Here is a 54,011-nt window from a genome sequence, read left to right as displayed (position 1 = left end):
TTGGTCAAGAACATCGCCACCACCATGCGCAGGCGGTTATGCATCCAGCCGGTTGCCAAGAGTTGGCGCATTGCGGCATCGATGATCGGCAGGCCGGTGCGCGCTTCCTGCCAGGCGGCCAGGTCCGCGGGGGCGTGGCGCCAGGCCACGGCTTCGGTTTCCGGGCGAAACGCGCGATGACGCGACACCCGTGGGTAGCCCACCAGGATATGTTTGTAGAACTCGCGCCACAGCAGCTCGTTGATCCAGGTAATGGCGCCGGTATCGCCGCTTTCAAATTCACCCTGGTTGCTTTGTAGCGCCGCATGCAGGCACTGGCGCGGCGACACCACGCCAGCGGCGAGGTACGCCGACAGTTGGCTGGTGCCGGGCTTGGCCGGGAAGTCGCGTTCGTCCTTGTAATAGCTGATCTGTGCGTCGGCAAACTGTGCAAGGCGCCGCTGCGCCTCATCTTCACCGGCCGGCCAAAGGGCGCGCAGGGTGTCGCTGGGCGGGGCAAAGCCCTTGACCTGCGCGGGCACGGCATCGCTGGCCAAGGCCAAGGCGGCTTGGGCCTTGGGCGTCGCCACCCGGCGCGGTAGGGCCGTGTGCAGGCGGTTGTAGCAGACCTTGCGAAACTGGCTGAACACCTGGAAGTAGGTGCCCGTCTTGGTCAGCACACTGCCGGGTTGGAACAGCAACTGGTCCAGATAACGCTGAAAACTCACCCCTTGTGTTGCCAGGGCCCTGGCCACGGCGGCGTCACGCCGGCTTTCGTGGATCCCATATTCTTCGTTGGCGTGGACGCTCTCGACCGACAGGCTCTGGCACACCTCCACCAGCACCTGCGGCACCTGGTCCCAGGTGTCGGCATGGCGGATCAGCAGGGGGATATTCAGCTTTCCCAGGGCCAGGCTCAGGGCCTTGAGGTTGCGCAGCCAGAAGTCCACCTTGCACGGCGCATCGTCATGGGCCAGCCACTGATCGGCGGTGATCAGGTACACCGCCGCCGTCGGCCCGCGCTGGCAGGCGGCGGCGAGGGCGGTGTTGTCATGCAGGCGCAGGTCGCTGCGCAGCCAGATCAGATGCATTAGAGAAGCCCATGCTGGATCAGGAGCTGATGGGCCGACAACGGGTCTTCGGCCAACAACAGCCCGGGGATGTCCTGGGTTAAGACGGACAACTCGGCCTGGTGGATGCAGACCGTGGGGCCGGCGATCAGAATTGGGCAACGGGCACCGCTCAATAGTTTCGGCAGGCCTGCCAAATGGAGGGCCTGGCTGGAGTACAGCAGCACGGCGCGTGGTTGCAGGTGTTCGACCGCCAGGGCCAGCTCGCCATTGGGCAGCGGCCAGTCGAAGACCTCCACCGGGCAATCGGCGCTGCTGGCCAGCCAGGCGCTCAACCACAGGTGCGGCTCCAGTGGCCGGTTGGAATGATTGATCAGCAATAAAGGGGAGCCACTGAGCTGGCGATTGTTGTGATACAGCCGCGCGCCGAATTTGCTGCGCAGCCAGGAATAAAAAAACACCCGCTCCATCTGTGCGCCGAACTGGCCTTGCCAACGTTGGTCCAGTTCCTTGAGCAGCGGCAACAACAGGTGCTCGCAGAGGGTGCGCGGCGGGTAGAGGGCCATGGCCTGGTTGAACACCGCATCCACCCGGCGCTCGGCCAGTTGGCCGATGGCTTGCACCAGGGTCTGGCGCAGGCCCTGCCATTCGTTTTCAGCGCTGGCGTCCACCGGCTGGGCGTTGTCGATCAGTTGCTTGACCTGGCTGACCGGCACGCCACGGTTGAGCCAGGTCAGGATGGTCTGGATGCGCTGCACATGGTCGGCGCCGAACAGCCGGTGGCCCTTGGGCGTGCGTTGCGGCACGATCAGGCCGTAGCGCCGCTCCCAGGCACGCAGGGTCACCGCGTTGACCCCGGTCTGGCGGGACACCTCGCGAATCGGCAGCCAGCCTTGTTCCAGGGCCAGGTTGGCGACGGGGTGGGCGGGAGGTTGCAGGGACGCATTCATGGGTTAGATCGCATTACGCAGGCTGAGGTTTTCCGGGTGCGGTTGCAGGTAGGCCTGCTGCGCGATGTAGCGGTCCGGGTGGTGGCGAAAGTGATGCTTGAGCAAGGTCAGCGGCACCACCAACGGTACGATGCCGTGGCGGTATTGGCCGATCAGGGTCTGCATTTCCTGCTTGTCTGCGGCACTGAGGGCCTGCTTGAGGTAGCCGCTGATATGTTGCAGCACGTTGGAGTGGGTGCCACGGGTGGCGCACCTTTGCAGCGCGGTCATCAACTCGCTGAAATACTTGGTGGCCAGGGCTGGCAGGTCGCAGTCCTTGCCCATGCTGCCCAACAGATGGCCGAGGCTTTTGTAGTGGGCCGGGCTGTGGGCCATCAGCAGGTATTTATAGCGCGAGTGGAAGGCCAGCAGGCGATGACGGGTCAGGCCCTCGGCCAGCCATTGCTGCCACGAGGCGTAGACAAATACCCGGGTCAGGAAATTTTCGCGCAGCACCGGGTCGTGCAGGCGGCCATCTTCCTCTACCGGCAGGTTGGGGTGGCGGGCACAGAAGGCCTGGGCATAGATACCACGCCCGCCGCCCTCGACCGGGGTGCCGTTGTCGCGGTAGACCTTGACCCGTTCCAGGCCACAGGACGGTGACTTCTGCATAAAGATGTAGCCGCACAGGTCGCTGTGCTCGGCGGCCATGTCCTGGCCGTAGGCGTGCAGCGCGGCGGTCACGTTCAGTTCACGATGCACCGTGCCCACGGCTTGCGGCTGCTGCGGGTCGCCCACCAGGCGAATCGGCTCGCGGGGGATGCCCAGGCCGATGGCGACTTCCGGGCACAGTGGCACGAAGTCGAAGTAGGCGCTGAGTGTCTGGCGGCACAGGGAGGATTGCTTGTGCCCGCCATTGAAGCGCACGTTCTCGCCAAGCAGGCAGGCGCTGATGGCGATTTTCGGTTTGCCGATGGCGGACAGGGGACTGGACATGGCAAACCTCTGCAAGACTCCTGTACAGATTTTATTTTCTGTACAACTAATTTCATCATAGGTTTTGCTGTGTACAAGTCAAATATTTTGTATAGGTTTTATAGGCCGATTATTCCCTGCTGACGGGATAGCAGCGATTGCAGCGGCTTAGCGCAAATGTTCGACCAGGCGCCGCGCCGCTTCCTGGCCGCTGAGCCAGGCCCCTTCGACCCGTCCCGACAGGCACCAGTCGCCACAGGCATACAAGCCCAGGTCGGCATCCGCCAATACCCCCCATTCATGACCGCTTGCGGGGCGTGCATACAGCCAGCGATGGGCCAGGCTGAAGACGGGCGCCGGCATGCTGCAGTGCAGCAGTTCGGCAAAGGCGCCGTGCAGCAACTCGATAATGGCGTCCTTGGGCAGGTCCAGGTGCTGTTTGCTCCAGGCACTGGTGGCGTGCAGGATCCAGGTGTCCGGCGTGGCGTCCCGCCCTGGTTTGCTGCGGTTGCGGGCCAGCCAGTCGAGGGGGCTGTTTTGTACGAAGCAACCTTCCATCGGCGTATCCAGCGGCGTATCGAAGGCCAGGGCGATGGCCCAGGTCGGGTCCATTTTCACCCCGGCGGCGGTGCTCGCCAGCTTGGGCGCCGCCGCCAGCAGGGCGGTGGCCTGGTGCGCCGGGGTGGCAATGATCACGTGGCTGAAAGGGCCATGGTTGTTGCCGTCGGCGTCCAGCAGGTTCCAGTGTTGCTGGCCCTGGAACACTTCGGTGATACGGCAGCCAAACTCCACCGGCAGGTCATCGAGCAAGGCGCGGGTGATGGCGCTCATGCGCGGGGTGCCGACCCAGCGGGTCTGCTCATCGGGAGAGGGGCTCAGTTGCCCGGACTGGAAGTTGTAGAGTTGCGGCTCCCACTCGGCGGCCCAGCCATTGGCTTGCCAGCGTTGCACTTCATTGACGAAGCGCCGGTCGCGGGCCGTGAAATACTGCGCGCCCAGGTCCAGCGCGCCGGCCTCGCTGCGCTTGCTGGACATGCGCCCGCCACTGCCGTGGCTTTTATCGAAGAGTTGGACAACGTGCCCGGCATCTTTTAACGCGCGGGCGGCTGAAAGTCCGGCGATGCCGGTACCGATGATCGCGATGGGAACAGTCATGGGAGGCCTCGTTTTACCGTTGGGTACAGACTACGCCGACACCAATAGCTGTACAATATTGTTTTTTGGTATAAGTTTCGGCATGCCTTAACGTGTGGCGTGGCCTATGGTTAAACCCAGGTCGCGCCGATTAAAAAGATCCCTGCTTATAAAATAGACCAGCGATGCCCGGCCAACGTTACAGGAGGAAGATCTCATGCATATTTTGCTGACCGGCGGTACGGGTCTGATCGGCCGCCAGCTCTGCCAGCACTGGAGCGCCCAGGGGCATCGGTTGACAGTGTGGAGCCGCCACCCCGCGCAGGTCGCCAGGTTGTGCGGTGCGCAGGTGCAGGGTGTAGCCCGTTTGCAGGACATCACACAGCCGGTGGACGCGGTCATCAACCTGGCCGGCGCGCCGATTGCCGACCGCCTCTGGACCCACAAGCGCAAGGCCTTGCTGTGGAGCAGCCGCATCAGCCTCACGGAAACCCTGCTGGCCTGGCTTGAGGGCCTGGCGGTGAAACCTGCGGTGTTGATTTCCGGTTCGGCGGTGGGCTGGTATGGCGATGGCGGTGAACGTGAGCTGACCGAAACCAGTGGCCCGGTGCTGGACGATTTCCCCAGCCAGTTGTGCATCGCCTGGGAAGAAACCGCCCAGCGCGCCGAAGCCTTAGGCCTGCGGGTAGTGTTGGTGCGTACTGGCCTGGTGCTAGCGGCCGAGGGCGGCTTTTTGTCGCGGTTGCTATTGCCCTTTAAACTGGCGCTGGGCGGGCCTATCGGCAACGGCCGGCAGTGGATGCCGTGGGTACATATCAAGGATCAAATCGCCCTGATTGATTTTCTTCTGCACAAACCTGACGCCAGCGGTCCTTATAATGCCTGCGCGCCCCAGCCGGTGCGTAACCGCGAGTTCGCCAAGACCCTGGGCCAGGTGCTGCACCGCCCGGCTTTCATGCCGATGCCGGCGTTTGCCTTGCGGGCCTTGTTGGGGGAGTTGTCCGGCCTGTTGCTGGGCGGGCAGAAGGCACTACCCGAGCGGTTGCTGGCCGCCGGTTTCACTTTTCAGTTCACTGAGTTGCACGCGGCCCTGGACGACTTGTCCAGCCGCCTCTGAGAGATAGGATGTTGCATGACGGATCACGCGTTGTTACTGGTCAACCTGGGTTCACCGGCGTCCACTTCGGTGGCCGATGTGCGCAGCTACCTCAATCAGTTCTTGATGGACCCGTATGTGATTGACCTGCCGTGGCCGGTGCGGCGTTTGCTGGTGTCGCTGATCCTGATCAAGCGTCCCGAGCAATCGGCCCACGCCTATGCCTCGATCTGGTGGGACGAAGGCTCGCCCCTGGTGGTGCTCAGTCGCCGCCTGCAACAGCAGATGACCGCCCAGTGGACCCAGGGCCCGGTGGAACTGGCGATGCGTTATGGCGAACCGTCGATTGAGAGCGTGCTGACCCGCCTGGCCGGCCAGGGCATCCACAAGGTCACGCTGGCGCCGTTGTACCCACAGTTTGCCGACAGCACCGTGACCACGGTGATTGAAGAGGCGCGGCGGGTGGTGCGGGATAAACAACTCGACCTGCAGTTCTCGATCCTGCAACCGTTCTACGACCAGCCGGAATACCTCGACGCCCTGGTGGCCAGTGCCAGGCCGCATTTGCAGCAGGATTACGATCACCTGTTGTTCAGCTTCCACGGCCTGCCGGAGCGGCATTTGAACAAGCTCAACCCCGGGCATGCCCTCGACGGCACGGGCGACTGCTGCGCCAATGCCTCGCCGCAGGTGCGCACCACCTGTTATCGCGGGCAGTGCTTTAGCGTCGCCCGCGACTTTGCCGCGCGCATGGGCCTGGCGGACGATAAATGGTCGGTGGCGTTCCAGTCCCGCCTGGGCCGGGCGAAGTGGATCGAACCCTACACCGAGGCCCACCTGGAGGCCTTGGCCCGGCAAGGGGTGAAGAAGCTGTTGGTGATGTGCCCGGCGTTTGTCGCCGATTGTATCGAGACCCTGGAAGAGATTGGTGATCGCGGCCTGGAACAGTTCCGCGAAGCCGGGGGCGAGGAGTTGGTGCTGGTGCCGTGCCTCAATGATGATCCGCAGTGGGCGGCGGCGCTTAATAGCTTATGCGAAAGAGCGCCTGTCAGCCTCTAATGTGGCCGCTGGCTAGTGTGGGGCTTGCCTGGGACTGGTTTGTGTGGGAGTTGGCTTGCCTGCGATAGCATCACCGAGGTATGACTGACACACCGAGGTGCCTGCATCGCAGGCAAGCCAGCTCCCACACAAGCCAGCTCCCACAGGGGTTCAGCGGTGTTTATTCGTGGTGCGGTTGGCCCAGGAAGGTCAGTGAACTGAACAGCGCACGGGTCTGAATCTCGCTATTACCCTTGACCGGTACTTGCGCCTGCGCCGCAATCACATTCAACGCCTCGTTGCGCACCAGCACCCGGGCCCGGCCATCCTGGTCGGTCTCGGTGCTCAAGGTATTCGGTGCGCTGCGGTAGTCGCCAATCAGCTTGATCCCGGCGGCGGGCTTGCCGTCGATCAACACCCGTACCGGCAGCGATTGGCCGGGGCCGACGGTCAGTGGGTCGACCTCGGGCACGATCACCATCCTCAGCTGATCCAGCTTGGGCAGTTTCGCCCCGGCCTGGTAGATCGCCAGGCTGTATTTCAGGGCCTGGGTGGTTTCGACGGCGCCCGGTACCTGGCTGCGGCCCTGGTTCACCCACTTCTTGTCCGGGGTTTGCGACCACAAGCCATTATCAAAGGCCACGGCCAGTACGGCGGGCGGCTTGAGCGGTTGCAGGCGCGCCTGGTCGACCAGGCGTTGTACGGTCACCGGGATCATCCGGCCACCGGCATCATAGGCCCAGGCGCCGCTGACTTTTCTGGCCTTGAAGGCTTCGTCTTCGGCACCGTGGCCGTAGATCACTTCGAGATGGCCGCGACGTTGTTCGGTCCACAGGCCATGGGCCGAGACTTGGGTGGCGAACAGCAGGCCGAGCACAGCCAATGATTTGAACGCTTGCATGGTGATGTCCTTTTACAGGTTGAGGGTCAGGCTGACGGTGAAGTTGCGCGGCTCTGCGGGGGTGATCCAGTAGTTGCTGTAGGAGCGCTCGTAGTACTTCTCGTCGAACAGGTTGTTGAGGTTCAGGCCCACGGTGACGTTATCGCTGGCCTTGTAATGGGCCAGCAGGTCCACCGTGTGGTAGGCCGGCAACTCGAAGCTTTTACCGGCCTCGCCTGAACGGTCGCCCACATAGGTAAACGCTGCGCCCAGGTCCGAGCCACGCAGGGCGCCATCCTGGAACTCATACACGCCCAACAGGCTGCCACTGCGTTTGGCCACGCCGAGAATGCGGCTACCGGTGGGGATCTCTTTGTCGCCCTTGGTCACTTCGGCGTCGATGTAGGCCAAGGCGCCAATCACTCGCACGGCATCCGTCAGTTGCCCGCTCACTTGCAGGTCCAAGCCCTGGCTGCGGGCCTTGCCGATGGCGCGTTTGGTGTCGGTGGCCGGGTCGGTGGCCAGGGTGTTTTCCTTTTCGATATGGAAGGCGGCCAGGGTCGCGCTCAGGCGGTCGTCGAACAGCTCGCTCTTGATGCCGACTTCATAACCAATGCCTTCCTCGGGCTTGAGGAAATTGCCGGCTGCGTCCAGCTCGCTTTGCGGTTTGAACGAGGTGGAGGCGTTGGCAAACAGGCCCACTTGCGGGGTCAGTTGATACAGCAGGCCAGCCCGCTGGGTCATGACATCGTGGGTTTTCTGGCTCTTGGCACCGTTGCGGGTGTAGTCCTGCGAGCTTTGCTCGACGTGCTCCAGGCGCACGCCCACCACCCCGCGCAGGCGGTCGGTAAAGATAATCTGGTCTTGCAGGTTCAGCGCCTGGCTTTTCACCTGGGTGAAAAAATCGCTGCCCGAGCGCAGGCCATTGGGCTTGGGCTGGCCGTAGACCGGCTTATAGATGTCGATGGGGTAGCTGCCGGCGATGGCGGTCACCCGTTCTTTCTTGCGGTAGTCCTCGTACTCGGTGCCGATCAGCACTTCATGCTGCCAACTGCCGATCTCGAACAGGCCACGCAGCTCCAACTGGGTGATGCTGTCGTGCCAGCCCATGGAGCGCTGGCGGTAGCGGCGGTTGATGGTATGGCCGTCGGCATTCAGCGCGCGGTTTTCCGAGGCTTCGCCCCACAGGCTGCCCTGTTTGTAGTGGCTGGCCAGGCGCAGTTTCCAGGCATCGTTCAAGTGATGTTCGAGGGTGGCTTGCAGACGGTTGTTGTGGTTATCGATATCGCCGTCGTTGGGCTCGCCGAGGAAGGTCGAGCGGGACATGCCGCCCCAGCGGTTGTTGGGGGCAACGAGGCCGCGGTCGAACGTGGAGCTGTGGCGCACAAACTCACTTTCCACCAGCAAGCGGGTGTCCGGGTCCAGTTGCCAGCTGAACGAAGGGGCGACAAATACCCGTTTGCTTTGCACATGATCGCGGAAACTGTGGTTGTCCTCTACCGCCAGATTGACCCGCGACAGCACCCGGCCTTCGCTGTCCAGCGGGGTGTTGATATCCACGGCGGTGCGGTAGCGGTCCCAACTGCCGGCGCTGGTCTGCACGGTGGTGAAGGCTTCGGCTTGGGGCTTCTTGGTGACGATATTCACGGTGCCGCCGGGATCGCCACGGCCATACAGGCTGGCGGCGGGGCCCTTGAGCACCTCGATGCGTTCGATATTGGCCGTGTCCGGGGTGCTGGGGTAGCCACGGTTGGCGCTGAACCCGTCCTGGTAGAACTCCGAGGTGGTGAAGCCGCGAATGCTGTATTCGTAAAGAGTCAGGCCACCGAAGTTGTTCTGTTTGGACACGCCGCCGGCAAATTCCAGGGCGCGCTCGACATTGTGACTGCCCAGGTCCTTGAGCACCGTGGCGGGAATTACACTGATCGATTGTGGGATATCGCGCAGGGCGGTGTCGGTCTTGGTTGCGCTGGCCGAGCGGGTTGCGCGGTAGCCCTTGACCGGCCCGGTGGCGGATTCATAGGCCTCGCCGGTGATGCTGGTGGTGGCCAATTCAAGGGGGGTGGTGTCTTCTGCAAACACCGGGTCCACCAGCAATCCCAAGGCGAGACCGGCCAGGGGCGCAAACTTTCGAGACGTCATGGTCTAACATTCCAATATCAATATTGAAATAATATAACATGACTATTGAGAGTGTCTCTCTTTAAGGGTTGCCCTTTATTCCTGCTCTTTCACCGGTGCGGGCGGCGGGCGCAGGCCCACTTCGGCCAGCAGCTTGATCTCCTTGCCGTTGCGCATGACCTGGATCGCGACCTTTTCCGTGGGCTTGATCCGCGCGACCTGGTTCATCGAACGCCGGCCATCGCCCGCCGGTTCGCCGTCGATGCTGAGGATCACATCGCCGACCTGCATCCCGGCCTTTTCTGCCGGGCCGCCACGCAGGATGCCGGCGATGACGATGCCCGGGCGCCCGGTCAGGCCAAAGGATTCCGACAGCTCCTTGGTCAGCGGTTGCACTTCAATCCCCAGCCAGCCACGGATCACCTGGCCGTGTTCGATGATCGACTTCATCACTTCCATCGCCAGCTTCACCGGGATCGCGAAACCGATGCCCTGGGAGCCACCGGACTTGGAGAAGATCGCGGTGTTGATGCCGGTCAGGTTGCCATTGGCGTCCACCAGTGCGCCGCCGGAGTTGCCCGGGTTGATCGCCGCGTCGGTCTGGATAAAGTCTTCGTAGCTGTTGAGGCCCAACTGATTGCGCCCGGTGGCGCTGATGATGCCCATGGTCACGGTCTGGCCGACACCGAACGGGTTGCCGATCGCCAGCGCCACATCGCCGACGCGCAGGCCTTCGGAGCGGCCGATGGTGATGGACGGCAGGTGCTTGAGGTCGATTTTCAAAACGGCCAGGTCGGTTTCCGGGTCGCTGCCCACCACCCGCGCCAGGGTTTCGCGGCCATCACGCAGGGCCACCACAATCTGGTCGGCCCCGGTGCTGACATGGTTGTTGGTGAGGATGTAGCCTTCCGGGCTCATGATCACCCCGGAGCCCAGGCTCGACTCCATGCGGCGCTGCTTGGGCGAGTTGTCGCCGAAAAAGCGCCGGAACTGCGGGTCTTCAAACAACGGGTGCGCCGGTTTATTGATGACTTTGGTGGTGTACAGGTTGACCACCGCAGGCGCGGCCACCACCACGGCATCGGCGTAGGTCACCGGGCCCTGTTGCACTGCGCTGGTTTGCGGTGCCTGTTGCAGGTTGACGTCCAGGCTTGGCAGGCCGACCCATTGCGGATAACGCTGAATGATCAGCATCGCGATCAGCACGCCGGCCAACAATGGCCATCCAAAAAAACGCAGCGCCTTGAGCATCAAGTAAGTCCTGACAGGTTGCAGGGGGCGTGGGAGCGCCCATAATGTCGCGCATTATACGAGGCCGCGAGCGCCTCTGAACGGGATATTTAGGAGTCTTTTATGGCCGTTGCCCTGAGCACCCTGGTTGAAGAAGCGGATCGCTACTTGAACAGCGCAAAAATTGCCGACTACTGCCCCAATGGCCTGCAGGTCGAAGGCCGGCCACAGGTGTTGCGCATTGTCAGTGGCGTGACCGCCAGCCAAGCGCTGCTCGACGCGGCGGTAGAGGCCAAGGCCGACCTGGTGCTGGTGCACCACGGCTATTTCTGGAAGGGCGAGAGCCCGTGCATCACCGGCATGAAGCAGCGCCGCCTCAAGACCCTGCTCAAGCACGACATCAGCCTCTTGGCCTACCACCTGCCGCTGGACCTGCACCCAGACGTGGGCAACAACGTGCAGTTGGCCCGCCAGTTGGACATCACCGTCGAGGGCCCGCTGGACCCGGACAACCTCAAGGTCGTGGGGCTGGTGGGCTCCCTGGCCGAGCCGCTGTCGGCGCGGGATTTCGCCCGCCGCGTGCAGGAAGCCATGGGCCGCGAACCGCTGCTGATCGAAGGCAGCGCGATGATCCGCCGCGTGGGCTGGTGCACCGGCGGCGGCCAGGGCTACATCGACCAGGCCGTGCTGGCCGGGGTCGATCTGTATCTCAGTGGCGAAGCGTCGGAGCAAACCTTCCACAGCGCCCGGGAAAACGACATCAGCTTTATTGCCGCCGGCCATCACGCCACCGAGCGTTATGGTGTGCAGGCCCTGGGCGATTACCTGGCCCGGCGCTTTGCCCTGGAGCACCTGTTTATCGACTGTCCCAACCCGATCTAAGCCTCCCCACAAGTCAAATGTGGGAGCTGTCTCGCCCAGCGAGGCTGCGATGCAGGCACCTTGGTCCCGCAGGTAAACTGCGGTGATCCTATCGCAGCCTCGCAGGGCGAGACAGCTCCCACAGGCCCGCCATTGCGGGCAAACCGAGAGGTATATCCATATACCGTTTCGATCTAGCCAGCTCCCTGAATAGAAGCAGGTGCTGTGCTAGCATGCCTCGCTCGAACACGGCCCGCAGGCCGTCCAAAAAGAATCGTTTTTCCGTGAGTAGCCATGGTCGATAAACTGACGCATCTCAAACAGCTGGAGGCGGAGAGCATCCACATCATCCGTGAGGTTGCCGCTGAGTTCGACAACCCGGTAATGCTCTACTCCATCGGCAAAGACTCCGCCGTGATGCTGCATCTGGCGCGCAAGGCATTCTTTCCGGGCAAGTTGCCGTTCCCGGTGATGCATGTGGACACCCAGTGGAAATTCCAGGAAATGTACAAGTTTCGCGACCGCATGGTCGAGGAGCTGGGCCTGGAGCTGATCACCCACGTCAACCCGGACGGCGTAGCGCAGGGCATCAACCCGTTCACCCACGGCAGCGCCAAGCACACCGATATCATGAAGACCGAAGGCCTCAAACAGGCCTTGGACCAGCATGGTTTCGACGCCGCGTTCGGCGGCGCCCGTCGCGATGAAGAGAAATCCCGCGCCAAGGAGCGCGTGTACTCGTTCCGCGACAGCAAGCACCGCTGGGACCCGAAAAACCAGCGCCCGGAGTTGTGGAATGTCTACAACGGCAACGTCAACAAGGGCGAGTCGATCCGCGTGTTCCCGCTGTCCAACTGGACCGAGCTGGATATCTGGCAGTACATCTATCTGGAAGGCATCCCGATCGTGCCGCTGTATTTCGCCGCCGAACGTGAAGTGATCGAGAAGAACGGCACGCTGATCATGATCGATGACGAGCGCATCCTCGAACACCTGTCCGACGAAGACAAAGCCCGTATCGTCAAGAAGAAAGTCCGTTTCCGTACCCTTGGCTGCTACCCGCTGACGGGCGCGGTGGAGTCCGAAGCCGAGACGCTGACGGACATCATCCAGGAAATGCTCCTGACGCGAACTTCCGAGCGCCAGGGCCGGGTCATCGACCACGATGGCGCCGGCTCCATGGAAGATAAAAAACGTCAGGGTTATTTCTAAGGGGTTGTCATGTCGCACGTATCTGATTTGATCAGCGAGGACATCCTCGCCTACCTGGGCCAGCACGAACGCAAGGAAATGCTGCGCTTTCTGACCTGTGGCAACGTCGATGACGGTAAGAGCACCCTGATCGGGCGCCTGCTGCACGACTCGAAGATGATCTACGAAGACCATCTGGAAGCCATCACCCGTGACTCGAAAAAAGTCGGCACCACCGGCGACGATATCGACCTGGCCTTGCTGGTCGACGGCCTGCAGGCCGAGCGTGAGCAGGGCATCACCATTGATGTGGCCTACCGCTATTTCTCCACCGCCAAGCGCAAATTCATCATCGCCGACACCCCGGGCCATGAGCAGTACACCCGCAACATGGCCACCGGTGCGTCCACCTGTGACCTGGCGATCATCCTGGTGGACGCGCGCTACGGCGTGCAGACCCAGACCCGTCGCCACAGCTTTATCGCCTCGCTGTTGGGCATCAAGCACATCGTCATCGCCATCAACAAGATGGACCTCAACGGTTTCGACGAAAGCATTTTCGAGTCGATCAAGGCCGACTACCTGAAGTTTGCCGAGGGCATCGCGTTCAAGCCGAGCACCATGGCCTTTGTGCCGATGTCGGCGCTCAAGGGCGATAACGTGGTGAACAAGAGCGAGCGTTCGCCGTGGTACACCGGCCAGTCGCTGATGGAGATCCTCGAAACCGTCGAGATCGCCAACGACCGCAACTACACCGACCTGCGGTTCCCGGTGCAGTACGTCAACCGGCCGAACCTGAACTTCCGGGGGTTCGCCGGCACCCTGGCCAGCGGCATCGTGCACAAGGGCGACGAAGTCGTGGTGCTGCCGTCGGGCAAGAGCAGCCGCGTCAAATCCATCGTCACCTTCGACGGTGAGCTGGAGCACGCAGGCCCCGGCCAGGCGGTGACCCTGACCATGGAAGACGAGATCGACATCTCCCGTGGCGACCTGCTGGTGCATGCCGACAACGTGCCGCAAGTCACCGACGCCTTCGACGCCATGCTGGTGTGGATGGCCGAGGAGCCGATGCTGCCGGGCAAGAAATACGACATCAAGCGCGCCACCAGTTATGTGCCGGGTTCCATTGCCAGCATTGTGCATCGTGTGGATGTGAACACCCTGGAGGAAGGCCCGGCCAGTGCCTTGCAGTTGAACGAAATCGGCCGGGTCAAGGTCAGCCTCGACGCGGCCATTGCCCTGGACGGCTACGCCAGCAACCGCACCACCGGCGCCTTTATTGTGATCGACCGGTTGACCAACGGCACCGTGGCGGCGGGCATGATCATCGCGCCACCGGCCAGCCATGGCGGTGCTGCGCAGCACGGCAAACTGGCCCACGTGGCCACCGAGGAGCGCGCCCAGCGCTTTGGCCAGCAGCCGGCTACCGTGTTGTTCAGCGGCCTGTCGGGCGCGGGCAAGAGCACCCTGGCCTATGCCGTCGAGCGCAAGCTGTTCGACATGGGCCGTGCGGTGTTTGTGCTCGATGGGCAGAACCTGCGGCATGACCTCAATAAAGGCCTGCCACAGGACCGTGCCGGGCGCACCGAGAACTGGCGGCGTGCCGCCCACGTGGCGCGGCAGTTCAACGAAGCCGGCCTGCTGACCCTGGCCGCCTTCGTGGCGCCGGATGCCGAAGGCCGCGAACAGGCCAAGGCGCTGATCGGCAGTGATCGCCTGCTCACGGTCTACGTGCAGGCCTCGCCGCTGGTGTGTGCCGAACGTGACCCGCAAGGCTTGTACGCCGCCGGTGGGGATAACATCCCTGGCGAGTCGTTCCCGTACGACGTGCCGTTGAATGCCGACCTGGTGATTGATACGCAGGCGTTGTCGCTGGAGGACAGCGTCAAGCAGGTGCTGGAGTTGCTGCGGGTTAGCGGCAAGCTTTAAGCGGCAAGCTAAAAGCCCGCCATCGAGTGATCGGTGGCGGGCTTTTTTATATCTAGGGATTAGGCCGATTTGCCATCAGACACTTCGACCCGGTTGAGTACGTCAGTGTCTTTGGTTCCGTAGATATCTGCTTGCGAGGTGGTATCGATTATGTTGTGGCCCTTGCCTATGTTGATTTCGCCAACGCCTTCGGTGGTGATGAAGGATGTTCCGGCACCACTGTTGATAGAAAATTTTCCAGAAAGCACGGTCATTGTGTCGTGATCCCCGCTGCCTGTGATAGAGGTTTTCTGGTCGAGGTTACCGACTTTTGCGCCTATCATGATGTTACTGCCGCTCCCCCCCAGCAGGTTGTTCCGCCAACCCCGACCTCCGGCCAGGAAGTCGTTACCGTTTTCGCCATGAAGCGTACCGCCTAGACCCAGGTAGGCCTGGTCATCCCCGTCACCCAAGTGGACGCTTGCAATACCGCCTCCGCCCTTGAAGAAATCGTTACCGTCTCCGGTATTGATCTCGAGGATACTTTTTACGTTGTCATCAACACTCACACGGTCGTCGCCGCCGTTGGTATTGATCGTGATTGTAGAGAGCGGTTGGTTGGGCATGTTTAGCGGATAGCTTTTGCCGTTGATATCGGCCGTCAACTTTTGGTCAGGGTCCAGGTGCAGGTGAATGCGGTCGTTGTGGTTGCCGGTGTTAATAGTGACGTTTCTATAGTTGTCCTGACTGTTCACGTCCGCGAGATCGAAGTCTGCGCTGATTGTCAGGTTGCCGTCTTCATAGGTTCGTTTATAAGCCGGCTGTGTCTGGTTTTCTGCGGTTGGCTGTGGTGTTGCAGGAAGTATTGGGGATGAAGAGGTGATGGTCATAGAGTTGGCTTCCGTAGTCATTTTTCAGGGCGCAGATGTGCGCGATCCAGATACCCGGTGTTTAAACCGGGCGTATGGCTGAGTGGGAGAGCCTGGAAAATCAGTTGCCAACAATACTGTTTCGGTACGTTTGCTGATCGTTCCCACGCTCCGCGTGGGAACGCCGCCTTGGACGCTCCGCGTCCGCTCTTGAGGTGGTGACGCGGAGCGTCAGGGGATGCATTCCCACGCAGAGCGTGGGAACGATCAGTTGCCTGAGTACTCGATGTGAAGCCGGCTCAGTAAGGCATCCTTGTCTTCCCACAACTGGTTGATCCAGCCCTGGAACGCCAACCGATATTCCCCGTCCTGCTCATAACTCTTGCCAATGAACTCGGCCGGGATCTGCACCTCTTCAAACTGCACCACCACCTCCCGCACATTGCCGCACAGCAGATCCCAATAGCCGGGACGCCCGTCAGGGTAGTGAATGGTTACGTTCACCAGCGATTTCAACTGCTCGCCCATGGCATCCAGTACAAACGCAATGCCACCGGCCTTGGGCTTGAGCAGATAGCGCAACGGCGATTGTTGCTGAGCATGTTTGCCAGGGGTAAACCGCGTGCCTTCGGCAAAGTTGAAAATACCCACCGGGTTGTCGCGGAACTTCGCGCAGGTCTTGCGGGTGGTTTCCAGGTCCTTGCCTTTTTTCTCCGGGTGTTTTTCCAGGTAGGCCTTGGTGTAGCGCTTCATGAAGGGGAAACCCAGGGCCCACCACGCCAGGCCGATCACCGGCACCCAGATCAGCTCCTGCTTGAGGAAAAACTTCAGCGGGCGGATCCGCCGATTGAGTACGTACTGCAACACCATGATGTCGACCCAGCTCTGGTGGTTGCTGGTCACCAGGTACGAGTGTTGGTAGTCCAGGCCTTCCAGGCCCTTGAGGTGCCAGCGCGTACGGCACACCAGGTTCATCCAGGCCTTGTTGTTGCTGATCCACGCCTCATGGGTGTGGTTCATCAACCATTCGCTGAAGCGCTTGGCGAACGGCAGCGCCTTGAACAACGCGACGATAAACAGAAATGAACACAGCAGGAGGGTGTTCAACGCCAGCAGTAACGAGGCAATCACCCCGCGCAGGGCGGCAGGCAGAAAATCCAGCATTTAGGCATCCATAGGTCGGTTGGCGGCTTGAATCGCAGTCAGGGCGATGGTGTAGACAATATCGTCCACTTGGGCCCCACGGGGCAGGTCGTTCACGGGTTTGCGCAGGCCCTGCAGCATCGGCCCGAGGCTGACGCAATCGGCGCTGCGCTGTACCGCCTTGTGGGTGGTGTTGCCGGTGTTGAGGTCGGGGAACACAAAGACCGTGGCCTTGCCCGCCACCAGGCTGTTGGGCGCCAGTTGCCGGGCGACGTTTTCGTTGGCGGCGGCATCGTACTGCAACGGGCCGTCGATCAGCAGCGAGCTCTGTTGTTCATGGGCCAGCAGGGTGGCCTCGCGGACCTTCTCCACTTCTTCGCCACTGGCCGAATCGCCGCTGGAATAGCTGATCATCGCCACGCGCGGGGTGATGCCGAAGGCGGCGGCCGAGTCGGCGCTTTGCAGGGCGATTTCCGCCAGTTCCGCGGCGCTGGGGTGCGGGTTCATCACGCAGTCGCCGTACACCAGCACCTGCTCGGGGAACAGCATGAAAAACACCGACGACACCAGGGTGCAGCCCGGCGCGGTCTTGATCAGTTGCAGGGCCGGGCGGATGGTATTGGCGGTGGAGTGGATGACCCCGGAGACCAGGCCGTCCACTTCATCCAGCGCCAGCATCATGGTGGCGATCACCACAGTGTCTTCCAGTTGCTGCTCGGCCATCGGTGCGTTGAGGCTTTTGCTCTTGCGCAGCGCCACCATTGGCTCGACATAGCGCTCGCGAATCAGGTCCGGGTCGAGAATCTCCAGGCCTTCGGGCAACTCGATGCCCTGGGCGCGGGCCACGGCCTCGACGTCGGCCGGCTTGGCCAGCAGCACGCAGCGGGCAATGCCCCGGGCCTGGCAGATGGCGGCGGCTTGCACGGTCAGCGGCTCGCTGCCTTCGGGCAGCACGATGCGCTTGTTGGCGGCCTGGGCGCGCTGGATCAACTGGTAGCGGAACACCGCCGGCGACAGGCGCATCTCCCGTGGCGTGCCGCAACGCTGGTGCAGCCAGCGCGCGTCCAGGTGGCTGGCGACGAAATCGGTGATGATCTCCGCGCGTTCGCGGTCATCAATCGGGATTTCCTTGTTCAGGCTGTTGAGCTGGTTGGCGGTGTCGTAGGAGCCGGTGCTCACCGACAACACCGGCAGCCCGGCCTGGAACGCGCCACGGCACAGGTCCATGATGCGTGGGTCGGGCAGGGTGTCGCTGGTCAGCAACAGGCCGGCCAGGGGCACGCCATTGATCGCCGCCAGGCTGACGGCGAGGATGATGTCGTCGCGATCCCCCGGCGTCACCACCAGCACGCCGGGCTTGAGCAGCTCCACGGTGTTGCGCATGGTGCGCGCGCAAATGATGATTTTGTTCATGCGCCGGGTTTCATAGTCGCCGGCGTTGAGCACTTGCGCGCCCATCAGGTCGGCCACATCGCGGGTACGTGGGGCATTGAGCTCCGGCTGGAACGGGATGCAGCCGAGCAGGCGGAAATCGCCACTGCGCAGCAACGGCGAGTGCTCCTTGAGGCGCGTGGCGAAGGCTTCCATGCTTTCGTCGGTCTGCACCTTGTTGAGGATCACGCCCAGCACTTTCGGGTCTTTCGGGCCGCCGAACAGTTGTGCCTGCAACTCCACACGGCCGGAGAGTTCGGTCAGCACTTCGTTTTCCGGGGCCGAGACCAGGATGACTTCGGCATCCAGGCTTTTGGCCAGGTGCAGGTTGACCCGTGCTGCATAGCTGGCGCTGCGGGTCGGCACCATGCCTTCGACGATCAGCACGTCCTTGCCCACGGCGGCCTGCTGGTACAGGGTGATGATTTCTTCGAGCAGCTCATCGAGCTGGCCATCGCCGAGCATCCGCTCGACATGGGCCAGGCCCAGGGGTTGGGGTGGTTTCAGGCCGTGGGTACGCGCCACCAGCTCGGTGGAGCGTTCAGGCCCGGTGTCGCCGGGATGGGGCTGGGCAATGGGCTTGAAAAAGCCGACTTTCAGCCCGGCCCGCTCAAGGGTGCGCACCAGCCCAAGGCTGATGGAGGTCAGACCCACACCAAAATCGGTGGGCGCGATAAAAAAAGTCTGCATGCGAATTCTCTGAAGGTGCATGGCTTGGGTGGTGCGCTATGGCTGCGCGCCGACCGGGAATCAGCTGCCAAGGGTATCGTTATCCGGGCGCTGCGCACACCAGCCACAGGCAAAGGGCTGGCCTATTTTTGCCAGGCGCTGCGCTGGGTCAACCACCCAGGCCCGGGATTGCCAGGGCGGCTGGTGGCGCAGGTGCTGCGTATGGCCGCAGGACAGCGCCGCGACCCAGTGGCCGTGCGCGTCCTGATGAAATCCGACGACTGTCGAGTCACTGGATTGCCCCCGTCTGTCCGGGTTCTGTTCGCTTTCGGGCAAATCCTTGTTTAGACTTGTCCGTTCTTCATTCTTATGCAAAAGGTCTCGCCCCATGCCGATCGCCGCCAACAAGGCTGTCTCCATTGACTATACCCTGACCAACGACGCTGGTGAGGTCATCGACAGCTCCGCCGGCGGCGCGCCGCTGGTCTACCTGCAAGGCGCAGGGAACATCATCCCGGGCCTGGAAAAGGCCCTGGAAGGCAAAGAGGTGGGTGATGAGCTGACCGTTGCCGTAGAACCCGAAGATGCCTATGGCGAGTACTCGGCCGAACTGGTCAGCACCCTGAGCCGCAGCATGTTCGAAGGCGTCGACGAACTGGAAGTGGGCATGCAGTTCCACGCCTCCGCACCGGACGGCCAGATGCAGATCGTGACCATTCGCGACCTGGACGGCGACGATGTCACCGTTGACGGCAACCACCCGCTGGCGGGCCAGCGCCTGAACTTCCAGGTCAAGATCGTGGCCATCCGCGACGCGTCCCAGGAAGAAGTGGCCCACGGCCACGTGCACGGCGAAGGTGGTCACCACCATTGATTGACGGGGTACGCCCGGTCAGTTGAAAAGAAAGGCGCCTTCGGGCGCCTTTTTTGATTGGCGGCTATTCTTGCCGGCTGGGCGGCTGTAATCTCGGATGGCCGTTACACAGAATATGGGAAATCTGGAGTTTGTCATGAGTGCTTTCCACGACCTTAAACTCAAAGCCCTGGATGGTCAGGAGCTGCCTCTGGCGCCCTACAAGGGGCAAGTCGTGCTGGTGGTCAATGTCGCCTCCAAATGTGGGCTGACCCCGCAATATGCCGCGCTGGAAAACCTCTACCAGCAATACAAGGGCCAGGGCTTCACTGTGCTGGGCCTGCCATGTAATCAGTTTGCAGGCCAGGAACCGGGGACCGAAGACGAGATCCAGGCGTTCTGCAGCCTCAACTATGGCGTGAGCTTTCCCCTGGGCAGCAAGCTTTCGGTGAACGGTCCCGAGCGCCACCAGTTGTACCGCCTGTTGGCGGGGGAGGGCGCGGAGTTTCCCGGGGATATCACCTGGAATTTCGAGAAATTCCTGCTGGGCAAGGATGGGCGGGTACTGGCGCGGTTTTCCCCGCGTACCGCGCCGGATGATCCGAGTGTCACCCAGGCCATCGAAAAGGCCCTTGGCTGACATAGCGGCAAGCAGGCGTCCGATCTGACACCTGCTTGGCTGTCGGCGCTCCCCCTAACTGTTCTTAGCCGGAAGTCTCCAGGTCATCCGGCCAGTTTTGGGTGGCTGCCTGGAAGGCTTTTGCTGCCTGCTCACGATTGTTTTGATAATTGATGCTGCCAGCGTTTGCAGAGTCTGAGGCACCAAAATTTATATTGGCGGTGTCGGCCGGTTGAACTTGGGAGCCGTGAGGCTCATTTCGTTGCTGCTCGAACTGCAGGGGCACTTGGGTGCTTCCCATCCCGTTTACAGACGACATTGATTATCTCCAAGCAGTTGGATAATTAAGGTGGTACAGCGTTTACCTCGAGCACGGTATTTCTACTTCGTGCACACGGGGTGGGTGGTTAAACGTAGGATATGGTTCCGCATCCCCGAATGATTGTTGCCTGTGGTCGAACTGGAAACGATCGTCGGTGCGTACATCGTCACTGAAGATTGCCCGTCGTGCTTTTACCCCTTAATCACCGCAATCAATAGTGCTATCCCACCCTGTCCGCACTCCATATTATCCGCATCATAAAATCCCTCTCGTGCGGAGTGCTCCCATGCCTGTCCAAGCCTTGTTCAAACCGTTCCAGCTCGGTGCGCTGCAATTGCCGTCCCGTGTGGTGATGGCGCCGATGACTCGTTCGTTTTCCCCGGGTGGCGTACCCAACTCCAAAGTGATCGAGTACTACCGCCGTCGCGCGGCGGCCGGCGTCGGCCTGATCATCACGGAGGGCACGGTGGTGGGCCACCCGGCTTCTAATGGTTATCCGAACGTGCCGCACTTCTACGGCGAAGCGGCATTGGCCGGCTGGAAGAAGGTGGTTGATGCGGTGCATGCCGAAGGGGGCAAGATCGTCCCGCAGCTGTGGCATGTCGGCAGCGTACGCCGCCTTGGCACCGAGCCGGATGCCAGCGTGCCGGCCTATGGCCCGGTGGAAAAGCTCAAGGACGGCAAGGTGGTGGTCCACGGCATGACGCCCCAGGACATCCAGGACGTGATCACCGCCTTCGCCCAGGCCGCCAAGGATGCCCAGGCCATCGGCATGGATGGCGTGGAGATCCACGGTGCCCACGGTTACCTGGTCGATCAGTTCTTCTGGGACGCCAGCAACCCGCGTACGGATGCATACGGCGGCAGCCAGGCCAAGCGTTCGCGGTTCGCCATCGAGTTGATTCAAGCTGTACGTGCGGCGGTCGGCCCCCAATTCCCGATCATTTTCCGCTTCTCCCAATGGAAGCAGCAGGATTACACCGCGCGCCTGGTGCAAACCCCCGAGGCATTGGGTGAGTTCCTCAAGCCGTTGTCTGACGCGGGCGTGGATATTTTCCATTGTTCCACCCGGCGTTTCTGGGAGCCGGAGTTCGAGGGTTCCGAGCTGAACCTGGCCGGTTGGACCCGCCAGCTCACCGGCAAGCCGACCATCACCGTGGGCAGTGTCGGCCTGGATGGCGAGTTCCTGCAGTTCATGGTCAACACCGACAAAATTGCCCAGCCGGCCAGCCTGGAAAAACTGCTGGAGCGCTTGAACAACGACGAGTTCGACCTGGTAGCCGTGGGCCGTGCGCTACTGGTGGATCCGGATTGGGCGCTGAAAGTGCGTGAAGGGCGTGAGGGCGATATCTTGCCGTTCAGCCGTGAGGCGTTGATGACCCTGGTGTAACCCGGCTCACCTGAGAGGGGCGCAGAGCATGTCAACTGCGCCCGACACCAGGGTTGTCCAGATCCTGAGGCATTGAGTCAGTTGTGGCGGTGTGCTATCGAATACCTCAAGGGGGTATGGCCTGGGCTCAGCTTTAACCGCGGTAGGGGTCGCCTGTGACGGGGAAAGGTCGTTGAAAGGGAGCCCTGGAAATGTCGACAAACGGGGTTGGAGGATTTTTTGACGATACCCCTAACTGCATCCGAAGATCATTACGACCCATCTTTGCTTTCAGGGCTTCTTCGGCCGGGCTGTCTGCGTCAAGGGTGAGGCGATTGAATCGGCCACTGTTAAATATTCTCTGCTCGGCGGCGGAATAGGGCTCCATATCCCGGCCATGTTTTTGCCATAGATGTTCATACTGCCCTGGATCCCGGCGGCTTTCGGGCAGCAGGGGGCCGGATAGGTTAGGCTGGAACGCTAACTGGTCGAGGCTTACCATGGTCATGACTCCATCAAATGATTGTCTGCGCAGGCGTGAACGCACTACACACCTTGTATGGCTGTTTATGCGCAGTTGGTTCCATGTCCAAGGTAACGCTATACATCACACCAGGCGCGAGCGGTCCGTCATCCCCCGTTCCTCATCGCATACGCTGCGTAACTGGTACTCGAACTGCTCGATAATGGCTGGCCATCCCTGACGGCTGGCATGCTGCCGGGCATTGAGGCGTACCCGTCGCAAGTTCTCCTGTTCATCCAACAGCCAGTTGGCCGCGTCGCAAAACGTCGCCTCATCCCCGGGCATCGCCAGTGCGCCGCTGTAGCCGTGGCGGATATGCTGGGTGGCGGCTGCCTGATCGTAGGCCACTACGCCAAGCCCCGAGGCCATGGCCTCCAGCACCACGTTGCCAAAGGTCTCGGTCAGGCTGGGGAACAGAAACAGATCGCCCGAGGCGTAGTGCCTGGCCAGGTCCTCACCGCGCCGGCTGCCGCAGAAAATCGCCTCGGGTAGCGCTTTCTCCAGGCTCGCCCGTTGCGGGCCATCGCCGACGATGACCAGCTTCAGGGGGCGCTGTGGATAAGTGGCTTGCAGTGAGTCGAAGCAGCGCTTGAGCAGCCCCAGGTTCTTTTCCTGGGCCAAACGCCCGACATGCAGCACGGCGATAGCGTCATTGCCCAGGCCCCAGCCTTCACGCAAGGTGTTATCGCGCCTGACCGGATGGAACAGTTGGCTGTCCACCCCACGCGCCAGCATGCCCAGGCGCTCGAAGTGGCGGCGTTCCAGTTCCAGGCGCTGGCTGACGCTGGGCACCAGGGTCAGGGTGGAACGGTTGTGGAACCAGCGCAGGTAATGGGTCAGGACACGGCTGAGCATGCCCAGGCCATATTGGTTGGAATATTGCTGGAAATTGGTATGAAAACCGCTGACCACGCTGATGCCCAGGCGCCGTGCCGCACGCAGTGCCGACAGGCCCAGCGGGCCTTCGGTGGCGATATACAGCACGTCCGGGCGCTGGCGCTTCCAGCGCCGCAACAGCTTGTGCATCGACGATTGGCCCCATTGCAGGCCCGGATAGCCCGGCAGCGGCCAGCCACGGCACAGCAGCAGGCCGTCATCGCTGGGCCGGCTTTGATCGCTGTCTTGCCTGGGGCGGATCAGCTCTACCTGGTGGCCGCGTGCTCGCAGTCCTTCGCACAGGCGGCCAAGGGTGTTGGCCACGCCGTTGATTTCCGGCGGGAAGGTTTCGGTAATCAGGGTGATATTCAGGAAAGCTGTCGTCATGCAGCCAGTGTCGGCGTGGGCCGTGTCGTCATTGTGTCATCGCCATGACGGATTTATGACGAAACGGCCCGGTATGGGCTCAGTTGAACGGCGTGGGGTGCGGAGTCTTGGCCGAAGACGGCGGCAGGGCCGGCAACTTGAAGTCCGGCTGGTCGCCGGTCAGGGTGTCGAGGAACGCGACAATCTGGCCGACTTCATCTGTGCTCAACTTGCGCCCCAGTTGCAGGCGGGCCATGACGTCCACCGCTTCGCTCAGGTTCCAGTAGGCACCGTCGTGGAAGTAGGGGTAGGTCAGGGCGACGTTACGCAAGGTCGGCACCTTGAACATCATCCGGTCCTGATCCTTACCGGTCAGGCCCGCCACGCCCTGGGCCGGGTTCTGGGTGGCATAGGGTTCGACCATGCCCATTTTCTGGAAGGTGCTGCCACCGACCGCCTCGCCGTTGTGGCATGCCACGCAGCCGATGCTCTTGAACAACTGGTAGCCCTGCGCTGCGGTGGCGCTGATGGCTTTTTTATCGCCCAGCAACCAGCGGTCGAACGGGGCGTTGGGGGTGACCAGGGTTTCTTCAAAGGCCGCGATGGCGTTGGTCACATCGTCGAACTTGATGCCGCCATCGCCATACACTTTTTTGAACGAGGCCTGGTATTGCGGGATCGAGCGCAGTACATCCACGGCCAGGTCGTGGGTAAAGCCCATCTCGCCGGGGTTGGCGATCGGCCCACCGGCCTGCTCCTGCAGGGTGGCCGCGCGCCCATCCCAGAACTGCGCGACGCTCATGCTCGAGTTGAGCACCGTCGGCGAGTTGATCGGCCCCTGGTGCCAGTTGTGCCCGATGGAGGTGGGCAGATTGTCGCTGCCACCCATGCTCAGGTTGTGGCACGAGTTGCAGGAAATGAAGCCGGACTTGGACAAGCGCGGGTCGAAGAACAATTGCTTGCCCAACTCGACCTTGTCGGCATCGGTGATCTTCGCCGGTTGCACTGGCAGGATGGGCTCATTGGCGGCGGCGGCCCCCCAGGCCTCGCCGCCCAACATCAATCCGAACATCAGCATCAACGGTCTGTACATGGTGTGCTCCCCACAGGCTTATAGTGTTAATAACCATGTGCTCTGTATGGGCAAATCACCATGATCCAGGTCAATCCATTGGGTCAGGGCTTTTGCGCCAGCATCGTTTCGGCGCCGCGTTCACGCACCCAGAACAACGTCGCCCCGGCCACCGCCGCCGGCATCATCAACAGGTTGACCACCGGCACCAGCAGCACCAGGTAGACGATGCCGCCGAAGCTCATGCTCTGCCAGCGCTTCTGGCGCAGCCAGGCGAGCATTTCGTTCCAGCCCAGCTTGTGGTTGTCGGCCGGGTAGTCGATGTATTGGATCGCCATCATCCACACCCCGAACAGCAGCCACAGCGGTGCGGCAATCAGGTTGACCACCGGGATGAAGGACAGGATAAACAGGCCGATGGCCCGGGGCAGGAAGTAGCCCAGCTTGCGCATTTCCCGGGCCAGGGTGCGCGGGACCATGGCGAACAGCTCGGCCCAGCTGAAGGCGGGGAAGTCATCGGTACCGCGCACTACCACTTCGACTTTCTCCGCGAGAAAGCCGTTAAACGGCGCGGCGATGATATTGGCGAGCATGGTGAAGCTGAAAAACACCATAAACGCCACCAGCAGCACAAACAGCGGCCACAGGATGTAGCTGAGGAAGCTCAGCCAGCTGGGCAGCGTCGGCATCAGGGTATCGACCCACAGGCTGAACTGATGGCCAGCGAAATAGATCAACCCGACGAACAATATCAGGTTGATCGCCAGGGGTAGCAGGACGAACAGGCGCAGGCCTGGGCTCAAGACCAGTTTCAGGCCTTCACGCAGGTATTGTGGGCCTGACAGAACGGGGGCGGGCATGGAAAAACTCCGGGCAAAAGGGCGAACGCGCCGACCTTACCGGCTTTGCCGGTAGGGTGAAAGCACGCTCAGCAAGCCGACATTAACGGTAACAAACATGTTGATTAATCGGTGTCACAGAATAGAGACCACCTATGAGCTGGATTGTTAATCCGTATTTCCTTAATCTTGCCCCCCTCTATACGCTGCACCCATTATTTTCAGGGCCTGCGAGTTCAAGCCTTCCCCAAGTGCTTCGCGGTCCTTTTTTATTCCAGCCGCTCTGTAGTCCGGGCGGTCGATAGGAGTGAGTCATGTCTGATACCCGTCATTCGCGAGTGATTATTCTCGGTTCCGGCCCTGCCGGTTACAGCGCTGCGGTCTACGCGGCCCGGGCCAACCTCAAGCCGTTGCTGATCACCGGCATGCAGGCGGGGGGTCAGTTGACCACCACCACTGAAGTCGACAACTGGCCGGGCGATGTCCACGGCCTGACCGGCCCGGTGCTGATGGAACGCATGAAAGAACACGCCGAGCGTTTCGAGACCGAAATCGTCTTCGACCATATCAATGCCGTGGACTTCTCGAAAAAGCCCTACAGCCTGACCGGCGACAGCGGCGTGTACACCTGTGACGCGCTGATCATCGCCACCGGCGCCAGCGCCCGTTACCTGGGCCTGCCATCGGAAGAAGCGTTCATGGGCAAGGGCGTTTCCGCCTGCGCGACCTGCGACGGCTTCTTCTATCGCAACAAGCCGGTGGCCGTGGTCGGGGGTGGTAACACCGCTGTAGAAGAGGCACTGTACCTGGCCAACATCGCCAGCACTGTGACCCTGGTGCACCGCCGCGAAACCTTCCGCGCCGAGAAGATCCTGATCGACAAGCTGCACGCGCGGGTTGCCGAAGGCAAGATCATCCTCAAGCTCAACGCCACCCTGGATGAAGTCCTGGGCGACACCATGGGCGTGACCGGTGCGCGCCTGAAAAACAACGATGGCAGCTTTGACGAGCTGAAAGTCGACGGCGTGTTCATCGCCATTGGCCACACCCCGAACACCTCGTTGTTTGAAGGCAAGCTGACCGCCAAAGACGGTTACCTGGTGGTGCAGGGCGGCCGTGAAGGCAATGCCACCGCGACCAACCTCGAAGGCATCTTTGCCGCCGGCGACGTGGCTGACCACGTCTACCGCCAGGCCATCACCTCGGCCGGCGCCGGCTGCATGGCGGCCCTGGATGCCGAGCGTTACCTCGATGGCTTGAAAGACGTTTCCTGCTAAAGCGCTGCACTCAAAAAACCGGCTGCGAGGCCGGTTTTTTTATGGGCGGGATTTGATAAGTACCGCCATTCAAATGTGGGAGCGGTGTTTGGCTCAGGATTTTCGAGTCAGGGGCTGGGCGCTGAACTTCACACCTGCCAACCCATGCTCGATCAACGCGCGGATATTGCCGTGATCCGTGCCCTCAGGCGTCGCCAACACCGAACGGTAATGCTCACCGAACGCCAGCAAAGCCTGCTGGTCGCTCAAGCCTTCCAGCAGCGCCAGGCCCAGGGTCTTGCATGAGCCTTCGTTCTGCCCGGCGGCGTTTTCTACGCCGCCGTTGCTGAAGGCCTGTGGCTGGTAGTCGTAACCGGCGGCAATAAAGGCCAGGGTGTCGGCAAACGCGTGTGCGCCGCTGTCGAGGCTGGCGCGCAGGGTGTTCAGGTCAGTCATGGGGTTTTCCTTTGGCAAACGCCGCTTGTTGTTCGGCGCTGGCTTCTTGCTGGTATTGGGCTTTCCACTCGGCATACGGCATGCCGTAGACCACTTGGCGGGCGTCATCGAGGCTGACCTCGATCTGGCGTTCGTCGGCTTCGGCCTTGTACCACTTGGACAGGCAGTTGCGGCAGAAGCCGGCGAGGTTCATCAGGTCGATATTCTGCACGTCCTTGCGGCTGTCCAGGTGGGCGACCAGCCGGCGAAAGGCGGCGGCTTCAAGTTCCAGGCGTTGTTGATCGGTCATGGGATTCACACAGATTCAGGGGATTAGCGGCTGGCCGCCAGGGTAATCGACACCGACTCGGCAAAGCGCAGCGCATGGGGCTTGTCGACTTCGACCTCGGCATACAGCACCGACTCATTGCCCATCACCAGGTCCAGCAGTTCCTGGGTCAGGCGTTCGAGCAGGGCAAAGCGATTGCCTTCGACGTGGGCGATGATGGCCTTGGTGATGGTGCGGTAGTTCAAGGCGTGGTCGATGTCATTGTCGCGCACGGCGTCTTGTGCGGCATACAGGATGGTCAGGTTGATCAACACATCCTGCTTGTTGAGGATCTCATCCTCGTTGATGCCAATGAAGGTACGCAGACACAGGTCCTTGACCCGGATGCGCGCCATACCTGGTTGAAGTTGTGGCATTGCTACTTGCTCCATCCAATCAGTTGCAGGAACCCCAGCGGCTGGTGTTCGGGTTTACTTGACATGTCGCCCGCCGTTGACGGTCAGGGTGGTGCCGGTCACATAAGGGTTGTCCAGCAGGTAACGCACACTCTGGTAAATCACCTCGGGCCCGGGTTCGATGCCCAGTGCCGACTTGGCCAGGACCTTGGCGCGATAGGCCGCGTCGTCGCCGTCGTTGAACATCACCATGGCCGGCGAGATGCCATTGACCTTGACCCGGGGCGCGTAGTGGGCGGCGAAGGACAGGGTCAGGCTGTCGAGCCCGGCCTTGCTGGCACAGTAGGCAATATGCTGGCGGCTGCCCTTGCGGGTCACGTCGTCGCTGATGTGCACAATGTCGGCCGGCATCGAGCGGTGCAACAAGTCTGCACAATGCAGGTTGATCAGGTACGGCGCAAGCATGTGCACACTGAACATATCGATAAAGGCATGGGCTTCGTCACCGGGTGTTTCGGCGGCCCAGGTCGAGGCATTGTGGATGATTGCCCGCAGGCGGTCGGTATGGGTCTTGAGTTCGCTGATGAAGGCCAGGATGCCGGCCTCGCAGGAAAAGTCGGCAAACACGCCAATTGCGCCACGCTCGCGCAGGGCCTGTACGCCGGGGCGTTCACTGCGATAGCTGAAGATCACCGGCTGGTTGTCGTCCAGCAGGCGCAGGGCGCAGTGCAGGCCGACACGTTGGCCGGCACCGGTAATCAGGATCGGGGCGGGAGAGGTCATGGGAGGCTCGGGTCGCTGGCAGGCTAAAACTATACCAGCGCCCGGCCTGTTGCGGCTCGGCTCAAACGGTGGCTTCGGCAGGTTTTACCCGCTGCGGGGCAGGATTGAGCCAGCCTGCCAGCAAATGGGTGGACAGCGGAATGAACAGATAGACCATCAACGGCGTCAGGGCCAGGGTGCTGACCAGCACACGGCTGAACAGGCCCAGCTCGGCCAACAGTGGCTCAAGGCCAAAATTGAACAGCAACGACACCGGAAAAAACGCCAGCCAGATCGCCACGGCCTGTTTCCAGCGCGGTGGGCGCTGGCCCACGGCACCAAACCAGCCTTCCATGCCGCTGACGCGATGCTCCATGGGGTCGGCAAACAATTCGCTGCCACGGCCCAGCCAGGCGCTGCGCGAGGCCGAGAACTCCCAGGCGTGCAGGGTCTGCTCGTCGGCGAAGCGGAAGATGATCTGGAATTCGCCACCGTCGGCGGGCGGTGCAAGCACGCCGGAACCCAGGTAGCCGGGGAAGTCAGTGGCCAGTTGCTCGCCTTCGCGCAGCCAGCTCATCATGTCCTGATAGCGGCCTTGGGCAGCGCGGCGCGCAACCATCAAGGTGACGGGGAGGGTAGACATTGTGTATCTCCGAATGTGTGGGCGCGCAGCACCGGGTAGGTGGCGTCCCTGGCGAAGCCGCGGGGGTAGGGCGGCGACGCAAAAAAAACAGGCAAGGATTATTCCTGATTTGACGAAATACGCCAGCGACATTGGACCGCTGGCCGGGTCCCTTGAAAAAGACAGGTATAAAAGCGTTAAATGGGATCCAAGTTCGTATAAGTTTTGGTCCCGCGATGCCTGTAATCACAGCACCCTTCCAAGGTATTGAGCCAGGCGCTCTATGCGCGGCAGATGAGTTGTTCCCGATTCGCGAAGTCGCGAGATTGACAGGAATCAACCCGGTCACCCTGCGGGCCTGGGAGCGGCGTTATGGCTTGATCCAGCCGATTCGCACCGAAAGCGGGCATCGCCTGTACACGCAGAAGGACATCGAGACGGTTCATCGCATCCTGGACTGGATCGAACGCGGGGTCGCGGTGAGCAAAGTCGGCAGGATCCTCGCACGCGACGATGCACAAGCGTCTTCCCTGCGCACGTTGCAGGAAGGCGAAGGTCAGCATGAGTGGGTCCAGTGGCAGCAGCAGTTGCAGCTCGCCATCGGCGCGTTTGATGACCGGCAACTGGAGCGCCTGTACGGGCAGATTTTTGCGGCGTACCCCGCCGTCGTGGTGTTCCAGGACATCCTGATGCCCCTTTGGCACCAGTTGTTGCGCCATCAGGGGCGTTTCGGCCAAGCCAGCGAATGGCTGTTTTTCGATAGTTTCCTGCGCGCGCGGATTGTCCAGCGCCTGCAGGTCGCTCGTGCTGGCCGCACGCCGCAGGTATTGCTGGCAGCCATTGCCGGCGAATGCCGAGAGCTGGAGTTGCTGGTGGCGGGGCTTATGCTCAGCGGTGATGAACTGGCGGTTCATGTGCTGAGCGTGGGCCACCCCTTGGATGAGTTGACGCTGGTCTGCGAGAAGATCCGCCCGCAGGTGCTGGTGCTGTTCTCCAACCGTTCACCGAGCCATGAGCTACCCAAGCGGTTGGAGCGGTTAGCCCTGACCCTGGAATGCCCGTTGCTGCTGGCCGGTGATGCCTCGGACATGGCCGAACAGCAACTGGCAGGGACTGCCATCGGCTGCCTGGGCAATGAAGGGCGCTTGATGCCGCGGCGCTTGCAGCAGTTTCTCAGTGGAACCCTGGCTACCTGAGATCAGGCATGCACTTCGGGGTGGGCCAGGCGATGCTGTTGCAGGATGAACTGGCGCAGGCGCTCGGTTTCATCCACATCCCCCTGGTTCAGGCGGTAGGCAAACAGGCCACGCGCCGTTTCGCGCTCCAGGGTGCCACGCACCGCAATCCGTTCGTAGCCGGATGGGCTGAACCACATCGAGAACGTCCGTGGTGGTTTGCTGCGGCCCCGGCACTGCACCAGCAGGCCCTTGAACGAGACTTCATGCACCCACAACACACCCGGCTGGCCCTTGACGTTTTCCAGGGCCACCGGTTCTTCGAGCACCAGGCGCCAGGGCCGGATCATCGGCCCGTCCTCGAAAATGCTCGGCACCCCAAGGCGCAAGTGCAGGGCATGGAACTCGTCTTCCACCAGTTGCAGTGGAAAGGTCATTTGCTGGTTATCGAACTGCGCCTGGATCGTCACATGCTCATGGGCCGCCAGGCGCGTGAGCAGGTCGCGGATCTGCGCGCCGCCGTTGACCGTCAGGCTCGACGACACATCCCGCACATTAAGCTGCGGGTTGTGGTGCATGTTCTGGATGAAGTCCAGCTCGTCCTGGGTCAAAAGCGCGTCGCGTTGCATTGATGTGGCTCAAGGAAATGCGTGATTAAACTGATTATCACCCTAAAGACCGTGTTTTCTAAAGTTTGTTAGATCCGCTCGTCGCACTGAGCGCGTCCAGCTCGGCTGTAAGCTGCGCCACCTGGGCTTCGAGCTGGGCAATACGCTGCTGGGCCTTGACCTGAACCGTTACATCTTTTTGCACGCCGACGAAGTAAGTCTGCCCATCCGCCTGGTTGTAAACCGTCGATAATGACAGTTCATTCCAGAAGTGCGTGCCGTCCTGGCGGTAGTTGCGCAGGATTTCCCGGCAGGCGCCGCCACTGTCCAGGGCTTCGCGAATAGCCATCAGGGCCGGCTGGTCGCGGTCGCCCGACTGCAGGAAGCGGCAATCCTGGTAAAGGATGTCGTCCAGGCTGTAGCCGGTCAGGCGTTCAAAGGCCGGGTTCACGTAAATCAGGGGCTTGTCCTTGCCTTCCCTTTCGGCCACAACGATCCCGTCGTTGGAGGCGTTGATGACTATCTGCATCAGCTTGGCGTTGATCATTGAGCGGTCCATAGCGTGTTTGTGGATTTCTGAGTGTAGGGCAGCCCACCCGGCCGCCAACTGTTAATATCCCAGGTTTTCACTCAACTACAGGATCAGATTGATGAAAGTCGCCATCCTTTCCGGCTCGGTCTATGGCACGGCAGAAGAAGTTGCCCGCCACGCCATGGGTATTCTCAACGCCGCCGGTTTCGAGGCCTGGCACAACTCGCGGGCGACCCTGGCCGATGTGCAGGCCTTCGCCCCGGACGCCTTGCTGGCCGTCACCTCCACCACCGGCATGGGCGAATTGCCCGATAACCTGCAGCCTTTGTATTCGACCATCCGCGACCAACTGCCCGCCGCCTGGCGCGGTTTGCCGGGCGCGGTGATCGGCCTGGGCGACGCCAGCTACGGCGACACCTTCTGCGGCGGCGGCGAGCAGATGCGCGAGTTGTTCGCTGAGTTGGGCGTGCGCGAAGTGCTGCCAATGCTGCGCCTGGATGCCAGCGAAAGCGTCACCCCGGAAGCAGACGCCGAGCCCTGGCTGGCAGAGCTGGTCACGGCACTGCGCGGCTGATCGGGTACTCGCGCAACAGCGCGAGCCAGGCCTGGGCGGCTTTCGACAGATAGGCGCCCTTGCGCCAGATAAAGGCGATATCCCAGCGTAGGAAATCGGGGGCCCTGAGGGTCAGGCGCACTACACCTGGGCGCTCCAGGCCGCGCGCGACCACGCTGGGCAACAGCACCACGCCCTGGCCTGCGGCCACCAAGGCGACGAGAAAATCCGCCTGACCGCTGCGCCCACTTTCCCGGGGCGTGAAGCCCAGTTGCTGGCAGGCCTGGAGCAACCGGTCGTTGAGCACAAAGCTGCGCTGGTACATCAAGAACGGCGTGTCGGCCAATTGCTCCAGGCCAATCTGCGTGTGCCGCGCCAGCGGATGGTCCAGGGGCAGCAGCGCATCCAGCGGTTCATCACAGAACGCCTGCCAGGCAAACGCCGGGTCGGTGGGCAACAGGCTGCCGCCGATGTCCAGCTCACCGGCGAGGATGGCCTGCTCGATATTGCGGCTGCCGCCCTCAAGCAACTGGATGCTGACATTGGGATAGCGCCGGCGATATTCGGCAAACAGCCCGGCAAACAGGGTATCGCCCCCCAGTTGCGGCAGGCCCATGCGCAGCTCGCCACGGGTCAATTGATTCAGGTCGTCCAGCTCGCTCACCAGCTCGGTCTGCAGGCGCAACATGGCTTCGGCCCGTTGCAGCACCACCTGCCCGGCGGCGGTCAGGCGCACGTGCGGGCCGATGCGGTCGAGCAGAGGCGTACCCAGGCTGTGTTCCAGTTGTGCCACCTGCTTGCTCACGGCGGACTGGCTGATATGCAGGGTTTTCCCGGCCTGGGTAAAACCGCCCCGGTGCACCACTTCGATAAAACTGCGCAGCTGTTTGAATTCCATTGCACTAATTCCAGTTTGGAATGGCTTGCAGTCTAACAATTCGCTTTGGGGATGCCAGGGGGCTCTTTAAAATAAGGGCCTGCGAGGAACCCATGTCTATTAAACGTTTCACCTTCAAACACCTGGGCCGGCTGCTGGTTGAGCTGCTGGTATTGCTGGCGATTTACCTGCTGGGCTGCCAAGTGGCCGTATGGCTGGCGTGGCCGATCCCCGGCGGGGTGATTGGCCTGGGCCTGCTGCTGCTGGTGTTCGCCAGTGGCCTGATCAAACCGGCGGCCCTGCAATTGGGCGCTGGCCTGCTGATGGCAGAGATGTTGTTGTTCTTTATCCCGGCCTTGATGAGCCTGCTTGATTACGGCGGCCTGCTGCGCCATGACGGCTGGCGGATCATGCTGGTGATCGCCCTCAGTACCCTGATGGTGATGCTGGTCACGGCGTTTACCGTCGAACTGGTCTGCCGCTGGAAGCTGCGCCATGAAGCTTGAATGGATGCCACTGTTCTGGCTGGCCCTGACCCTGGGTGCCTATGGTTTGAGCCGCTGGCTCTACCGGCGTACCGGGCGCTACCTGCTGTCGCCGCTGATTTTGGTGCCCGCGCTGCTGCTGGCGGTGGCCGTACCGCTGAACACCGCCTATGCCGAATACGCCACCGACACCCATTGGCTGATGCTGGTACTGGGCCCGGTCACGGTGGCATTCGCCATCCCGATCTGGCAGCAGCGCCAACTGTTGATGCGGCACTGGTCGGCGCTGTTCCTGGGGATGTTGGCCGGTAGCGCCGCGTCCATCGGCACCTCCTTCGGCCTGGCCAGGGCGTTGGCCCTGGACAGCGCGGTGACGATGTCGTTGGTGCCGCGCTCGATTACCACGCCCTTCGCCATGCCCCTGGCCCACGACCTGGGGGGCGTGCCGGAACTGACGGCGGTGTTCGTGATGTTCACCGGCGTGTTCGGCGCCATGCTCGGTGGGGTGCTGCTCAAGTGGTTGCCGTTGCGCAGTGCCCTGGCGCGCGGTGCATTGTTTGGGGTGGGCGCCCACGGGGCCGGTGTCAGTCGTGCCCATGAAGTGGGCGGCGAAGAAGGCTCGGTGGCCGGGCTGGTGATGGTCCTGACCGGCTTGCTCAACCTGTTTGCCGCGCCTTTATTGGCGTTGCTTCTCTGACACCACATTGTACGAATCCGAACTATCCTCACAATTGACCCGCTCGGTCATCAAGCTGGCTGCCAACGCAACTACAGCAGGCCCGAGCTCTGACTAGACTGGCCCCTCAGCCCAAAAAACAATAAGAACACCACCGCGTCGAGGTCCTTGCCGTGAGCCTAGCCCCCGTTCAATCGACACAGAGTGTAAAAGACCAGGTCAGAGCCGCCGAATGGCAGGCCCGTATCGACCTGGCCGCCTGCTATCGCCTGGTGGCCCTGCATGGCTGGGATGATCTGATTTTCACCCATATCTCGGCCAAGGTGCCGGGCACCGAAGACTTCCTGATCAACCCGTTCGGGCTGATGTTCCACGAAATCACCGCCTCCAGCCTGGTCAAGGTCGATCAGGCCGGCAACAAGCTGATGGACAGCCCCTACGACATCAACCCGGCGGGCTACACCATCCACAGCGCGGTCCACGAAGTGCGCCACGATGTGGCCTGCGTGCTGCACACCCATACCGCAGCCGGCGTGGCCGTATCGGCGCAGAAGCAGGGCGTGCTGCCCATCAGCCAGCAGTCGCTGTTCGTGCTGTCGAGCCTGGCCTATCACGCCTACGAAGGCGTGGCGCTGAACCACGAGGAAAAGACCCGCCTGCAAGCCGACCTGGGGCCGAACCATTTCCTGATGCTGCACAACCATGGCCTGCTGACCTGCGGCGCGACCATCGCCGATACCTTCCTGATGATGTTCACCTTCCAGCGCGCCTGCGACATCCAGGTGCTGGCGCAAAACGGCGGGGCCGAATTGATCGCCATCGCGCCGCAGATTCTGGCGGGGGCCAAGGCGATGATTGCCGGCGTGACCAAGAGCGCCCAAGGCATGGGCGGCGCATTGGCCTGGCCGGCGCTGCTGCGCAAGCTCGATCAACACGACCCTGGATACCGACTCTGATGCCACTGGCCGAAATCCCCCTGAGTGCCTGGCGCAAGCGTGGGCAGAGTTTTGTGTTTCGCGGGCAGACCATCCGTTACTGGGTGGCCGGGCAGGGTCAACCCTTGCTGCTGATCCACGGCTTTCCCAGCGCCAGTTGGGACTGGCATTACCTGTGGCAGCCCCTGGCCCAGCGTTATCAGGTGATCGCCTGCGACATGCTCGGCTTCGGCGACTCGGCCAAGCCTCTGGACCACACCTATTGCCTGTTGGAACAGGCCGACCTGCAAGAAGCCCTGCTGGCCCATCTGCGGATCCAGCAGCCGGTGCATGTCATGGCCCATGACTACGGTGACAGCGTGGCCCAGGAACTGCTCGCCCGGCACTACGAGGGGCGGTTCCAGCTGGCCAGTTGTGTGTTTCTCAATGGCGGGCTGTTCCCCGAGACCCATCGCGCGGCGCTGGTGCAAAAACTGTTGCTCAGCCCCTTGGGGTGGATGATCGGCCGTGCATTCGGGCGCAACGCCCTGGCCGACAGCTTCAAGCAGATCTTCGGCCCCGACACCCGCCCCAGCGAAAGCGCCCTGGATGACTTCTGGAGCCTGATCGAAAACAACGATGGCCCGCGGATCCTGCACAAACTCATCGCCTACATCCCCCAGCGCCGCCGCCAACGCGAGCGCTGGGTGGCGGCCATGCAGCGCGGCGAAGTGCCGTTGCGGGTGATCGATGGCGAAGTCGACCCGATCTCCGGCGCGCACATGGTCGCGCGTTACCGCGAGTTGATAGCGGATGCCGACACGGTGTTGCTGGCCAAGATCGGCCACTACCCGCAGATCGAGGCGCCGGTGCAGGTGCTCAAGCATTACCTGGCGTTTCGCGAGGGCATTGAAAGCAACCAAGATCGCCTATGGGAACTGGCTTGTGTAGGAGCTGGCTTGCCTGCGATGGGCACACCTCGGTAAATCAGTTGTACCGAGGTGATGCAATCGCAGGCAAGCCAGCTCCCACACCAACCAGCCTCTATGACCTGTCCGATCATCCCCGTGCCTTATTGCGCACCATTCACCCCCGCCCGTATTTATTGTGACCACAAGCCCCGTGCCTGACACTCGCCCCATCGTCCACTGTCTTCGCTGGAGTTCCCTATGAGTGAGTCTGTGCAGTTCCAAGATAAAGTCGTGATCGTCACCGGGGCCGGGGGTGGTTTGGGGCGTGCCCATGCGCTGCTGTTCGCCAGGCACGGGGCCAGGGTACTGGTCAACGACCTTGGCGGCTCGACTCAGGGCGAAGGCGCCAATGCCTCGGCCGCCGACCGCGTGGTGGCCGAGATCCGCGAGGCCGGTGGGATTGCCGAGGCCAACCACGATTCGGTGACCGATGGCGAAAAGATCGTGCAGCACGCTCTCGACGTGTTTGGCCGCATCGACGTGGTGGTGAACAACGCCGGGATCCTGCGTGACAAGACCTTCCATAAAATGGAGGACGGCGACTGGGACCTGGTGTACCGCGTGCACGTCGAAGGAGCCTACAAAGTGACCCGCGCCGCCTGGCCGCATCTGCGCGAGCAAGGCTATGGCCGGGTGATTTTCACCGCCTCCACGTCGGGCATCTACGGCAACTTCGGCCAGTCCAACTACGGCATGGCCAAGCTCGGCCTGTATGGCCTGACCCGCACCCTGGCGCTGGAAGGGCGCAAGAACAACATCCTGGTCAATGCCATCGCGCCCACGGGCGGTACGCGCATGACCGAAGGCCTGATCCCGCCACAGGTGTTCGAGCGCCTCAAGCCCGAGCTGGTCAGCCCGCTGGTGGTGTACCTGGGCAGCGAGGCCTGCCAGGAAACCTCGGGGCTGTTTGAAGTGGGCGGCGGCTGGATCGGCAAGACCCGCTGGGAGCGCAGCCTGGGCGTGGGGTTTGACCCCGAGGCGGGCTTCTCGCCAGAGGATGTGGCGGCGCACTGGCAGCAGATCTGCAACTTTGAAGGGGCGGCCCATCCCAAGGACAATATCGAAGCCTTGAAGGAGATGATGGACAACCTGCACAAATACAGCCTCTGATCGTTACCTGAAAAACAGTCAATCCTGCGGGGCGCTGATGGCGCCCCGCAGGATTTCAGGCATAAAAAAGGCCGCTGCATACGCAGCGGCCGAAGTAAGACGTTGGATCAAGGAGCTACAAATCAACGTCAGTGAACACCGGTAACAGACTGAAAATACGCTTCAATCCAGCAAAAAGTGGCTTCAGGTAATCAGTAGGATTGTCCTGAAAGCCCGGTAAGAATAGTCCCTTGTAACGGAATAGAGAATACTGATTCAGGACAAGGACTGTTACCAAATCAACAACAGTACCTGCCCCTGTAGGCGCGGGGGTATCCATTCGCTTGATGGCGCTCTATCCACTGCGTCGATAGCCCCGCCAATACCCACGCTAGAGCCTGGGTTAATCCTTTTGAGCGACACAACGAATACCTCCTTGGTGCGCTTATCGCTCCTGATGGCGGGCAGTAGGGTGGGGCCTTCTGTCACACCACCGGGGAAGACGCATGACAAAAACAACAATGCGCGCCATCTTCAGGCCACAGGCGCTGGCCGCTGCGGTTGCTTTGGGGTGCTGCGTCCAGGCGCAGGCTGTTTCATTCAATATCGGCGAGATCGAGGGGCAATTCGATTCGTCGCTGTCGGTCGGTGCCAGCTGGGGCATGCGCGATGCCGACCGCAAGCTGGTGGGCACGGTCAATGGCGGCAGTGGCCAGGCCTCTACCGGGGATGACGGGCGCCTGAACTTCAAGAAGGGCGAGACCTTCTCGAAAATCTTCAAGGGCCTGCACGACCTGGAGCTCAAGTACGGCGATACCGGTGTGTTTGTGCGGGGCAAATACTGGTACGACTTCGAGCTCAAGGACGAAGACCGCGAGTTCAAGCCGATCAGCGACCACAACCGCAAGGAAGGCGCCAAGTCCAGCGGGGCGCAGATCCTCGATGCCTTCGTCTATCACAACTATTCCCTGGGCGACCTGCCGGGCACCGTGCGTGCCGGTAAACAGGTGGTCAGCTGGGGCGAAAGTACCTTCATCGGCAACTCCATCAACAGCATCAACCCCATCGACGTCTCGGCCTTCCGCCGGCCGGGCGCCGAGATCAAGGAAGGCCTGATTCCAGTCAACATGCTGTTCGCCTCCCAGGGCCTGACCAACCAACTGACAGTGGAAGGTTTCTACCAGTTGGAATGGGACCAGACCGTGCTGGACAACTGCGGCACCTACTTTGGTGGCGACGTGGCGGCCGATGGCTGCACCGACAACTACACCGTCGGCAGCCCGGCGATCCGCCCGCTGCAACCGGTGGCCGCCGCGTTCGGCCAGGGTTTTGGCGTCGCCAACGAGGGGGTGATCGTACGCCGCGCCGCCGACCGTGACGCACGGGATTCCGGGCAGTTCGGCATGGCCTTGCGCTGGCTGGGCGATGACACCGAATACGGCCTGTACTTCATGAACTACCACAGCCGCACGCCGACCGTGGGCACCCTTACGGCCAACACCAACCTGGCGACCATTGGCAATATCATCAATGCGGCCAACGGCATTGCCCCCGGCAGTGGCGCGGGCCTGGCGCAGAGCGTGATGCTCGGGCGCGGCCAGTATTACCTGGATTACCCGGAAGATATCCGCCTGTACGGCGCCAGCTTCGCCACGACCCTGCCCACCGGCACGGCCTGGACCGGGGAAATCAGCTACCGCCCCAACGCCCCGGTGCAACTCAACACCACCGACCTGACCCTGGCCCTGGTCAACCCGATAGCCGGCAACGCCGCGTCGCCGATCAAAAGCTCATTCGGTGCCGACAACGCCGGCTACCGGCGCAAGGAAATCACCCAGTTCCAGACCACCATGACGCAGTTTTTCGACCAGGTGCTGGGCGCTGAACGCCTGACCGTGGTGGGCGAGGCGGCCATCGTGCGGGTGGGCGGGCTGGAGAACAAAACCAAGCTGCGCTACGGCCGCGATTCGGTCTACGGCCAATACGGCTTTGGCGGTGACACCGACGGTTTCGTCACGGCCACCTCCTGGGGTTATCGCGCCCGGGCGATCCTCGACTACAACAACGTGATCGCCGGGATCAACCTCAAGCCCAACCTGTCCTGGTCCCATGACGTCAAGGGCTACGGCCCCAACGGCCTGTTCAACGAAGGGGCCAAGGCCCTCAGCGTCGGGGTCGATGCGGACTACCGCAACACCTACACCGCGAGCCTGAGCTACACCGACTTTTTTGGCGGTGACTACAACACCCTGACCGACCGTGACTTCCTCGCCCTCAGCTTCGGCGTGAACTTCTGATTTGGCTTAAAAAGAAGGACAACAACCATGCGTAAAGTGATTTTGCAGTGCGGCGTACTGGCCCTCAGCCTGTTGGCCGCCAACGTGATGGCCGCGGTGTCTGTGGAGGAAGCCGCCAAGCTCGGCACCACCCTGACCCCGGTGGGCGCCGAGAAGGCCGGCAATGCCGATGGCTCGATCCCGGCCTGGACCGGTGGCCTCCCGAAAAACGCCGGCGCGGTGGACAGCAAGGGCTTTTTGGCCGACCCGTTCGCCAATGAAAAACCGCTGTTCGTGATCACCGCGGCCACGGTCGACAAGTACAAGGACAAACTGTCGGATGGCCAGGTGGCGATGTTCAAACGCTACCCCGAGACCTATAAAATCCCGGTCTACCCCACCCACCGCACGGTCAACCTGCCCGACGCTATCTACGAATCGATCAAGCGCAGCGCGCTGAACGTCAAGGCGATCAACGACGGCAACGGCCTGGAGAACTTCACCGGCAACCGCTACTACGCCTTCCCGATTCCGAAAAATGGCGTCGAGGTGTTATGGAACCACATCACCCGCTACCACGGCGGCAACCTGCGGCGCATCATCACCCAGGCTACCCCGCAGACCAACGGCAGCTACACGCCGATCCGCTTCGAGGAAGAAGTGGCGGTGCCGCAACTGATCCCGGATATGGACCCGGCCAAGGGCGCCAACGTGCTGACCTTCTTCAAGCAGTCGGTCACCGCGCCCGCGCGCCTGGCGGGTAACGTGCTGCTGGTGCACGAAACCCTCGACCAGGTGAAGGAGCCGCGCCTGGCGTGGATCTACAACGCCGGCCAACGCCGCGTGCGCCGTGCACCGCAAGTGGCCTACGACGGGCCGGGCACCGCCTCCGACGGCCTGCGCACCTCGGATAACTTCGACATGTTCTCCGGCGCGCCAGACCGCTACGACTGGAAACTGGTGGGCAAGAAGGAAATGTACATTCCCTACAACGCCTACAAGCTTGATTCGCCGTCCCTCAAGTACGACGACATCATCAAGGCCGGCCATATCAACCAGGACCTGACCCGCTACGAGCTGCATCGGGTCTGGGAAGTGGTCGGCACGGTCAAGCCCAGCGAACGGCATATCTACGCCAAGCGCCACATGTACCTCGACGAAGACAGCTGGCAGGTGGCGCTGGTGGACCACTATGACGGCCGTGGCCAACTGTGGCGCGTGGCCGAAGGCCATGCGCAGTTCTACTACCACCACCAGACCCCGGCCTACACCGTCGAGACCCTGTACGACCTCATCGCCGGCCGCTACATCGCCCTGGGCATGAAAAACGAGGAGAAGAGCAGCTTTGTATTCGGCTTCAATGCCAAGGCGGCGGACTACACTCCGGCGGCCTTGCGCGCCTCGGGCGTACGCTGATCTAAGGTTGTAAACCCAATCACTGTGGGAGCTGGCTTGCCTGCGATGGCGGTGGACCAGGCAAAACCCATCAACCTGACCCACCGCCATCGCAGGCAAGCCAGCTCCCACATAGGGCGTGTTTTAACCTGTCAATCCTGTGCCGGGCTCAAATGAAGCCCGGCTTTTTTATGCCCGGCAATCAGCCCGCTGAATACTTCTTCAACAACGCCCATTGACAGGACTACGGTAGATCGCACGCCGCATAACAATAAAAAAAGGGACGCTGTAATGACCGCCATGCCCCGTCGCCTGGATCGCCCTGGATTCATGCCACGTCTGTCTTCCCACCATGTGCTGCGCCCACGCCTGGCCGAACCGTTGCGCAGCGCCGAGGCGCGGGTTCGGTTGCTGTGCGCGCCAGCCGGCAGTGGCAAGAGTGCCTTGTTGGCCGAATGCGCCCTACAGGCCCCGGCGAGCTGCCAGGTGTATTGGCTGCCACTCAACGGTGCAGCCTTGGCCCCCCTGGATTTGTGCCAGCGCCTGGCCCAAAGCCTGGGGCTGGCGTTTGTCGATGAAGCCAGCTTGTTGCTCGACCTGAGCCGCTGGCAAGCGCCGGCCTGGTTGTTTCTCGATGACTATTGCCGGGTGGCGGCGCCCGCATTGGATGCCTTGCTCGATCGGGTGCTGGCGGCCAGCAGCCCGGCCTTGATCTGGTGGCTGGGCGCGCGGCGCCGGCCGGCCTGCAATTGGCCACGGCTGTTGCTCGACGATGAGTTGTGGGAGTGCGGCGGCACCGAGTTGGCGTTCGATCAGCGCGAGGTCCAGCAATTGCTCGATCATCACGCCGTGGGCATGCAGACCGCCGACAAGGTCTTGCAGTTCTGCGCCGGCTGGTGCGCCGGCGTGCGTATCGCCCTGCTCGAAGGTGACAGCCATCCCGACAGCGGCGCCTGGCATGGGCGTTCCCAGACCCTGCTCGATTACCTGCAACACGAACTGTTCAGCACCTTGCCCAGCGAGCTGGAGGAAGCCTGGCGGGTACTGGCGCACCTGCCACGCTTTAACCCGGGGCTGTGCGAGCACCTGTTCGGGTTTGGCGATGGCGCCGACTACCTGCGCGATCTTCAGGCCCTGGGCGCGTTTATCGAGCCCTGGGAAGATTCGCCGGACTGGCTGCAGGTCTTCGCGCCCCTGGCCCAGCTGCTGCGCGATGAACCGTGGCCGGCCCGACGCTCCTGGCACCGGCGCGCCTGCCAATGGTTTACCGCGCAGCAGGATTGGCAGGCGGCGTTCGAGCAGGCGTTGCTCGCCGAGGAGTACGAAGTGGCGGTCAGCCTGTTGGAACACTTCAGTTTTGAAGACCTGTTCCGTCAGCAGAACGCCGTGCTGTTGTTGCGCCTGCATGAGCAACATGGCGACGAGTTGATGCTCGGCTCGGCGCAACTAGTGGGGCTGGTCACGGCTGCCTTGCTGTTTGCCGGGCGTTTCGACCAGGCCGCGCAATGCATCGATCAACTGGCGCGCTTCACCCCGCAACCCACGGCCGCCTTGCAACGGCACCTGTTGGCGCGTTGGCAGGCGCAGTGGGGGTGGTTGTTGCATCTTGGGGGGGACGCGGTGCCTGCGCGTGAGCATTTTCTGGAGGCACTGAATGATTTGCCGGACAGCGCCTGGACATCGCGCCTGATGTGCCTGTCCGGGCTGACCCAGCAAGCGCTGTTGCGCGGCGAACTGGAGGTGGCCCAGGCCCTGAACCGCGAGGCGCTGTGCCTGGCGCGGGCCCATGGTTCGTTGCTGCTGGAGGCGCTGCTGGAGCTTGATCATGCGCAATTGCTGGAACAGCGGGGCGCACCGTATCGGGCCCAGAGCCTGTTGGAAGGCGTGCAGGCCATGTTGATCCAGCAACGTCTCAAGGCCGGGCCGTTGATGGGGCGGATTGCTCTGCGCCGTGGGCACCTGGCTTTGCGCCAGGGGCATGATGCCCTGGCCACCGAGTGCCTCGAAGCCGGCCTGGGCATGTGCCTGCACAGCCAGGACAAGCGCGTGCTCTATGGCTTCCTCGGGTTGGCGATGCTGGCGGCCAACCGCGGTGACTACGCCCAGGCGTTTATCCAGTTGCGCGACGCCGAGCGCCTGATGCAGCGCCGGCAGGTGCCCGACACCGTGTATCGGGCGGTGTTGCTGTTGCTCAGCGGGCATTTTTGGCTGCAACAGGGGCGTGCCGAACTGACCCTGGAAGCGCTCAGCCGAGTGCTGCGCCACTATCACGGCCCCCAGGCCAAGCAGGCGCCGCCGGCGACCCTGGAGCTGATCCCCCGCCTGGAATACCTGCTGGTGCTGGCCCAGGTCAGACTGCACCGGGCCGAGCAACCCATCCAGCGCCTCATAGCCTTGCTCGATACCGCCCGCGAGCGGGGCATGCAGTGCCTGGAGGTGGAGTTGCACCTGGTGTTGGGCGAGGTGGCCTGGCAACAAGGGGAAAAAGTCCTGGCGGTGCGCTCGCTGCAAACCGGGCTGGCCCTGGCGGCGCGCTGCCAGGTGCAGCAGGCCGTGCGTGAACTGCGCTTGCGCCAGCCGGGGCTGCTCAGTGAGTTGGGGCTTGAGCCTCAGGAGGCAGTGGCGGCGCCAGGGGCCAACCCGTTGAGTCAGCGGGAGCTGGAGGTGTTGCAACTGATCGCGCGGGGTAACTCCAACCTGGAGATTGCCGAGTTGTTGTTTATCTCGCTGCACACGGTGAAGACCCACGCGCGGCGGATTCACAGCAAGTTAGGGGTGGAGCGCCGCACCCAGGCCGTGGCCAAGGCTAAGACCCTGGGTCTGATGGCCTGATTATTCCAAGCAGCGTTGATCAAAATGTGGGAGCTGGCTTGCCTGCGATAGCGGTGGGTCAGTTAATGCATTTGCCTACTGATACACCGCTATCGCAGGCAAGCCAGCTCCCACATTTGCCCGCATACATTCAGTTGCAACGGGTCAGGGCTGGTAACCCATCCGCCAACTCACCGCCTGGCTCGCCGCCAGCAATTGCCCGGCCGCCGGCCCGTCTTCATCGGCATGGAACAACGAGGTCGGCCCCACCACGGTCATCACCGCCACCACCTGCCCCATCGCATTAAACACCGGCGCCGATAGCGCATCGACCCCGGGCATCAGCAAACCATGGACAAAGTGCAAGCCACGCTGGCGAATCTGCTCACAGGTCTGCCCATACGCCTGATCGTCCACCAGCGCATGGGCGGTGCCGGCCTGGATCTCCCGCGTGCGCAGGTCCATGGTTTCGCGCTCGGGCAGAAAGGCGCTGAACACCAGCCCGGTCGAGGAACTGAGCAGCGGCAACACCGACCCCAGCTGCGTCACCACCGTGACCGCGCGCACCGCCGGTTCGATATGCACCACGGTCGCGCCATGGTTGCCCCACACCGCAAGAAAGCAGGTTTCATTCAATGCATCGCGCAGTTGTGCCAGAGGCAGGGCGGCGACTTTCAGCACGTCCATGCTGCCCAGTGCCGCCAGCCCCACGCGCAAGGCTTCGCGGCCCAGGCCGTAATGGTTGGTGGCGATGTTCTGTTCGGCAAACCCCGAGGCAATCAGGGCCTGTAAATAGCGGTGGACCTTACTCGCCGGCATCTGCACATGTTCGGCCAGGCGCGACAGGGACGTGGCCGGCGACAGTTCGGCCAGAGCCTTGAGGATGTCGGTGCCGACTTCGGCCGAGCGGACTTTTTGTTTACCTGTGTCGCGGGGGGCGGGCGGCTTTTCCATGGAGAGCGTGTATCCGAAAGACGAATGGCGGTCTTTATAGCTTGACGGCCGACAGGGAGCAAATTACGTTATGCGTAACTGGATTACGATAAAAACAACCTCCTGATTGAGGACGCTCCATGAACCTCGAATACCAATCGGGCTTTGGCAATGAATTTGCCAGCGAAGCCTTGCCCGGCGCACTGCCGATCGGCCAGAACTCCCCGCAAAAAGCGCCCTATGGGCTGTACACCGAGTTGTTCTCCGGCACCGCCTTCACCATGGTGCGCAGCGAAGCCCGGCGCACCTGGATGTACCGCATCCAGCCATCGGCCAATCACCCGGCGTTCGTCAAGCTGGACCGGCAACTGGCCGGTGGCCCGCTGGGCGAGGTCACGCCCAACCGCCTGCGCTGGGACCCGCTGGGCATTCCCAGTGAACCCACCGACTTTATCGATGGGCTGGTGGCCATGGTGGCCAACGCCGGCGCCGAGAAACCGTCCGGCATCAGCGTCTATCACTACCGCGCCAACTGCTCCATGCAGCGGGTGTTCTTTAATGCCGACGGCGAGCTGTTGATCGTTCCCGAGCAGGGTCGCCTGCGCATTGCCACCGAACTGGGCGTGCTGGAGGTCGAGCCGCTGGAAATCGTCGTGCTGCCACGGGGCCTGAAAATCCGCATCGAGCTGCTCGATGCCCAGGCTCGCGGCTACGTCGCCGAAAACCACGGCGCGCCGCTGCGCCTGCCGGACCTGGGGCCGATTGGCAGCAATGGCCTGGCCAGCCCCCGGGACTTCCTGACCCCGGTCGCCCACTACGAAAACCTGTCGCAACCCACGCCCCTGGTGCAGAAGTTCCTCGGCGAGTTGTGGGGCTGCACCCTGGACCACTCGCCGCTGAACGTGGTGGCCTGGCACGGCAACAATGTGCCGTACAAATATGACCTGCGTCGCTTCAACACCATCGGCACGGTGAGTTTCGATCACCCGGACCCGTCGATCTTTACCGTGTTGACCTCGCCCACCAGCGTCCACGGCCTGGCCAACCTCGACTTCGTGATCTTCCCGCCGCGCTGGATGGTGGCCGAGAACACCTTCCGGCCACCGTGGTTCCACCGCAACCTGATGAACGAATACATGGGTTTGATCCAGGGCGCCTACGACGCCAAGGCCGAAGGCTTCCTGCCCGGCGGCGCATCGCTGCACGGCTGCATGAGCGCCCACGGCCCGGATGGCGAGACCTGCACCAAGGCCATCGCCGCGGACCTGGCGCCGCACAAGATCGATAACACCATGGCCTTCATGTTCGAGACCAGCCAGGTGCTGCGCCCAACCCGGTTCGCCCTGGACTGCCCGCAACTGCAAAACACTTACGACGCTTGCTGGGCCACGCTGCCGGCAACCTTCAACCCGAATCGGAGATAAGCCATGACGCAGTCCACTCTCACCCGCAGTTGGGTGGCCTCGGCCAACGGTCACCCGGATTTCCCCCTGCAGAACCTGCCCCTGGGCATCTTCAGCCTCAACGGTTCGGCACCGCGCAGTGGCGTGGCGATTGGCGAGCATATTTTGGATCTGCAAGCGGCCCGCGACCTGTTTGACGGTGAAGCGCGCCGCGCCATCGACGCCATAGCAGACGGGCAACTGAATGCCTTCTTCGAGCTGGGCCGTGGCCCGCGGGTGGCCCTGCGCGAACGCCTGCTGCAACTGCTTGCCGAGGGCAGCGACCAGCAAGCCAGGCTGCAAGCCCTGGGTGCCCAGGTGTTGCCACTGGCGGCTGATTGCCAGATGCACTTGCCAGCGAAAATCAACGATTACACCGACTTCTACGTCGGCATCGAGCACGCGCAGAACGTCGGCAAACTGTTCCGCCCGGACAACCCCCTGCTGCCCAACTACAAGTATGTGCCGATTGGTTATCATGGCCGGGCGTCGACCATCCGCCCGTCCGGCACCGAGGTGCGCCGGCCCAAGGGCCAGACCCTGCCGGCCGGCCAGACCGAACCGACGTTCGGCCCGTGCGCACGCCTGGACTACGAGTTGGAACTGGGGATCTGGATCGGCCAGGGCAATGCCATGGGCGACTCGATTGCCATTGGCGACGCCGCCGAGCATATCGCGGGCTTCTGCCTGCTCAACGACTGGTCGGCCCGCGATATCCAGGCCTGGGAATACCAGCCGCTGGGGCCGTTCCTGTCGAAAAGCTTTATCACCAGCATCTCGCCCTGGGTGGTCACGGCCGAAGCCCTGGAACCGTTCCGCAAGGCCCAGCCTGCACGCCCGGCCGGTGATCCACAACCGCTGCCGTACTTGCTGGACACCCGCGACCAGGCCGCTGGCGCCTTTGATATCGAACTGGAAGTGCTGCTGACCACCGCCGCGATGCGCGAGCAGAACCTGGCAGCCCATCGCCTGACCCTGAGCAACACCCAGCACATGTACTGGACCGTGGCGCAAATGGTCGCGCACCACAGCGTCAACGGCTGCCAGTTGCAGGCCGGCGACCTGTTTGGTTCGGGCACCCTGTCGGGCCCCGAGGCCGGCCAGTTCGGCAGCCTGCTGGAAATCACTGAAGGCGGCAAAAAGCCGATCGAACTGGCCTCCGGCGAGGTGCGCAAGTTCCTCGAAGACGGCGACGAAATCATCCTGCGCGCCCGCTGCCAGCGTGACGGTTTTGCCTCCATCGGCTTCGGCGAATGCCGGGGCACCGTGGTCGCCGCGCGCTAAGGGGGCGAGGGGATGGAGCTTTATACCTACTACCGTTCCACGGCGTCCTACCGGGTGCGTATCGCCCTGGCGCTCAAGGGCCTGGACTTCACCGCGCTGCCGGTCAACCTGCTGGTGCCCAAGGGCGGCGCCAACCGCCAGCCCGAATACCTGGCGATCAACCCCCAGGGCCGTGTCCCGGCCTTGCGTACCGACGAGGGCGAGCTGTTGATCCAGTCGCCGGCGATCATCGAGTACTTGGACGAACGTTATCCACAGGTGCCGTTGCTCGCCAAGGACCTGGCAACCCGCGCCCATGAGCGCGCGGTGGCCGCGATCATCGGCTGTGACATTCACCCGCTGCACAACTCCAGCACGCAGAACCTGTTGCGCCAGTGGGGGCATGACGAGGCGCAATTGCTGGAGTGGATCGGGCATTGGATCAGCCAGGGCCTGGGCGCCGTGGAGCAATTGATCGGTGACCAGGGCTATTGCTTTGGTGACCAGCCAGGGCTGGCGGATGCGTTTCTGATCCCGCAGTTGTATGCGGCCGAGCGTTTCCAGGTGGCGCTGGAGGGTTACCCGCGAATCCTGCGTGTCGCCGCATTGGCAGGCAAACACCCCGGGTTTATCCAGGCCCACCCCTCCAACCAACCTGATACACCCTAGATCAATGTAGGAGCTGGCCAGCCAGCTCCCACAAGTGATACCCCATAAAAATAAAACAGGTACCTTGCGATGCATAATCAGATTGCCAGCTTTCGCGCGGCACTCGACGCCCGTCCGGTGTCGCGCTACCAGTGGTTGATTCTCCTGTTATTGGCGTTATTGCTGGTGACCGATGGCTACGATGCCCAGGTGCTGGGCTACGTAGTGCCGGCGCTGGCTCAGGATTGGGGCCTGGAAAAGGCCGCCTTCGGCCCCGTGTTCAGTGCCAACCTGCTGGGGCTGACCCTGGGCTCCCTGGCCGTGACGCCCCTGGCGGACCGCTTCGGCGTGCACCGCATCCTGCTCGCTTGCGTGCTGATCTACGCCAGCCTCACGGTGCTGATGGTGTTCGCCAATTCCCTGAATACGCTGATGGCCGCGCGTTTTATCTGCGGCATTGGCATGGGCGGCGCGATGCCCAGTGCCATGGCGTTGATGTCGGAGTATTCGCCACCGCGTATGCGTACCTTGATGGTGACGCTGGCGGCCTGTGGTTTCTCGTTCGGCGGGGCGGCGGGTGGTTTTGTCGCGGCGGGGTTTATTGACAGCTTCGGCTGGCAGGCCGTGTTCCTGGCGGGGGGAGTGACGCCGTTGCTGCTGTTTCCCTTCCTGGTATGGCTGCTGCCTGAATCCTTGCCGCGCTTGCTGCGCGATGCACCGCCCTATGCGCGCCTGCAAAAAGTCACGGCGCGCATGCTGCCAGGCTGGCAGGCACCGGCGGCCAGCGAAGAACAGAATCGCCAGGAGCAGGGCAGCCAACTGACGGTGGTGGAGCTGTTTCGCCATGGTTATGCGCGGCCGACGCTGCTGATCTGGTCGACCTTTTTCGTCAGCCTGCTCCTGCTGTACTTCATGATCAGTTGGTTGCCGTCACTGCTGCTGGAAAGTGGCATGCCCTTGAACAAAGCCAACCTGGTGACCTCGATGTTCCTGTTCGCCGGCACCCTGGGCGCGATTGGCATGGCTTGGTTTGCCGACCGCCTGAAAAGCAAGGTGCGCCTGCTCTCCGGTGTATTGGCGGCCGCGGCGGTGTGCACCATTTTGCTGGGGCTCAACCATGACAACCCGCGTTACCTGGTGGCGTTTGTGTTTGCGGCGGGCTTTTGCATCATCGGCGGCCAGTTGACCCTCAATGCGTTTGCCAGCAACTTTTACCCGGCCCATGTCCGTGCGACGGGCACGGGCTGGGCACTGGGTGTCGGGCGGTTTGGTTCGATCCTGGGGCCGCTGTTTGGCAGCATGCTGCTGGCGATGCACGTACCGGTGCAGCAGATTTTCTTCTTCTGCGCGATTCCGGCGGTGATTGCGGCGTTGCTGATTATTCAGGTGCGCTCGCCCGGGGCCACGCCGCCAAAAGATTCACTGCGTGGCGATATCCTCAAAACCTGAAGGCCACCATGCTTACCTGTGGGAGCTGTCGAGCCCCGGCGAGGCTGCGATGGGGGCGGCGCGGTTTAACGGTCGGCCCCCTTCAATGCACCACCGCCCCAGGTGGCAAATGCCCCAGCCGCTCTGTCAGGCGCAGCCGCTGCACCGGGTCTTCACTGAGCAACAGCGCATGCTCAAGATCAAAGCGCTCGGCATTCGGGCAGTCCAGGTGTTTGTACAGACTGGCCCGTGCCAGGTAGTCGGCGGCGCTGGCATCGCCCAGCTCCAGCACCCGCTCGGCGTCGATCAGCGCCGCCAGGTGATTGTCATTGGCCAGGTGCAGTTGCCGCAGGTTGCGCGACAGCCGTTGCAGGATCAACCGCGGCTCGGCGCTGCGCAGGTGTTCGGCTTGCAGCTTGAGATTGGGGCCGTACTGGCGTTGCAGCAATTCGCGGCAGTCGTTGGGGTACAGCCGGCGCCCGCCGCAGGGGTCGAGTAAATGATCGGCACCGCTCACCCGCAGCAGGAAGTGCCCCGGAAAGTTGACCCCGACCATGGGGATCTCCAGGCGCCGCGCCAACTCCAGGGCGATCAGGCCCAGGGCCAGGGGTTGCCCGCGTCGGCGCTGTAACACCTTGTCCAACAGCGCGGCGGCGGGGCGCAAGGGGGTGAAGTCGTCCTGGGCGAACCCCAGATCATTCATTATCCGCAGCAACGGCTGGCCCAGCTCATCGGCCGGCAGCAGCGGCATGTCGAGGCTGACCTGCTGTTGCAGCACCGTGAAGTCAGCCAGGATCGCCCGTGGGTCCACAGCAGGATCGTGCTCGGCCGCGATCCATAACGCGGCTTCAAACAGCGCCGGCGGTGAGCGGTGCAGGCATTCAAAAAAGGCTTGGCGGGGATTCATGACGTTCTCCGACGGATGTCTCGTTTTAGCCTTGCCGAGAACTTTCGTCCAGCTTCTTAAGAACCGGCCTACCTGGTTATGTCGCAAAGCCTGTAATTACGGCCTGCTTATTCCCGCGTGCTCCGGCAAGCTTTTAACGGCGGCCTATACTTGGCGACAACAAGAAATGATTCGGGAGCTTGACGATGTTTGCTCTCATGCACAGCACCCGCCTTGAATCCCTGCACCTGAGCGTTGACCCGGTGACCGGGTTGAAGGCGGTCATTGCCATTCACAGCAGTCGCCTTGGCCCGGCCCTGGGTGGCTGTCGCTACCTGGCCTACCCCGACGACGAAAGCGCCGTGGCCGATGCCGCGCGCCTGGCCCAGGGCATGAGCTACAAAGCCGCGCTGGCTGGCTTACCGGTGGGCGGCGGCAACGCGGTGATCATCCGCCCGGCCCATGTGGAAAGCCGCGCCGCGCTGTTTGAAGCTTTCGGCCGGTGTATCGAGCAACTCAATGGCCGCTACATCACCGCCATCGACAGCGGCACCAGCGTGGCCGACATGGACTGCATCGCCCAGCACACACGCTTTGTCACCAGCACCACCGCCGCCGGCGACCCGTCGCCCCATGCGGCCATGGGCGTATTCGCCGGCATCCGCACCGCCGCCATGGCCCGGCTGGGCAGCGACAACCTCGAGGGCCTGCGCGTGGCAATCCAGGGCCTGGGCAATGTCGGCTACGCCCTGGCCGAACAACTGCACGCCGCTGGTGCCGAATTGTTGGTGAGCGATATCGACCCTGGCAAAGTGCAACTGGCCATGGAGCAACTGGGCGCCCACCCGATTGCCAACGACGCCTTGCTCAGCACCCCCTGCGACATTCTTGCGCCGTGCGGCCTGGGCGCCGTACTCAACCGCCAGAGCGTTGCCCAACTGCGCTGCGCCGCCGTGGCCGGCTCGGCCAGCGCGCAACTGACTCACCTGCAAGTGGCCGACCAATTGGAGGCCCGCGGCATCCTCTACGCCCCGGACTACGTGATCAACTCCGGCGGCCTGATCTATGTCGCCCTCAAGCACAACGGCGCGGACCTGGCGACCATCACCGCGCACCTGTCCAACATCGGCACCCGCCTGACCGAAATCTTCGGCCACGCCCAGGCCGAAAAACGCTCACCTGCCCGAGTGGCCGATGAGCTGGCCGAACGGCTGCTGTACGCCGAGCCCTTATTAAAAAGGCCCTGAATCAATGATTCAGGGCCTGTTCAATTCGGGCTTTATTCCGCCGCCGGGTTCAGCAACTCGGACAACGCATCCGGCTGGCTCTTGAACGCCTTGGCAAACACATCGCGATTCTTCGCCATGTAGATCCCGGCCTCCTCCACCTGCTGCTCGCTCAGGGACGGCACGGCTTTTTGCAACACTTCTGCGAGCAACTCAGCGAGTTCAAGCATCTTGTCATGACGGTCAGCTTCGGCTTTATCCATGAACAAACGCTCCAGATCTCGGCTGCTGCGGTATACCACTTCGACGGCCATTCACCACCTCACATGCCTTCACGATAGTTGTCTATTGCGACTACTGTATTTATATACAGATAAAAGGATAAGCCAATCCATGGGGTTTGGGTAGCAGCTTTTTAATGTAGTTGGGAAATGGGGGTTTGCTACAACGGAAATTTCTGACAACTTGCCGGGGTTGCGCTGGATTTGTCCGGTGGCTTACCTTCCTCGGGCGCTGCGTATGCAGCGAGTGGGCTTGGCGGCCCGGTAGAAGATAGCGCAACGACCCCCAACAAGATTGCTGGCGTTTTAACGCCTGCTTTCCTATGTCATGGCGGGTTGCGCAGGGACCCTTCGGGGTGCTGGGTTTCTTCTTACCGGTCCGCCAACCTTGTGCAATCCGTCACCCAATCTGCTTGGCGGCAGACGGCGGTGGATCTCCATTCGATCAAGAAGAGATACGCCATGAAAAAGAACTCCCCCAACCCCCCAGACAACTCACGCAATGACGCTCGGCTGCAAGCGGCTGCCAATCGGGCCATTGATCACTACTTGCGGTCTGAATCGCTTCAACCTGCTCCGGAGCCCCCCGCGACGCTTTTCAGCGTAACGCCTCGGGCTGATACGCAAACCTTGCTGGTCAACGCTAGCGAAACCTTGAATAGCGCCCGTGAAATGGCAAGCACACTGGCTTTTGATCTTGATGGCTCACAGCGCAGCTTGCTGTTGGCGATTCACCAGTTGGTGGAGATGGGTGGTTTACTGGTTGACCGAGCGCTGGAGCAGGTCGCACCCGCGTAATCTCACAACCTGGATCGTCCCCTTGTTCACGGGAGCGATCCAGGAAGTAGTCGCGTGGTCTTCGAGTTTTTCTGTTACTCACTTCATCGCTTGGAGCACGACAGTAAAAACGTCAGCGACTAGACTCCTTCTTCATCGACAACGGAGGCTTTTATGGACACTTCCTTTTCTTCTGCTACCCCCGCAGATACTGAAGAGCAGGCTGACAGCTATGACCGCTGGTTTCGTGCCAAGGTGCAAGCCGCTCTTGATGACCCAAGGCCAGGTATTCCTCATGATGAGGTGATGGCAGAGATGCGCGCACTGATCGAATCCAAACGCAAGAAAGGCGATGCTGATTGAGTGGGCCCCCGCAGCGCGGGTGCAACTCCGGCAAATTATTGATTACATCAGCGACCGCAATTCAATTGCAGCGCTCGAGCTTAACCAGGCAATAGAAGCCTCTGTACTGGCTCTGTCCCGTAGGCCCCATCTTTACCGACCCGGACGGGTTATCGGCACGCGGGAGATGGTGGTTCATCCAAATTATCTGGTTGTCTATCAAGTGACGGACTACATCCGGGTACTCTCGGTCTTGCACGCGCGCCAACGGTATCCCTGATAAACCTGCCTCTCGGATGCTCAGAGTTAATGTGTTTTTTTGTATGCGTGTCTCCTGTCATTCCACCATCATCTCATTCTGCAATCTCTGGCCTTCTTTCTGCATGCAGAGAAATCGTCATGCCAAACGGGCATTATCCCCCGCGAGTCGAAGCCTGGCTTAGGCAGTGGCAAATAGTTGGCTATTTTTTAAACAGTGGTGGTGAGCAATGACAGAAATGAAGTGGGCCGAAAAAGTGCGCAAAAGCCTGCACGCGAATGCCGATTCCCTGGGCAACCTGGCGGTGGAGGCGTTTCACTACCTGGCGCTGTTTGGCATCGGTGCAATCACCGCCTATGCGGCAATAATGACCTTTATCGATATGTTGCAAAAAGGCGGCATCAGCGTGGATGACATCCTGCTGCTGTTTATCTACCTGGAGTTGGGCGCCATGGTGGGGATTTATTTCAAGACCAACCACATGCCGATCCGCTTCCTGCTCTACGTGGCAATCACCGCATTGACCCGCCTGCTGATCGGCGATGTGTCCCACCACAATGCCCCGGACCTGGGGATCATTTACCTGTGTGGTGGGATTCTGCTGTTGGCGTTCGCCATCCTGGTGGTGCGTTTTGCCTCGTCGCGTTACCCATCGGTCAAGGACAAGTCCGAGTCCTGAGTCAGAGCCCGGCCGTGACTGGCGGCCGGTTGCTGGGCGGGCGCTGCAACAGTTGGTGACTGTCGCCGTCGGTCATCATCGCCAAAATCTCCATGGCACTGTGGCCCTGTTCAATGGCAATGCCCCATTGCACGCTTTGCACCAGGCGTTTGAGCCGTTGTGGGTCGTTGCGCTGTTCGGCGCTGATCATGCGTTTGGCGACCACGCCGTTGTCGTCGGAGAGGGTCAGCAGGATGCTGCCGTCCAGGCGCTGGATACTCAGGTTGACCCGGTATTGTGGGGTGAACGTGTCGGTGATCAGCTGAAAAGGATTGTCCATGGTGCGTTACCGCCTGATAAGAACATGCACTGATTGACGACCGG

Annotated in this window: 56 protein-coding genes (1 of these 56 cut by a window edge); 28 read left to right on the top strand and 28 right to left on the bottom strand. The window is 62.0% G+C overall.

Features of this window, described 5'->3' with window-relative positions:
- From phrB to BLL38_RS12415, 4 genes are all read right to left on the bottom strand, one after another.
- A protein-coding gene (gene phrB, locus BLL38_RS12430; protein WP_076962848.1) for a deoxyribodipyrimidine photo-lyase crosses the window boundary here: on the bottom strand, positions 1 to 1,070 show its 5' portion. 376 nt of this gene lie to the left of the window's left edge; 1,070 of the gene's 1,446 nt are visible here — the first part of the coding sequence; its start codon is at positions 1,068 to 1,070; its stop codon lies beyond the left edge, outside the window.
- Positions 1,070 to 1,999 (bottom strand): MerR family transcriptional regulator, encoded by a 930-nt coding sequence (locus tag BLL38_RS12425; protein WP_076962847.1) that lies wholly within the window; start codon positions 1,997 to 1,999, stop codon positions 1,070 to 1,072. The genes phrB and BLL38_RS12425 overlap by 1 nt, the downstream gene beginning before the upstream one ends.
- 3 nt (positions 2,000 to 2,002) lie before the next feature.
- A complete protein-coding gene (locus BLL38_RS12420) occupies positions 2,003 to 2,974 on the bottom strand; it encodes a YbgA family protein (protein ID WP_413469162.1) in 972 nt (323 codons plus the stop codon).
- A 147-nt stretch (positions 2,975 to 3,121) separates the two neighbouring features.
- A complete protein-coding gene (locus tag BLL38_RS12415) occupies positions 3,122 to 4,108 on the bottom strand; it encodes an NAD(P)/FAD-dependent oxidoreductase (RefSeq protein WP_076962846.1) in 987 nt (328 codons plus the stop codon).
- Positions 4,109 to 4,304: 196 nt separating this feature from the next.
- On the opposite strand from BLL38_RS12415, the gene BLL38_RS12410 reads away from it, so the two are divergent.
- Entirely contained in the window at positions 4,305 to 5,204 is a 900-nt protein-coding gene (locus tag BLL38_RS12410) for a TIGR01777 family oxidoreductase (RefSeq protein ID WP_076962845.1), read from the top strand.
- A 15-nt stretch (positions 5,205 to 5,219) separates the two neighbouring features.
- Positions 5,220 to 6,242, top strand: a complete 1,023-nt coding sequence (gene hemH / locus BLL38_RS12405; protein WP_076962844.1) for a ferrochelatase — start codon at positions 5,220 to 5,222, stop codon at positions 6,240 to 6,242.
- A 160-nt stretch (positions 6,243 to 6,402) separates the two neighbouring features.
- On the opposite strand, the gene BLL38_RS12400 is transcribed toward hemH, so the two are convergent.
- The 3 genes from BLL38_RS12400 to algW form a co-directional block, all read right to left on the bottom strand.
- A complete protein-coding gene (locus BLL38_RS12400) occupies positions 6,403 to 7,122 on the bottom strand; it encodes a DUF4198 domain-containing protein (RefSeq protein ID WP_076962843.1) in 720 nt (239 codons plus the stop codon).
- A gap of 12 nt (positions 7,123 to 7,134) precedes the next feature.
- Positions 7,135 to 9,243: a TonB-dependent siderophore receptor gene (locus BLL38_RS12395; protein ID WP_076962842.1), complete on the bottom strand. Its 2,109-nt coding sequence runs from the start codon at positions 9,241 to 9,243 to the stop codon at positions 7,135 to 7,137.
- A 75-nt stretch (positions 9,244 to 9,318) separates the two neighbouring features.
- Positions 9,319 to 10,473 (bottom strand): Do family serine endopeptidase AlgW, encoded by a 1,155-nt coding sequence (gene algW, locus BLL38_RS12390; protein WP_076962841.1) that lies wholly within the window; start codon positions 10,471 to 10,473, stop codon positions 9,319 to 9,321.
- A gap of 102 nt (positions 10,474 to 10,575) precedes the next feature.
- On the opposite strand from algW, the gene BLL38_RS12385 reads away from it, so the two are divergent.
- From BLL38_RS12385 to cysN, 3 genes are all read left to right on the top strand, one after another.
- Complete coding sequence (locus tag BLL38_RS12385; RefSeq protein ID WP_057958314.1) at positions 10,576 to 11,334, top strand: Nif3-like dinuclear metal center hexameric protein; 759 nt, start codon at positions 10,576 to 10,578, stop codon at positions 11,332 to 11,334.
- Positions 11,335 to 11,607: 273 nt separating this feature from the next.
- Positions 11,608 to 12,525: a sulfate adenylyltransferase subunit CysD gene (gene cysD, locus BLL38_RS12380; protein ID WP_057437780.1), complete on the top strand. Its 918-nt coding sequence runs from the start codon at positions 11,608 to 11,610 to the stop codon at positions 12,523 to 12,525.
- A 9-nt stretch (positions 12,526 to 12,534) separates the two neighbouring features.
- Positions 12,535 to 14,433 carry a sulfate adenylyltransferase subunit CysN gene (cysN, locus tag BLL38_RS12375; RefSeq protein WP_076962840.1) on the top strand — a complete coding sequence of 633 codons (1,899 nt, stop codon included), beginning with the start codon at positions 12,535 to 12,537 and terminating at the stop codon, positions 14,431 to 14,433.
- Positions 14,434 to 14,492: 59 nt separating this feature from the next.
- On the opposite strand, the gene BLL38_RS12370 is transcribed toward cysN, so the two are convergent.
- The 4 genes from BLL38_RS12370 to BLL38_RS12355 all read right to left on the bottom strand — a co-directional run bounded on the left by BLL38_RS12370 (position 14,493) and on the right by BLL38_RS12355 (position 18,944).
- Positions 14,493 to 15,302: a hypothetical protein gene (locus BLL38_RS12370; RefSeq protein ID WP_076962839.1), complete on the bottom strand. Its 810-nt coding sequence runs from the start codon at positions 15,300 to 15,302 to the stop codon at positions 14,493 to 14,495.
- A 246-nt stretch (positions 15,303 to 15,548) separates the two neighbouring features.
- Positions 15,549 to 16,445, bottom strand: a complete 897-nt coding sequence (locus BLL38_RS12365; RefSeq protein ID WP_076962838.1) for a 1-acylglycerol-3-phosphate O-acyltransferase, YihG family — start codon at positions 16,443 to 16,445, stop codon at positions 15,549 to 15,551.
- Positions 16,446 to 18,545, bottom strand: a complete 2,100-nt coding sequence (gene pta / locus BLL38_RS12360) for a phosphate acetyltransferase (protein ID WP_076962837.1) — start codon at positions 18,543 to 18,545, stop codon at positions 16,446 to 16,448. It abuts the gene before it with no gap.
- Positions 18,546 to 18,605: 60 nt separating this feature from the next.
- Complete coding sequence (locus tag BLL38_RS12355; RefSeq protein ID WP_076962865.1) at positions 18,606 to 18,944, bottom strand: DUF3565 domain-containing protein; 339 nt, start codon at positions 18,942 to 18,944, stop codon at positions 18,606 to 18,608.
- Here BLL38_RS12355 and BLL38_RS12350 point away from each other — a divergent pair.
- Together BLL38_RS12350 and BLL38_RS12345 are read left to right on the top strand one after the other, a co-directional pair.
- Positions 18,913 to 19,398: an FKBP-type peptidyl-prolyl cis-trans isomerase gene (locus tag BLL38_RS12350; protein ID WP_017476012.1), complete on the top strand. Its 486-nt coding sequence runs from the start codon at positions 18,913 to 18,915 to the stop codon at positions 19,396 to 19,398. The genes BLL38_RS12355 and BLL38_RS12350 overlap by 32 nt on opposite strands.
- A gap of 136 nt (positions 19,399 to 19,534) precedes the next feature.
- Positions 19,535 to 20,017 carry a glutathione peroxidase gene (locus BLL38_RS12345; RefSeq protein WP_076962836.1) on the top strand — a complete coding sequence of 161 codons (483 nt, stop codon included), beginning with the start codon at positions 19,535 to 19,537 and terminating at the stop codon, positions 20,015 to 20,017.
- A gap of 64 nt (positions 20,018 to 20,081) precedes the next feature.
- Here the strand turns inward: BLL38_RS12345 and BLL38_RS12340 are convergent, their stop codons facing one another.
- Positions 20,082 to 20,315, bottom strand: coding sequence for a hypothetical protein (locus tag BLL38_RS12340; protein WP_130898219.1), 234 nt, complete (start codon positions 20,313 to 20,315; stop codon positions 20,082 to 20,084).
- A gap of 289 nt (positions 20,316 to 20,604) precedes the next feature.
- Between BLL38_RS12340 and BLL38_RS12335 the strand changes: the two genes are divergently transcribed.
- Entirely contained in the window at positions 20,605 to 21,708 is a 1,104-nt protein-coding gene (locus BLL38_RS12335; RefSeq protein ID WP_076962834.1) for an NADH:flavin oxidoreductase, read from the top strand.
- 133 nt (positions 21,709 to 21,841) lie between these two features.
- Here BLL38_RS12335 and BLL38_RS12330 read toward each other — a convergent pair whose 3' ends face one another.
- The 4 genes from BLL38_RS12330 to cysZ form a co-directional block, all read right to left on the bottom strand.
- On the bottom strand, positions 21,842 to 22,189 hold the full coding sequence (locus tag BLL38_RS12330) for a hypothetical protein (RefSeq protein ID WP_076962833.1): 348 nt from the start codon (positions 22,187 to 22,189) through the stop codon (positions 21,842 to 21,844).
- Between the two features lie 105 nt (positions 22,190 to 22,294).
- The gene (locus tag BLL38_RS12325) at positions 22,295 to 23,473 is read right to left on the bottom strand and encodes a glycosyltransferase family 4 protein (RefSeq protein ID WP_076962832.1); all 1,179 of its coding nucleotides are present in this window, start codon (positions 23,471 to 23,473) and stop codon (positions 22,295 to 22,297) included.
- A 79-nt stretch (positions 23,474 to 23,552) separates the two neighbouring features.
- The gene (locus BLL38_RS12320; protein WP_076962831.1) at positions 23,553 to 24,545 is read right to left on the bottom strand and encodes a cytochrome-c peroxidase; all 993 of its coding nucleotides are present in this window, start codon (positions 24,543 to 24,545) and stop codon (positions 23,553 to 23,555) included.
- 83 nt (positions 24,546 to 24,628) lie between these two features.
- Positions 24,629 to 25,384, bottom strand: a complete 756-nt coding sequence (cysZ, locus tag BLL38_RS12315; protein WP_029295586.1) for a sulfate transporter CysZ — start codon at positions 25,382 to 25,384, stop codon at positions 24,629 to 24,631.
- 293 nt (positions 25,385 to 25,677) lie between these two features.
- On the opposite strand from cysZ, the gene trxB reads away from it, so the two are divergent.
- The gene (gene trxB / locus BLL38_RS12305) at positions 25,678 to 26,640 is read left to right on the top strand and encodes a thioredoxin-disulfide reductase (RefSeq protein ID WP_076962830.1); all 963 of its coding nucleotides are present in this window, start codon (positions 25,678 to 25,680) and stop codon (positions 26,638 to 26,640) included.
- 93 nt (positions 26,641 to 26,733) lie between these two features.
- Here the strand turns inward: trxB and BLL38_RS12300 are convergent, their stop codons facing one another.
- The 5 genes from BLL38_RS12300 to BLL38_RS12280 all read right to left on the bottom strand — a co-directional run bounded on the left by BLL38_RS12300 (position 26,734) and on the right by BLL38_RS12280 (position 29,143).
- Positions 26,734 to 27,075 (bottom strand): HopJ type III effector protein, encoded by a 342-nt coding sequence (locus tag BLL38_RS12300; protein WP_076962829.1) that lies wholly within the window; start codon positions 27,073 to 27,075, stop codon positions 26,734 to 26,736.
- Positions 27,068 to 27,364: a DUF1244 domain-containing protein gene (locus BLL38_RS12295; protein ID WP_076962828.1), complete on the bottom strand. Its 297-nt coding sequence runs from the start codon at positions 27,362 to 27,364 to the stop codon at positions 27,068 to 27,070. The genes BLL38_RS12300 and BLL38_RS12295 overlap by 8 nt, the downstream gene beginning before the upstream one ends.
- Positions 27,365 to 27,387: 23 nt before the next feature.
- Entirely contained in the window at positions 27,388 to 27,759 is a 372-nt protein-coding gene (gene folX / locus BLL38_RS12290) for a dihydroneopterin triphosphate 2'-epimerase (protein WP_076962827.1), read from the bottom strand.
- Positions 27,760 to 27,813: 54 nt separating this feature from the next.
- Positions 27,814 to 28,521: a dihydromonapterin reductase gene (gene folM / locus BLL38_RS12285; protein WP_076962826.1), complete on the bottom strand. Its 708-nt coding sequence runs from the start codon at positions 28,519 to 28,521 to the stop codon at positions 27,814 to 27,816.
- Positions 28,522 to 28,582: 61 nt separating this feature from the next.
- The gene (locus tag BLL38_RS12280) at positions 28,583 to 29,143 is read right to left on the bottom strand and encodes a putative antibiotic biosynthesis monooxygenase (RefSeq protein ID WP_076962825.1); all 561 of its coding nucleotides are present in this window, start codon (positions 29,141 to 29,143) and stop codon (positions 28,583 to 28,585) included.
- A 215-nt stretch (positions 29,144 to 29,358) separates the two neighbouring features.
- Here BLL38_RS12280 and BLL38_RS12275 point away from each other — a divergent pair, with 215 nt between their 5' ends.
- A complete protein-coding gene (locus BLL38_RS12275) occupies positions 29,359 to 30,318 on the top strand; it encodes a MerR family transcriptional regulator (protein ID WP_076962824.1) in 960 nt (319 codons plus the stop codon).
- Between the two features lie 2 nt (positions 30,319 to 30,320).
- On the opposite strand, the gene BLL38_RS12270 is transcribed toward BLL38_RS12275, so the two are convergent.
- Both BLL38_RS12270 and BLL38_RS12265 read right to left on the bottom strand, forming a co-directional pair.
- A complete protein-coding gene (locus BLL38_RS12270; RefSeq protein WP_076962823.1) occupies positions 30,321 to 30,926 on the bottom strand; it encodes a hypothetical protein in 606 nt (201 codons plus the stop codon).
- Positions 30,927 to 30,984: 58 nt separating this feature from the next.
- Positions 30,985 to 31,452: a PAS domain-containing protein gene (locus tag BLL38_RS12265; protein ID WP_076962822.1), complete on the bottom strand. Its 468-nt coding sequence runs from the start codon at positions 31,450 to 31,452 to the stop codon at positions 30,985 to 30,987.
- Between the two features lie 103 nt (positions 31,453 to 31,555).
- On the opposite strand from BLL38_RS12265, the gene BLL38_RS12260 reads away from it, so the two are divergent.
- Positions 31,556 to 32,011: a flavodoxin gene (locus BLL38_RS12260; protein WP_076962821.1), complete on the top strand. Its 456-nt coding sequence runs from the start codon at positions 31,556 to 31,558 to the stop codon at positions 32,009 to 32,011.
- On the opposite strand, the gene BLL38_RS12255 is transcribed toward BLL38_RS12260, so the two are convergent.
- Positions 31,992 to 32,888: a LysR substrate-binding domain-containing protein gene (locus tag BLL38_RS12255; RefSeq protein ID WP_076962820.1), complete on the bottom strand. Its 897-nt coding sequence runs from the start codon at positions 32,886 to 32,888 to the stop codon at positions 31,992 to 31,994. The genes BLL38_RS12260 and BLL38_RS12255 overlap by 20 nt on opposite strands.
- 92 nt (positions 32,889 to 32,980) lie before the next feature.
- Between BLL38_RS12255 and BLL38_RS12250 the strand changes: the two genes are divergently transcribed.
- The 8 genes from BLL38_RS12250 to BLL38_RS12215 all read left to right on the top strand — a co-directional run bounded on the left by BLL38_RS12250 (position 32,981) and on the right by BLL38_RS12215 (position 43,505).
- Positions 32,981 to 33,373 (top strand): CidA/LrgA family protein, encoded by a 393-nt coding sequence (locus tag BLL38_RS12250; protein ID WP_076962819.1) that lies wholly within the window; start codon positions 32,981 to 32,983, stop codon positions 33,371 to 33,373.
- On the top strand, positions 33,363 to 34,049 hold the full coding sequence (locus BLL38_RS12245; RefSeq protein ID WP_076962818.1) for an LrgB family protein: 687 nt from the start codon (positions 33,363 to 33,365) through the stop codon (positions 34,047 to 34,049). The genes BLL38_RS12250 and BLL38_RS12245 overlap by 11 nt, the downstream gene beginning before the upstream one ends.
- A 152-nt stretch (positions 34,050 to 34,201) precedes the next feature.
- Positions 34,202 to 34,984, top strand: a complete 783-nt coding sequence (locus tag BLL38_RS12240) for a class II aldolase/adducin family protein (RefSeq protein ID WP_076962817.1) — start codon at positions 34,202 to 34,204, stop codon at positions 34,982 to 34,984.
- On the top strand, positions 34,984 to 35,928 hold the full coding sequence (locus BLL38_RS12235; protein ID WP_076962816.1) for an alpha/beta fold hydrolase: 945 nt from the start codon (positions 34,984 to 34,986) through the stop codon (positions 35,926 to 35,928). The genes BLL38_RS12240 and BLL38_RS12235 overlap by 1 nt, the downstream gene beginning before the upstream one ends.
- Before the next feature lie 183 nt (positions 35,929 to 36,111).
- Complete coding sequence (locus BLL38_RS12230; RefSeq protein WP_076962815.1) at positions 36,112 to 37,023, top strand: SDR family oxidoreductase; 912 nt, start codon at positions 36,112 to 36,114, stop codon at positions 37,021 to 37,023.
- Between the two features lie 485 nt (positions 37,024 to 37,508).
- On the top strand, positions 37,509 to 39,299 hold the full coding sequence (locus tag BLL38_RS12225) for a DUF1302 domain-containing protein (RefSeq protein WP_076962814.1): 1,791 nt from the start codon (positions 37,509 to 37,511) through the stop codon (positions 39,297 to 39,299).
- Between the two features lie 27 nt (positions 39,300 to 39,326).
- Positions 39,327 to 40,694, top strand: coding sequence for a DUF1329 domain-containing protein (locus BLL38_RS12220; protein ID WP_076962813.1), 1,368 nt, complete (start codon positions 39,327 to 39,329; stop codon positions 40,692 to 40,694).
- Positions 40,695 to 40,964: 270 nt separating this feature from the next.
- On the top strand, positions 40,965 to 43,505 hold the full coding sequence (locus BLL38_RS12215; protein ID WP_076962812.1) for a LuxR C-terminal-related transcriptional regulator: 2,541 nt from the start codon (positions 40,965 to 40,967) through the stop codon (positions 43,503 to 43,505).
- A 144-nt stretch (positions 43,506 to 43,649) separates the two neighbouring features.
- On the opposite strand, the gene BLL38_RS12210 is transcribed toward BLL38_RS12215, so the two are convergent.
- Positions 43,650 to 44,438: an IclR family transcriptional regulator gene (locus tag BLL38_RS12210; protein WP_076962811.1), complete on the bottom strand. Its 789-nt coding sequence runs from the start codon at positions 44,436 to 44,438 to the stop codon at positions 43,650 to 43,652.
- 119 nt (positions 44,439 to 44,557) lie between these two features.
- Here BLL38_RS12210 and hmgA point away from each other — a divergent pair, with 119 nt between their 5' ends.
- The 4 genes from hmgA (at position 44,558) to BLL38_RS12190 (ending at position 49,219) form a co-directional block, all read left to right on the top strand.
- Positions 44,558 to 45,841 carry a homogentisate 1,2-dioxygenase gene (gene hmgA / locus BLL38_RS12205; RefSeq protein ID WP_076962810.1) on the top strand — a complete coding sequence of 428 codons (1,284 nt, stop codon included), beginning with the start codon at positions 44,558 to 44,560 and terminating at the stop codon, positions 45,839 to 45,841.
- Positions 45,842 to 45,844: 3 nt separating this feature from the next.
- Complete coding sequence (gene fahA, locus BLL38_RS12200; protein WP_076962809.1) at positions 45,845 to 47,143, top strand: fumarylacetoacetase; 1,299 nt, start codon at positions 45,845 to 45,847, stop codon at positions 47,141 to 47,143.
- Positions 47,144 to 47,155: 12 nt separating this feature from the next.
- Complete coding sequence (gene maiA / locus BLL38_RS12195; protein ID WP_076962808.1) at positions 47,156 to 47,791, top strand: maleylacetoacetate isomerase; 636 nt, start codon at positions 47,156 to 47,158, stop codon at positions 47,789 to 47,791.
- Between the two features lie 69 nt (positions 47,792 to 47,860).
- Positions 47,861 to 49,219 (top strand): MFS transporter, encoded by a 1,359-nt coding sequence (locus tag BLL38_RS12190; RefSeq protein WP_076962807.1) that lies wholly within the window; start codon positions 47,861 to 47,863, stop codon positions 49,217 to 49,219.
- Positions 49,220 to 49,301: 82 nt separating this feature from the next.
- Here BLL38_RS12190 and BLL38_RS12185 read toward each other — a convergent pair whose 3' ends face one another.
- Positions 49,302 to 50,105, bottom strand: a complete 804-nt coding sequence (locus tag BLL38_RS12185; protein WP_076962806.1) for a SirB1 family protein — start codon at positions 50,103 to 50,105, stop codon at positions 49,302 to 49,304.
- A gap of 185 nt (positions 50,106 to 50,290) precedes the next feature.
- On the opposite strand from BLL38_RS12185, the gene BLL38_RS12180 reads away from it, so the two are divergent.
- Complete coding sequence (locus BLL38_RS12180) at positions 50,291 to 51,331, top strand: Leu/Phe/Val dehydrogenase (protein WP_076962805.1); 1,041 nt, start codon at positions 50,291 to 50,293, stop codon at positions 51,329 to 51,331.
- Between the two features lie 32 nt (positions 51,332 to 51,363).
- On the opposite strand, the gene BLL38_RS12175 is transcribed toward BLL38_RS12180, so the two are convergent.
- A complete protein-coding gene (locus BLL38_RS12175; RefSeq protein ID WP_003188807.1) occupies positions 51,364 to 51,624 on the bottom strand; it encodes a YebG family protein in 261 nt (86 codons plus the stop codon).
- 429 nt (positions 51,625 to 52,053) lie between these two features.
- On the opposite strand from BLL38_RS12175, the gene BLL38_RS12170 reads away from it, so the two are divergent.
- From BLL38_RS12170 to BLL38_RS12155, 4 genes are all read left to right on the top strand, one after another.
- Positions 52,054 to 52,389 (top strand): DUF6124 family protein, encoded by a 336-nt coding sequence (locus BLL38_RS12170; protein WP_076962804.1) that lies wholly within the window; start codon positions 52,054 to 52,056, stop codon positions 52,387 to 52,389.
- A 153-nt stretch (positions 52,390 to 52,542) separates the two neighbouring features.
- On the top strand, positions 52,543 to 52,731 hold the full coding sequence (relB, locus tag BLL38_RS12165) for a type II toxin-antitoxin system RelB family antitoxin (RefSeq protein ID WP_076962803.1): 189 nt from the start codon (positions 52,543 to 52,545) through the stop codon (positions 52,729 to 52,731).
- Positions 52,721 to 52,990, top strand: coding sequence for a type II toxin-antitoxin system RelE/ParE family toxin (locus BLL38_RS12160; protein WP_076962802.1), 270 nt, complete (start codon positions 52,721 to 52,723; stop codon positions 52,988 to 52,990). The genes relB and BLL38_RS12160 overlap by 11 nt, the downstream gene beginning before the upstream one ends.
- 208 nt (positions 52,991 to 53,198) lie before the next feature.
- On the top strand, positions 53,199 to 53,648 hold the full coding sequence (locus tag BLL38_RS12155) for a phosphate-starvation-inducible protein PsiE (RefSeq protein WP_076962801.1): 450 nt from the start codon (positions 53,199 to 53,201) through the stop codon (positions 53,646 to 53,648).
- Position 53,649: 1 nt separating this feature from the next.
- Here the strand turns inward: BLL38_RS12155 and BLL38_RS12150 are convergent, their stop codons facing one another.
- Positions 53,650 to 53,967: a DUF3509 domain-containing protein gene (locus BLL38_RS12150; RefSeq protein WP_076962800.1), complete on the bottom strand. Its 318-nt coding sequence runs from the start codon at positions 53,965 to 53,967 to the stop codon at positions 53,650 to 53,652.
- Positions 53,968 to 54,011: the final 44 nt, after the last annotated feature.

It is taken from the genome of Pseudomonas gessardii, from assembly GCF_001983165.1.
GTDB classification, from domain to species: Bacteria; Pseudomonadota; Gammaproteobacteria; order Pseudomonadales; family Pseudomonadaceae; genus Aquipseudomonas; species Aquipseudomonas gessardii.
This window is presented reverse-complemented; position numbering and strand designations above follow the sequence as displayed.

What these genes read in the sequence shown, in the direction of transcription:
- BLL38_RS12425 (WP_076962847.1), bottom strand. Translation starts at nt 1,999, where the DNA reads ATGAATGCGTCCCTGCAACCTCCCGCCCACCCCGTCGCCAACCTGGCC.
- BLL38_RS12420 (WP_413469162.1), bottom strand. Translation starts at nt 2,974, where the DNA reads ATGTCCAGTCCCCTGTCCGCCATCGGCAAACCGAAAATCGCCATCAGC.
- BLL38_RS12415 (WP_076962846.1), bottom strand. Translation starts at nt 4,108, where the DNA reads ATGACTGTTCCCATCGCGATCATCGGTACCGGCATCGCCGGACTTTCA.
- BLL38_RS12410 (WP_076962845.1), top strand. Translation starts at nt 4,305, where the DNA reads ATGCATATTTTGCTGACCGGCGGTACGGGTCTGATCGGCCGCCAGCTC.
- hemH (WP_076962844.1), top strand. Translation starts at nt 5,220, where the DNA reads ATGACGGATCACGCGTTGTTACTGGTCAACCTGGGTTCACCGGCGTCC.
- BLL38_RS12400 (WP_076962843.1), bottom strand. Translation starts at nt 7,122, where the DNA reads ATGCAAGCGTTCAAATCATTGGCTGTGCTCGGCCTGCTGTTCGCCACC.
- BLL38_RS12395 (WP_076962842.1), bottom strand. Translation starts at nt 9,243, where the DNA reads ATGACGTCTCGAAAGTTTGCGCCCCTGGCCGGTCTCGCCTTGGGATTG.
- algW (WP_076962841.1), bottom strand. Translation starts at nt 10,473, where the DNA reads ATGCTCAAGGCGCTGCGTTTTTTTGGATGGCCATTGTTGGCCGGCGTG.
- BLL38_RS12385 (WP_057958314.1), top strand. Translation starts at nt 10,576, where the DNA reads ATGGCCGTTGCCCTGAGCACCCTGGTTGAAGAAGCGGATCGCTACTTG.
- cysD (WP_057437780.1), top strand. Translation starts at nt 11,608, where the DNA reads ATGGTCGATAAACTGACGCATCTCAAACAGCTGGAGGCGGAGAGCATC.
- cysN (WP_076962840.1), top strand. Translation starts at nt 12,535, where the DNA reads ATGTCGCACGTATCTGATTTGATCAGCGAGGACATCCTCGCCTACCTG.
- BLL38_RS12370 (WP_076962839.1), bottom strand. Translation starts at nt 15,302, where the DNA reads ATGACCATCACCTCTTCATCCCCAATACTTCCTGCAACACCACAGCCA.
- BLL38_RS12365 (WP_076962838.1), bottom strand. Translation starts at nt 16,445, where the DNA reads ATGCTGGATTTTCTGCCTGCCGCCCTGCGCGGGGTGATTGCCTCGTTA.
- pta (WP_076962837.1), bottom strand. Translation starts at nt 18,545, where the DNA reads ATGCAGACTTTTTTTATCGCGCCCACCGATTTTGGTGTGGGTCTGACC.
- BLL38_RS12350 (WP_017476012.1), top strand. Translation starts at nt 18,913, where the DNA reads ATGCCGATCGCCGCCAACAAGGCTGTCTCCATTGACTATACCCTGACC.
- BLL38_RS12355 (WP_076962865.1), bottom strand. Translation starts at nt 18,944, where the DNA reads ATGGAGACAGCCTTGTTGGCGGCGATCGGCATGGGGCGAGACCTTTTG.
- BLL38_RS12345 (WP_076962836.1), top strand. Translation starts at nt 19,535, where the DNA reads ATGAGTGCTTTCCACGACCTTAAACTCAAAGCCCTGGATGGTCAGGAG.
- BLL38_RS12340 (WP_130898219.1), bottom strand. Translation starts at nt 20,315, where the DNA reads ATGTCGTCTGTAAACGGGATGGGAAGCACCCAAGTGCCCCTGCAGTTC.
- BLL38_RS12335 (WP_076962834.1), top strand. Translation starts at nt 20,605, where the DNA reads ATGCCTGTCCAAGCCTTGTTCAAACCGTTCCAGCTCGGTGCGCTGCAA.
- BLL38_RS12330 (WP_076962833.1), bottom strand. Translation starts at nt 22,189, where the DNA reads ATGGTAAGCCTCGACCAGTTAGCGTTCCAGCCTAACCTATCCGGCCCC.
- BLL38_RS12325 (WP_076962832.1), bottom strand. Translation starts at nt 23,473, where the DNA reads ATGACGACAGCTTTCCTGAATATCACCCTGATTACCGAAACCTTCCCG.
- BLL38_RS12320 (WP_076962831.1), bottom strand. Translation starts at nt 24,545, where the DNA reads ATGTACAGACCGTTGATGCTGATGTTCGGATTGATGTTGGGCGGCGAG.
- cysZ (WP_029295586.1), bottom strand. Translation starts at nt 25,384, where the DNA reads ATGCCCGCCCCCGTTCTGTCAGGCCCACAATACCTGCGTGAAGGCCTG.
- trxB (WP_076962830.1), top strand. Translation starts at nt 25,678, where the DNA reads ATGTCTGATACCCGTCATTCGCGAGTGATTATTCTCGGTTCCGGCCCT.
- BLL38_RS12300 (WP_076962829.1), bottom strand. Translation starts at nt 27,075, where the DNA reads ATGACTGACCTGAACACCCTGCGCGCCAGCCTCGACAGCGGCGCACAC.
- BLL38_RS12295 (WP_076962828.1), bottom strand. Translation starts at nt 27,364, where the DNA reads ATGACCGATCAACAACGCCTGGAACTTGAAGCCGCCGCCTTTCGCCGG.
- folX (WP_076962827.1), bottom strand. Translation starts at nt 27,759, where the DNA reads ATGCCACAACTTCAACCAGGTATGGCGCGCATCCGGGTCAAGGACCTG.
- folM (WP_076962826.1), bottom strand. Translation starts at nt 28,521, where the DNA reads ATGACCTCTCCCGCCCCGATCCTGATTACCGGTGCCGGCCAACGTGTC.
- BLL38_RS12280 (WP_076962825.1), bottom strand. Translation starts at nt 29,143, where the DNA reads ATGTCTACCCTCCCCGTCACCTTGATGGTTGCGCGCCGCGCTGCCCAA.
- BLL38_RS12275 (WP_076962824.1), top strand. Translation starts at nt 29,359, where the DNA reads ATGCCTGTAATCACAGCACCCTTCCAAGGTATTGAGCCAGGCGCTCTA.
- BLL38_RS12270 (WP_076962823.1), bottom strand. Translation starts at nt 30,926, where the DNA reads ATGCAACGCGACGCGCTTTTGACCCAGGACGAGCTGGACTTCATCCAG.
- BLL38_RS12265 (WP_076962822.1), bottom strand. Translation starts at nt 31,452, where the DNA reads ATGATCAACGCCAAGCTGATGCAGATAGTCATCAACGCCTCCAACGAC.
- BLL38_RS12260 (WP_076962821.1), top strand. Translation starts at nt 31,556, where the DNA reads ATGAAAGTCGCCATCCTTTCCGGCTCGGTCTATGGCACGGCAGAAGAA.
- BLL38_RS12255 (WP_076962820.1), bottom strand. Translation starts at nt 32,888, where the DNA reads ATGGAATTCAAACAGCTGCGCAGTTTTATCGAAGTGGTGCACCGGGGC.
- BLL38_RS12250 (WP_076962819.1), top strand. Translation starts at nt 32,981, where the DNA reads ATGTCTATTAAACGTTTCACCTTCAAACACCTGGGCCGGCTGCTGGTT.
- BLL38_RS12245 (WP_076962818.1), top strand. Translation starts at nt 33,363, where the DNA reads ATGAAGCTTGAATGGATGCCACTGTTCTGGCTGGCCCTGACCCTGGGT.
- BLL38_RS12235 (WP_076962816.1), top strand. Translation starts at nt 34,984, where the DNA reads ATGCCACTGGCCGAAATCCCCCTGAGTGCCTGGCGCAAGCGTGGGCAG.
- BLL38_RS12230 (WP_076962815.1), top strand. Translation starts at nt 36,112, where the DNA reads ATGAGTGAGTCTGTGCAGTTCCAAGATAAAGTCGTGATCGTCACCGGG.
- BLL38_RS12225 (WP_076962814.1), top strand. Translation starts at nt 37,509, where the DNA reads ATGACAAAAACAACAATGCGCGCCATCTTCAGGCCACAGGCGCTGGCC.
- BLL38_RS12220 (WP_076962813.1), top strand. Translation starts at nt 39,327, where the DNA reads ATGCGTAAAGTGATTTTGCAGTGCGGCGTACTGGCCCTCAGCCTGTTG.
- BLL38_RS12215 (WP_076962812.1), top strand. Translation starts at nt 40,965, where the DNA reads ATGACCGCCATGCCCCGTCGCCTGGATCGCCCTGGATTCATGCCACGT.
- BLL38_RS12210 (WP_076962811.1), bottom strand. Translation starts at nt 44,438, where the DNA reads ATGGAAAAGCCGCCCGCCCCCCGCGACACAGGTAAACAAAAAGTCCGC.
- hmgA (WP_076962810.1), top strand. Translation starts at nt 44,558, where the DNA reads ATGAACCTCGAATACCAATCGGGCTTTGGCAATGAATTTGCCAGCGAA.
- fahA (WP_076962809.1), top strand. Translation starts at nt 45,845, where the DNA reads ATGACGCAGTCCACTCTCACCCGCAGTTGGGTGGCCTCGGCCAACGGT.
- maiA (WP_076962808.1), top strand. Translation starts at nt 47,156, where the DNA reads ATGGAGCTTTATACCTACTACCGTTCCACGGCGTCCTACCGGGTGCGT.
- BLL38_RS12190 (WP_076962807.1), top strand. Translation starts at nt 47,861, where the DNA reads ATGCATAATCAGATTGCCAGCTTTCGCGCGGCACTCGACGCCCGTCCG.
- BLL38_RS12185 (WP_076962806.1), bottom strand. Translation starts at nt 50,105, where the DNA reads ATGAATCCCCGCCAAGCCTTTTTTGAATGCCTGCACCGCTCACCGCCG.
- BLL38_RS12180 (WP_076962805.1), top strand. Translation starts at nt 50,291, where the DNA reads ATGTTTGCTCTCATGCACAGCACCCGCCTTGAATCCCTGCACCTGAGC.
- BLL38_RS12175 (WP_003188807.1), bottom strand. Translation starts at nt 51,624, where the DNA reads ATGGCCGTCGAAGTGGTATACCGCAGCAGCCGAGATCTGGAGCGTTTG.
- BLL38_RS12170 (WP_076962804.1), top strand. Translation starts at nt 52,054, where the DNA reads ATGAAAAAGAACTCCCCCAACCCCCCAGACAACTCACGCAATGACGCT.
- relB (WP_076962803.1), top strand. Translation starts at nt 52,543, where the DNA reads ATGGACACTTCCTTTTCTTCTGCTACCCCCGCAGATACTGAAGAGCAG.
- BLL38_RS12160 (WP_076962802.1), top strand. Translation starts at nt 52,721, where the DNA reads ATGCTGATTGAGTGGGCCCCCGCAGCGCGGGTGCAACTCCGGCAAATT.
- BLL38_RS12155 (WP_076962801.1), top strand. Translation starts at nt 53,199, where the DNA reads ATGACAGAAATGAAGTGGGCCGAAAAAGTGCGCAAAAGCCTGCACGCG.
- BLL38_RS12150 (WP_076962800.1), bottom strand. Translation starts at nt 53,967, where the DNA reads ATGGACAATCCTTTTCAGCTGATCACCGACACGTTCACCCCACAATAC.